37 protein-coding genes, 1 tRNA gene and 1 pseudogene (1 of these 39 running past the window's edge) are annotated in these 47,978 nt (G+C 71.4%); 16 read left to right on the forward strand and 23 right to left on the reverse strand.

Going from position 1 to position 47,978, the window contains the following annotated elements; translation table 11 throughout:
• The 4 genes in view from ACZ5ON_RS03095 to ACZ5ON_RS03110 are tightly spaced (at most 7 nt apart) and all read right to left on the reverse strand, a layout consistent with a single transcriptional unit that may run on beyond the window.
• Positions 1-393 carry the 5' end (the start) of a glycosyltransferase family 2 protein gene (locus ACZ5ON_RS03095; RefSeq protein WP_465584501.1) on the reverse strand. Its footprint begins 405 nt before the window's first position, so the window shows 393 of its 798 coding nt (coding positions 1-393); the start codon lies at positions 391-393; its stop codon lies beyond the left edge, outside the window.
• Positions 393-1,859: an oligosaccharide flippase family protein gene (locus tag ACZ5ON_RS03100; RefSeq protein ID WP_465584506.1), complete on the reverse strand. Its 1,467-nt coding sequence runs from the start codon at positions 1,857-1,859 to the stop codon at positions 393-395. The genes ACZ5ON_RS03095 and ACZ5ON_RS03100 overlap by 1 nt, the downstream gene beginning before the upstream one ends.
• Positions 1,856-3,220 (reverse strand): O-antigen ligase family protein, encoded by a 1,365-nt coding sequence (locus tag ACZ5ON_RS03105; RefSeq protein ID WP_465584509.1) that lies wholly within the window; start codon positions 3,218-3,220, stop codon positions 1,856-1,858. Before ACZ5ON_RS03105 ends, ACZ5ON_RS03100 begins: the two co-directional genes overlap by 4 nt.
• Positions 3,221-3,227: 7 nt before the next feature.
• Positions 3,228-3,917: a YveK family protein gene (locus ACZ5ON_RS03110; RefSeq protein WP_465584513.1), complete on the reverse strand. Its 690-nt coding sequence runs from the start codon at positions 3,915-3,917 to the stop codon at positions 3,228-3,230.
• A gap of 190 nt (positions 3,918-4,107) precedes the next feature.
• Here ACZ5ON_RS03110 and ACZ5ON_RS03115 point away from each other — a divergent pair, with 190 nt between their 5' ends.
• The gene (locus ACZ5ON_RS03115; RefSeq protein WP_465584516.1) at positions 4,108-4,746 is read left to right on the forward strand and encodes a hypothetical protein; all 639 of its coding nucleotides are present in this window, start codon (positions 4,108-4,110) and stop codon (positions 4,744-4,746) included.
• A 73-nt stretch (positions 4,747-4,819) separates the two neighbouring features.
• Here the strand turns inward: ACZ5ON_RS03115 and ACZ5ON_RS03120 are convergent, their stop codons facing one another.
• From ACZ5ON_RS03120 to ACZ5ON_RS03130, 3 genes are read right to left on the reverse strand one after another with little or no spacing between them, the layout of a single operon-like run.
• Entirely contained in the window at positions 4,820-5,578 is a 759-nt protein-coding gene (locus ACZ5ON_RS03120; RefSeq protein ID WP_465584519.1) for a WecB/TagA/CpsF family glycosyltransferase, read from the reverse strand.
• Positions 5,579-5,581: 3 nt separating this feature from the next.
• Positions 5,582-7,414, reverse strand: coding sequence for a DUF4082 domain-containing protein (locus ACZ5ON_RS03125; RefSeq protein ID WP_465584522.1), 1,833 nt, complete (start codon positions 7,412-7,414; stop codon positions 5,582-5,584).
• 40 nt (positions 7,415-7,454) lie between these two features.
• A complete protein-coding gene (locus tag ACZ5ON_RS03130) occupies positions 7,455-8,642 on the reverse strand; it encodes a glycosyltransferase (protein WP_465584528.1) in 1,188 nt (395 codons plus the stop codon).
• Between the two features lie 517 nt (positions 8,643-9,159).
• Between ACZ5ON_RS03130 and ACZ5ON_RS03135 the strand changes: the two genes are divergently transcribed.
• The gene (locus ACZ5ON_RS03135; RefSeq protein WP_465584535.1) at positions 9,160-12,654 is read left to right on the forward strand and encodes a S8 family serine peptidase; all 3,495 of its coding nucleotides are present in this window, start codon (positions 9,160-9,162) and stop codon (positions 12,652-12,654) included.
• Between the two features lie 87 nt (positions 12,655-12,741).
• Here the strand turns inward: ACZ5ON_RS03135 and ACZ5ON_RS03140 are convergent, their stop codons facing one another.
• From ACZ5ON_RS03140 to ACZ5ON_RS03155, 4 genes are all read right to left on the reverse strand, one after another.
• On the reverse strand, positions 12,742-13,602 hold the full coding sequence (locus tag ACZ5ON_RS03140) for a bifunctional 5,10-methylenetetrahydrofolate dehydrogenase/5,10-methenyltetrahydrofolate cyclohydrolase (RefSeq protein ID WP_465584540.1): 861 nt from the start codon (positions 13,600-13,602) through the stop codon (positions 12,742-12,744).
• A 507-nt stretch (positions 13,603-14,109) separates the two neighbouring features.
• Positions 14,110-15,501: an ABC transporter substrate-binding protein gene (locus ACZ5ON_RS03145; protein WP_465584543.1), complete on the reverse strand. Its 1,392-nt coding sequence runs from the start codon at positions 15,499-15,501 to the stop codon at positions 14,110-14,112.
• A gap of 28 nt (positions 15,502-15,529) precedes the next feature.
• A complete protein-coding gene (locus ACZ5ON_RS03150) occupies positions 15,530-16,408 on the reverse strand; it encodes a carbohydrate ABC transporter permease (RefSeq protein WP_465584547.1) in 879 nt (292 codons plus the stop codon).
• A complete protein-coding gene (locus ACZ5ON_RS03155; RefSeq protein ID WP_465584550.1) occupies positions 16,405-17,388 on the reverse strand; it encodes a carbohydrate ABC transporter permease in 984 nt (327 codons plus the stop codon). Before ACZ5ON_RS03155 ends, ACZ5ON_RS03150 begins: the two co-directional genes overlap by 4 nt.
• Positions 17,389-17,686: 298 nt before the next feature.
• Here ACZ5ON_RS03155 and ACZ5ON_RS03160 point away from each other — a divergent pair, with 298 nt between their 5' ends.
• On the forward strand, positions 17,687-17,941 hold the full coding sequence (locus tag ACZ5ON_RS03160; RefSeq protein WP_465584555.1) for an NUDIX hydrolase: 255 nt from the start codon (positions 17,687-17,689) through the stop codon (positions 17,939-17,941).
• 113 nt (positions 17,942-18,054) lie between these two features.
• Positions 18,055-18,918, forward strand: coding sequence for a YwqG family protein (locus ACZ5ON_RS03165; protein WP_465584560.1), 864 nt, complete (start codon positions 18,055-18,057; stop codon positions 18,916-18,918).
• Positions 18,919-19,342: 424 nt separating this feature from the next.
• Here the strand turns inward: ACZ5ON_RS03165 and ACZ5ON_RS03170 are convergent, their stop codons facing one another.
• The 5 genes from ACZ5ON_RS03170 to ACZ5ON_RS03190 all read right to left on the reverse strand — a co-directional run bounded on the left by ACZ5ON_RS03170 (position 19,343) and on the right by ACZ5ON_RS03190 (position 24,297).
• Entirely contained in the window at positions 19,343-21,244 is a 1,902-nt protein-coding gene (locus ACZ5ON_RS03170) for a DNA/RNA helicase domain-containing protein (protein ID WP_465584564.1), read from the reverse strand.
• Positions 21,245-21,650: 406 nt separating this feature from the next.
• Positions 21,651-21,860 (reverse strand): DUF397 domain-containing protein, encoded by a 210-nt coding sequence (locus tag ACZ5ON_RS03175; RefSeq protein WP_465584569.1) that lies wholly within the window; start codon positions 21,858-21,860, stop codon positions 21,651-21,653.
• Positions 21,857-22,126: a Scr1 family TA system antitoxin-like transcriptional regulator gene (locus tag ACZ5ON_RS03180; RefSeq protein WP_465585311.1), complete on the reverse strand. Its 270-nt coding sequence runs from the start codon at positions 22,124-22,126 to the stop codon at positions 21,857-21,859. The genes ACZ5ON_RS03175 and ACZ5ON_RS03180 overlap by 4 nt, the downstream gene beginning before the upstream one ends.
• A gap of 478 nt (positions 22,127-22,604) precedes the next feature.
• A complete protein-coding gene (locus ACZ5ON_RS03185) occupies positions 22,605-23,669 on the reverse strand; it encodes a PP2C family protein-serine/threonine phosphatase (protein WP_465584574.1) in 1,065 nt (354 codons plus the stop codon).
• A gap of 540 nt (positions 23,670-24,209) precedes the next feature.
• A tRNA-Leu gene (locus ACZ5ON_RS03190) sits at positions 24,210-24,297 on the reverse strand.
• A 246-nt stretch (positions 24,298-24,543) separates the two neighbouring features.
• Here ACZ5ON_RS03190 and ACZ5ON_RS03195 point away from each other — a divergent pair.
• The 3 genes from ACZ5ON_RS03195 (at position 24,544) to ACZ5ON_RS03205 (ending at position 27,832) form a co-directional block, all read left to right on the forward strand.
• The gene (locus tag ACZ5ON_RS03195) at positions 24,544-25,881 is read left to right on the forward strand and encodes a M20/M25/M40 family metallo-hydrolase (RefSeq protein ID WP_344635716.1); all 1,338 of its coding nucleotides are present in this window, start codon (positions 24,544-24,546) and stop codon (positions 25,879-25,881) included.
• 437 nt (positions 25,882-26,318) lie between these two features.
• Positions 26,319-26,561 (forward strand): chaplin, encoded by a 243-nt coding sequence (locus ACZ5ON_RS03200; RefSeq protein WP_465584577.1) that lies wholly within the window; start codon positions 26,319-26,321, stop codon positions 26,559-26,561.
• A 284-nt stretch (positions 26,562-26,845) separates the two neighbouring features.
• Positions 26,846-27,832 carry a chaplin gene (locus tag ACZ5ON_RS03205; RefSeq protein ID WP_465584580.1) on the forward strand — a complete coding sequence of 329 codons (987 nt, stop codon included), beginning with the start codon at positions 26,846-26,848 and terminating at the stop codon, positions 27,830-27,832.
• 345 nt (positions 27,833-28,177) lie between these two features.
• Here the strand turns inward: ACZ5ON_RS03205 and ACZ5ON_RS03210 are convergent, their stop codons facing one another.
• The gene (locus tag ACZ5ON_RS03210; protein ID WP_436558902.1) at positions 28,178-28,387 is read right to left on the reverse strand and encodes a DUF5703 family protein; all 210 of its coding nucleotides are present in this window, start codon (positions 28,385-28,387) and stop codon (positions 28,178-28,180) included.
• Between the two features lie 401 nt (positions 28,388-28,788).
• Here ACZ5ON_RS03210 and ACZ5ON_RS03215 point away from each other — a divergent pair, with 401 nt between their 5' ends.
• Complete coding sequence (locus ACZ5ON_RS03215; RefSeq protein ID WP_465584584.1) at positions 28,789-29,406, forward strand: hypothetical protein; 618 nt, start codon at positions 28,789-28,791, stop codon at positions 29,404-29,406.
• A 105-nt stretch (positions 29,407-29,511) separates the two neighbouring features.
• Here ACZ5ON_RS03215 and ACZ5ON_RS03220 read toward each other — a convergent pair whose 3' ends face one another.
• Positions 29,512-31,746: an ATP-binding domain-containing protein gene (locus tag ACZ5ON_RS03220; RefSeq protein ID WP_465584587.1), complete on the reverse strand. Its 2,235-nt coding sequence runs from the start codon at positions 31,744-31,746 to the stop codon at positions 29,512-29,514.
• Positions 31,747-31,756: 10 nt separating this feature from the next.
• A complete protein-coding gene (locus ACZ5ON_RS03225; RefSeq protein ID WP_465584593.1) occupies positions 31,757-32,737 on the reverse strand; it encodes an aldo/keto reductase in 981 nt (326 codons plus the stop codon).
• 355 nt (positions 32,738-33,092) lie between these two features.
• Between ACZ5ON_RS03225 and ACZ5ON_RS03230 the strand changes: the two genes are divergently transcribed.
• Positions 33,093-34,139, forward strand: coding sequence for an LLM class F420-dependent oxidoreductase (locus ACZ5ON_RS03230; RefSeq protein ID WP_465584597.1), 1,047 nt, complete (start codon positions 33,093-33,095; stop codon positions 34,137-34,139).
• 90 nt (positions 34,140-34,229) lie between these two features.
• Here the strand turns inward: ACZ5ON_RS03230 and ACZ5ON_RS03235 are convergent.
• Positions 34,230-34,467: pseudogene (locus tag ACZ5ON_RS03235) on the reverse strand (magnesium transporter CorA); the annotation flags it as partial.
• Between the two features lie 169 nt (positions 34,468-34,636).
• Between ACZ5ON_RS03235 and ACZ5ON_RS03240 the strand changes: the two are divergent.
• From ACZ5ON_RS03240 to mshC, 4 genes are all read left to right on the forward strand, one after another.
• A complete protein-coding gene (locus tag ACZ5ON_RS03240; RefSeq protein WP_465584601.1) occupies positions 34,637-35,332 on the forward strand; it encodes a histidine phosphatase family protein in 696 nt (231 codons plus the stop codon).
• A 217-nt stretch (positions 35,333-35,549) separates the two neighbouring features.
• A complete protein-coding gene (locus ACZ5ON_RS03245; protein WP_465584608.1) occupies positions 35,550-36,128 on the forward strand; it encodes a DUF3090 domain-containing protein in 579 nt (192 codons plus the stop codon).
• Between the two features lie 95 nt (positions 36,129-36,223).
• Entirely contained in the window at positions 36,224-37,036 is an 813-nt protein-coding gene (locus ACZ5ON_RS03250) for an SCO1664 family protein (RefSeq protein WP_465585316.1), read from the forward strand.
• 149 nt (positions 37,037-37,185) lie between these two features.
• Positions 37,186-38,415: a cysteine--1-D-myo-inosityl 2-amino-2-deoxy-alpha-D-glucopyranoside ligase gene (gene mshC / locus ACZ5ON_RS03255; protein ID WP_465584611.1), complete on the forward strand. Its 1,230-nt coding sequence runs from the start codon at positions 37,186-37,188 to the stop codon at positions 38,413-38,415.
• A gap of 188 nt (positions 38,416-38,603) precedes the next feature.
• Here mshC and ACZ5ON_RS03260 read toward each other — a convergent pair whose 3' ends face one another.
• From ACZ5ON_RS03260 to ACZ5ON_RS03270, 3 genes are all read right to left on the reverse strand, one after another.
• Entirely contained in the window at positions 38,604-39,578 is a 975-nt protein-coding gene (locus ACZ5ON_RS03260; RefSeq protein WP_465584617.1) for a PAC2 family protein, read from the reverse strand.
• Between the two features lie 205 nt (positions 39,579-39,783).
• Positions 39,784-40,098: a hypothetical protein gene (locus ACZ5ON_RS03265; RefSeq protein WP_465584622.1), complete on the reverse strand. Its 315-nt coding sequence runs from the start codon at positions 40,096-40,098 to the stop codon at positions 39,784-39,786.
• Positions 40,099-40,265: 167 nt separating this feature from the next.
• Positions 40,266-41,243 (reverse strand): glycoside hydrolase family 18 protein, encoded by a 978-nt coding sequence (locus ACZ5ON_RS03270; RefSeq protein ID WP_465584625.1) that lies wholly within the window; start codon positions 41,241-41,243, stop codon positions 40,266-40,268.
• Between the two features lie 222 nt (positions 41,244-41,465).
• Here ACZ5ON_RS03270 and metH point away from each other — a divergent pair, with 222 nt between their 5' ends.
• The 3 genes from metH to ACZ5ON_RS03285 all read left to right on the forward strand — a co-directional run bounded on the left by metH (position 41,466) and on the right by ACZ5ON_RS03285 (position 47,829).
• Positions 41,466-44,966 carry a methionine synthase gene (gene metH / locus ACZ5ON_RS03275; RefSeq protein WP_465584630.1) on the forward strand — a complete coding sequence of 1,167 codons (3,501 nt, stop codon included), beginning with the start codon at positions 41,466-41,468 and terminating at the stop codon, positions 44,964-44,966.
• A gap of 133 nt (positions 44,967-45,099) precedes the next feature.
• Complete coding sequence (locus tag ACZ5ON_RS03280; protein ID WP_465584636.1) at positions 45,100-45,804, forward strand: HAD family hydrolase; 705 nt, start codon at positions 45,100-45,102, stop codon at positions 45,802-45,804.
• Between the two features lie 408 nt (positions 45,805-46,212).
• Entirely contained in the window at positions 46,213-47,829 is a 1,617-nt protein-coding gene (locus ACZ5ON_RS03285; RefSeq protein WP_465584642.1) for an ABC transporter substrate-binding protein, read from the forward strand.
• The last annotated feature ends 149 nt before the right edge of the window (positions 47,830-47,978 follow it).

Consider the following 47,978-nt stretch of genomic DNA (forward strand, 5'->3'; position numbering starts at 1 on the left):
GCTCAGCCGGATCCCGACGTTGCGCACCACACCGGCCACCGCCGTGTTCCGGGCCAGGCTGACCGCGAACAGCCGTGGATCATCCGGGAGTTCGGGCAGCCCGGCGCCGTCGTCCACCACGATCACCACCTGCTCCCGCAGGGTCTGCGCCAGCGCGCTGGCCACCGCGCGCCGCAGCCCCTCGGGGCGCCGGTAGGTCGGGATCACCGTCGCCACCAGCGCCGACGGGCGCCGGCCGAGCTCGGCCGCGAGCCGGCGGACCTCGGCGTCCTCCCACCGGCGCAGCCCGACGGCCGTCCAGGCCAGCACCGCCTTGTTGCGGGTCTCCATCAGGCGCAGAAAGCCGAAGGTGCCGCGCAGCACCTGCTTCGCCTGCCGTACGAGCACTGCCACTACCGTTCACCCTCCGCCGCCAGAACCCGTTCCTCGTGCGGCACCGGAGCCTCCAACCCGCCGCCGCGCAGCTGCCGGCGCATCGGCAGCACCACCGGTACGTACGCCACCAGCGCCGCCGTGCCCGCCGCGAACATCCCCAGGCGGGTCTCGCCGCACCAGTGGTAGACGGGCAGCGAGACGGCCGCCATCAGCAGTCCGCCGCCGAACGGCCGGGCACACGCCCGCAGCACCACCGCGCCACCCGCCCCGGCCCGGCGCATCGCCCACCAGAAGGCCGGGGCCACCAGCAGTGCCGCCACCACCAGATGGCCGGCGCCGACGCCGGTGATGCCCCAGCGGTGGGCGCCGAGCAGCAGCGCCGGGATCAGCGCCGCCAGCCACCAGCCCTGGACCGCGATCAGCGAGCTGCGCCGGCCGGCCGCGGCCAGGCAGTCGTACGCCAACTCGTAGGCGATCCGCAGCAGTCCGAGCAGCGCCAGCCAGCGCAGCGCACCGGCGGCGGGGGCCCAGCGTTCGCCGTAGATGGTCGCCACGACCGGTTCGGCGAGGACCGCGAGCAGGACGCACGGCGGTACGGCGGCTGCCATCAGGACGGCGAGCCCCCGGCCGAAGGCGTCCGCCAGAGCCTCCCGGGAGTCGGCGACCCGGGAGAAGCCCGCGAAGGAGATCCGGCGGGCGGCCTCGGAGATGCTGCGGACCGACCAACTGGAGACGTTGAAGGCCAGTTGGTAGAAGCCCAGGGCGACCGGGCCGAGCAGGGCGCCGGTCACCACCGAGTCCACGTTGAGCATGGCGAGCACCAGCAGGCTGGCCCCGGCCAGCGGCAGGCCGAAGGAGATCAGCGCGCGGGCCTCGGCGGCCTTCCAGCCCGGGCGCAGCACCCCGGGCACCACGACGGCGCAGCCGGCCAGGGCGCACAGATTGCCGGCGAGCGCACCCCAGGCGAAGCTCATCGCCCCGGCGCCGGCGTAGGCCAGGGCGAGCGTGGTGCCGGTGGTGACCAGGAAGTTGAGCAGGTCGAGGACCATCCGGGCGCCCTGCCGGAACTCACGGGCGATCATCTGGTTGGGCACGCAGGCGAGGCCGTCGATCACCACGGAGAAGCAGAGCACCCGCAGCATGGCCGTCGCGTCCGGAGAGCCGAGCGCCCGCGCGGTGGCCGGGGCCGCGACGAACAGCAGCCCGTACAGTGCGGAACTGGAGAGCACCGAGAGGGTGAGGACGGTCGGGGCGTACTCGGCTACGTCCCGGTCCCAGCGGACGATCGCCAGACTGACGCCCATCTCGTTGGCCGAGAGCAGCACCCCGAGCGCCACCATGCCGGTGGCGTACAGCCCCCACTCGCGCGGACCGAGCAGGGCGCGGGCCAGCACCACACCGGCCGCGAAGTTGCCGATCCGGATGACCACGGTGTTCAGCAGACTGAGCCGGGCACCGGCCCGGACCTTGGCGCCGAGGCTCACCTGGCCGCTCCGGCCGCCGAGCGGAGGGCGCCGAGCAGGTTGCCGCCCATGCCCAGCAGCAGGAAGAACATGCCCGCGAACATGGGGAACCCCAGCGAGTCGAAGGTGGCGCTGATGACCAGCGCCACGGCGGAGGCCGCGACGAAGCACTGGGCGAGCTCGCGGGTGGCGTCGTCCTCGGCCAGGCGCCGGGCGGCGCCGCCGCAGTGCAGTCCGGTGAGGAAGAGCAGCAGCAGGGCGAGGAGGCCGAAGACGCCCATCTCGGCGGCGGTCAGCAGGTACATGTTGTCGGTGAAGAAGTACAGCTCCGGGATGAAGGTGCCCATGCCGTGGCCGATCCACGGCGAGGTCTGCATGTAGTCCCAGATCTTGGCGTAGTCGCCGGTGCGGGCCTGGGTGCTGTCGTCGGTGTTGCCGAAGAAGGAGCTGAACAGGCCGGTCAGGGTGGACAGCAGGCCGGGTATCGCCACCCCGAGACCGAGCACGCCCACACCGAGCGTGCCCAGGACGGCCGTGCGCCGCCGTGGTCGCCAGGCCGGGAGCATGGCCAGCAGGGCGACGCCGACGCCGATGATGCCGGTGCGGGAGACCGACAGCGGCAGCGCGCCGGCGATCAGGAACACCGGCAGCCAGCGGCGCAGCACCCCGCGGTGGCGGCGGGCCGGGTCGAAGGCCTGCTGCACGGCGAACGGCAGCATGATCGAAAGCATTCCGCTGAACTCCAGCGGCTGGGCGGTCGTCCCGCGCGGCCGGGTGAAGCCGCCCCGGCTCATCGTCTCCAGCCCGGGGGCGCTCGACTGCAGGCCGGGGATGTGCAGCGAGGCGGCGATGTTGGTGTCGGTGAGGAAGTCGTACCAGCCGAGCAGCGCCACGATGCTCGCGCACACCACCATCCGCCGCAGCAGCACCTCCAGCCTGGCCCGGTCGGTGATCCCGGCGGAGGACACCACCACCAGGCCCGTCCAGGCCAGTACGGCGATCAGCCCCCGGTCTGCGCCCTGCAGCTCCTTGGTCACGGCGGGCCGGCCGGCACAGGCGATGTACGCCAGCAGCACCGCCGCGCCGAACACCACCAGGGCGATGCGCGGGGCATGGGTACCCCTGGCCGGGACGATCCGGTCGGTCAGCCAGGCGGCGAGGTACCAGAGCAGCGCGAGCAGGGCGACGACGTTCGCCGGGGTGCCGACCCCGCCCATGCCCGGCAGCACCAGGTTGGACGGGATGAACATCGCCAGCAGGACGTAGCCGGTGAGCACCGTGACCGCGTCCATCCCGTAGGCGCCCCTGGCCGCCGGGGCGGCCGCGCCCGCGGTCGGGCTGGGCCTCGGCGGGGCCTCGACCGCGGCCTGACGATCGGTCATCCGGGCGCTACCTCCCTGCGGCCAGCGACGGCTCGGCCGCCCGGTCCGCCGTCGTGGCACCGGCGGCAGCCGCACCGGAGCCCGCCCGGCGCCGCTGCAGCACGCCCGCCAGGTTCTCGGCGACGAACGCGGACAGGAAGGCGACCGCCAGGCCGGCCAGCCCGATCAGCGCGACGGACTGCAGCTTCTGCTTCAGCTGCGCCTGCGGCTGCTGCGGCGGGATGATCACGGTCGAGGTGATCTGCGCACCGGCCGGCGCCTTCTGCTCGGTCTGGATCGCCTTCAACTGGTCGGCGGCATAGGTGTTGAGCACCGCGATCGACTTCCTCACCTGCGCCTGGTCCGAGCCGGTCACCGTCAGGGTGAGGAAGGGCCCCATCGCGTTGTCCGCCAGCTTCACCCCGTACTCGCCGGTCAGTCCACGGGCCTTGAGGTCCTTGGCGGACTCGTCCGAGCTGAGTCTGCGGCCGAGGAAGTCGGCGGTCACGGTGAGCGCCTGGCTGAAGCTCAGGAACGGATTGCCGTTGTTCGGCGCCTCGGCGGCGACGTCCGGAGAGTTCAACAGCGAGATGGAGCACTGCGACTGGTAGGACGTCGGAAGCACGGCATTGGCCACCGCGGACAGCGCGACCGTGATCAGCACGATCGGCAGCGTGACGTACCAGCGTTTGCGGATCACTCGAAGGACCTCGCGCATGTCCAACACATTCTCCCCCTGGGGCCGTAGCTGACCCCAGTGTCGCAGTCGCCCCGGCCGATGCCGAGCTGGCTGTCAAGACACCCCCGTACGAGCCTAGTTGGAACCGGCGTGCGGGCGGAGAACAATCCGCGAACTGCCGTAATCGTGTTCCGGGAGATGGCAGGATGGCCAACGGGGTGGGGTGACGATGTCCTTTCGCAAAGTGGTGCGCGCGCTGCTGCGGCGCTGGTACGTGCTCGCCCTGGCGGCGGTGCTGACGCTGGCCGGTGCGGTGGTGGTGGCGAAGCCTCCGGTGGTCTACCGGTCCGCCGCCGTGGTGCGGATCAAACCCCCCGAGACGCCGCAGGACCCGAGCGGGATGACGGACTTCCGGCCGTCGTTGGCGATCATCGGGGCGGCGGTGGTCACCGTCCTGAAGAGCCCGTCGGGGACGGTCGAGCTCAGGCAGGCCGGGGTGAGCGGCGACTTCGACCTGGCACCGCGGAACACCGGCACCACCAAGACCGAGGCGTACGTCGTCCCCACCGTGGAGGTCAGCGTCAAGGGCGCCGATCCGAAGCGGGCCGACCGCGAAGTCGACGTCATCGTCGAGCACTTCGGCACCGAGCTGCGCAGGCTGCAGGAGGGCAAGAACATCCCCGAGCAGCGGTACATCACCAGTGACCAGCTGGTTCCGGCGACCGCGCTGCCGGTGCTCGGGGTCAAGAGCCGGGGGCTGGTGGGGGTGGCCGCGCTCGGGGTGCTGGGCGGGGTGGCGTGCACCCTCTGGACGGACGAGTACCTGCGCTCCCGTGCCGGGCGCCGAACGGTGTCGCGGGCAGCGTGAGGCCTCGGCGGCGGTGCCGGGGCACCGGCGGTGCCGCGGCCGGGGGTGAGGCGGCCGGGGGTGAGGCGGGGCCTCAGCGGGAGGGGCGGAGCCGGAGGGCGGCCATCCGGGAACAGAAGACGGGTATGCCGATCACATAGCGGCCGAACAACCGGCGGGGTTCGACGGCCAGGCGGAACAGCCACTCCAGGCCGGCCCTGCGCATGGCGAGCGGAGCCCGCGGCACCTTCCCGCCGAGGTGGTCCAGCACGGCGCCCCCGTTCACGATCAGGACGGGGTGCGAGAGGGCAGCGCGCAGCTCCATGCTGACCGCCTCCTGCTTCGGCATGCCCATCGCCAGCAGCACGAGGTCGGGCTCGGCCGCGAGGGCCTGCCGCACGTACTCCTCCGGCGGGTCGAAGCCCTCCCGGGTCGCGACCACGGTCAGCCCCCAACCCTCAAGCGTGCGGCGGGCGTTGTCCAGCCACGGCGAGCGGGTGCCGAACAGCGCCACCCGCCTGCCCCGGTAGGCGCGGCAGGCGGCGGGGATGAAGTCCGTACCGTTCATGTTCCGCCCGTACGGCCGTCCGAAGACCCGCATGCCCAGCTTCATCCCGATGCCGTCGCGCAGCAGCAGGTCCGAGCCGAACAGCCCGTCCAGCATCTCTGGTCGGCGCCACCCCAGGTTCACCGCATGGGCGTTGACGAAGGAGAGGACGAACGGGCCCTTGAGGAGGGTGAGTTCGTCGAGCAGCGCCTGCTCGGCGGGCTCGTCGCCGACGATGCGGATCCGGTCCATCAGGGTCCTGAAGTCGCGGGCCTGAACGGTCTTCGCGGCCTCCCGGTGCTCCATGCTTCAACTCCCGTCGAGGGTGTAGGCGTGCGGCTGGTAGGCGTCGAAGCGGTCGGTGAAGGTGCCGTCGGTGGCGGTGAGGGTGCGGCCGTCGTCCGTGCGGATCTTCCCGCTCCAGCGGTCGGGCAGGGTGAAGGTGGCCGTGGCCGGGCCGCCTCGGGGCAGTTCGGGCGAGTCGGTGGCGACCGCGAGGACGGCGGTGCGGCCGCCGGCCTTCCGGAGGGTGGCCGTCACGGGCGCGCCCTGGGTCGCGACGCCGACCAGGAGCGGCGGCGCGTTCCAGTACCCGGCGTACGCCTGCGCGTCCGCGTTCACCTTCCTGATGGTGGCCGCCGAGCCGGCGTCCCGCAGGCAGGCGTCCACCTGCTGGGACTGGGCGGCGAAGGAGTGGCAGAACCAGCTCAGCCCGGTCGCGCCGTTGACCAGTGCCGCCCAGGCGGCCGCCCGGACCTGGGCGGGCGAGGCGGCCTTGGCGCCCGACGGGGTGGCGGAGCCGCCCAGCATCTGCACCGGTGTCTCCAGGAAGACCCACACCGGTTTGCCGGGCGCCAGCGCCCGGGCGCGGGCCGCCGTGGCCGCGTACGTCCGGACGCCCTTGGTGCGGGCGGGGGAGGACGGGTCGGTGACGCCGTAGAAGTCGACCGAGACGATGTCCGCGGCGGCGGGGTAGCCGCTGAAGTCGGTCGGGCAGCCGGGACTGCGGGCACCGCCCGCGACCCCGCTGCCGAAGTTGACCAGCACCGGCCGGGTCCGGTCCTGCTGCCGCAGGCTCCTGGCGAAGCCGGCCAGCTTCTCCGGCGGCATGCAGCCGGCCCCCGTCGGGGTGCCGTTGGGGACGTTCATGTCGGGCTCGTCCGCGAGCTGGTAGCCGGCCAGGGCGGCCCCGCCGATCTTTGCCGCCTGCGCGGCCAGCGGCAGATCCGCGGTGTCGCAGGCCCAGGCGGCGGCCCCGGTGGCGCCCGGTGCCGGGGCGCAGGCCCCGCCCCCGGCGATCACGGCCAGCCCGGCGGCGGTCGCGGCCCGGATCTGGCCGTGCTCCTCCTCGGGCCAGTCCCACAGCCCCACCAGGGTGTTGACCCCGAGCGCGGCGAAGGCGTGGGCCTCGTCAGAGCCGTCGAAGGGCGTCGTCGGGTCCTGCATCCAGACGCCGATCGGGAGCTTCGAAGAGTCCTTCCAGCGCTCGGTCGCCGGCCACCTGGACCAGTACGCGGTGGTGAAGGCGTCCGGGACGTGCGAGACGGACCCGGTCGGGGCGAAGGTCACGTCGACGTAGTAGTCGGTGTTCTCGTGCGACTGGGCGGGGAAGGCCAGCGTGCCGCCCTGGGCGAAGCCGCCGCCGACCGCCGTCAGCGGGCCGGAGCCGAGGGTGACCGGGCCGCCGTCGAAGGCGTTCGGTGCGGCTGCGTAGTGCCCGGACGGCGCCAGGTACCCGGCGGTGTACGTGGCACCCGGCGCGATCCGCACCGGCTCGGCGAACTTCGCCTGTTGCCAGCCGGTCTGGGACTCGTCGGCGAAGGCGGCCTGGGCCAGCTGCCTGCCGTGGGCGTCCCAGAGCGCTCCCAGGTGGGTGCCGGTGTTGCCGGGCCCCTTGTAGAAGCGGACGCCGGTCACCAGACCGGGCAGCGTCGAGGTGAAGCGGACGCCCAGCGTGGTGGCGGCGGGATCGGCGAACGCCGGGGTGGTGGGCTCGGCGGAGCCGAACATCGTGGTGGTCGGCCCGAGCGCTCCGCCGGGCGACGGCGGAGCCGGTCCGGGGCTGCTTCCGGTGCAGGCGGGGAGCGTCGCCAGGGCCAGGCCCAGCAGCGCGGCGAGTGCGGAACGAGAGCGGCTGTGCACGCTGGTCTCCTTGTTGCGTGTCCGGTGCGCGCGGTGCCCCTCAGCCCGCCGCCGGCCCTTCGATCAGCTCGCGCAGCTCGGCCGCGCGCCGCTCCCAGGAGTCCTGCTCCACCGAGCCCCGGCGGCGGTGCACCGCCCCTTCGTCCTCGCTCCCGGCGGCGGCCAGGAGCGCGCCGACCGCATCGCTGAACTCCCCGGCCGTGCGGGCGATGGCCAACTGGTCCGCGTAGCGCCGCACTTCGGGGAAGTCGGTGGTCACCACCCGAAGGCCCAGGGCCAGGTACTCCTTGAGCTTGATCGGATTGCAGTGCCGGACCCAGTCGTTGTCCAGCCACGGCATCAGCGCCACGTCGAACCCCCGGCCGTAGGCGGGTACCTCGGCGTGCGGGCGGAAGCCGAGGTGGTGGACGTTCGGCAGGGCGGTGAGCGCGCCCAGGTCATGGGTGGTGTCGCCGATCAGCACCAGCTGGGCGTCCGGGTGGTCCTTGGCCACCCGGGCCAGCAGGTCGAAGTCGACGATGAAGTCGTCCAGCGCGCCGAAGAAGCCGATCCTCGGGTGCGGGATCGCGGCCAGATCGGCCGGCTCCGCCGCGCCCTCGGGGGTGAAGTGGTCCAGGTCCACGCCGTGGTCCAGGAACACCGCGCGGTCACGGGTGAGTTCGTGCTCGGCCGCCATCAACTCGCTGCTGACGTACAGCACATGGTCGGCGGTGGCCATCAGCCGCCGCTCCAGCACCTCGATGAAGGCGGTGTCGGCCTCGGGGAAGGCGGAGTGCCGGTCCGAGCGGTTGTAGACCAGGGTGCGGTGCGGCAGGTGCTCCACCACATCGGCCGCGGTCGGCATCGTCACCACGCAGACGTCCGTGGACATCCGCAGACTGCGGGCCGCCAGCCTGACCTGCAGCGCGATCAGCCGGGCGTTGAGCGCACGGGCGAGCCGGCTGCCGTAGAACGGCAGCAGCACCGGAGTCATCACCGCGAAGCCGGGCAGCTCCGGTACGGGACGCCGCACCTTGCGCGCCATGCTCCGCGCCTTGCGCAGGATCCGCCGCAGCGGCTGCGAACTCCGACCGGGCATCGGCATCCGCATCGCGATGCTGTTCACGAACAGGACCGGCCGTTGCTCCGCCAGCTTCAGCATCAGCTGCACGTCGGAGTGCGCCCGGTTGTGGTACCACCAGTCCTGCCCCGCGAAGCACACGTAACCGGCACGTCCAGCAGACGCCACGTCCCCAACCCCCACGATCGGAACCACGACTTCGAACCCCCGCGCCAGGCTAGCGGAACCGGTCGGCCGTGGAGGGCCGGACCGGATTTCCGGTCAGCTGATTACTATGTGTCGCCTCATCAGATCAACCGTCGACGCGGGGGGCCGACCTGGGCCAACCCCGCGCCGGGCGGCCGGAACCGGTCGCCGTCAGGAGGTTGGAGCGGTTTTCCGCTGTCTGGTCCGTATTTGCCGTTCCGTCAGTCGGTCCAACCGGGTAAAAGTCGTCAGAAAATTTTTACGGCGGCTCAAACGGTCTCGACACGCCGGTGCCGAACTGCGGACTTGACCGGCCCTTGGGCATTTCCACAGCGCGTTCACCTGGTCGTCCGCCGTCGATCCCTCTTGTCCCGGGGTCCGTTCATGCGCTGGAATGCGGGCCTGTCGGGACGGGTGTTCCAGGATTATGCATGCGTCCGACCCTCGTTCGTGTGCTCGGACACAGGCTCCTGACATCGCATCAGATGAAGGGACGTTAATGATCCGTCGGCATAAACCGCAGCTGGCAGTGGTCACCCTTGCCGCCGCCGCTTCCATGGTGCTGGCCAGTGGGGCCACCGCCTGGAGCGCGCCACTGCCCGCCGTGCCGGGGTCCGCCACAGCCGCCGACAGCGGTGCACCGGCCCCGGTCATCGTGATCCTCAAGGACCAGCTGCCGAGTGCCCCGGCCGACTCCGGGCACCTGACCGAGCGCAAGCAGCAGGCCGCCTCCGCTCAGGAGCCGCTGCTCGCCAAGGTCAGGGCCGAGGGCGGTACCGACATCAAGAGCTTCGTGGTCGGCAACGCCTTCTCGGCGACCGTGAGCCCGGCGCTGCGGGCCGCGCTCGCCGCGAACCCGGCGGTCGCCTCGGTGGTCCCCGACCAGACGGTCACGGTGACCCCGACGAGCCCGGCCACCCCGGCCGAGACCAGGGGCGGCAAGGGCGCCAAGGCCCCGAAGGCCTCGGTCGCCCCGAACGCCACCGCCTCCGCCAAGGCCGCGGACGGCGGTCCGTACGGCGGCGCGATCTGCCCGAGCGACCCGGACAAGCCGCTGCTGGAGCCGGAGGCGCTGTACACCACGCACGTGCAGGGCGCCAAGGGCTCGCCCGGTGCGAACGAGATCGCGGACGGCAAGGGCGTCAAGGTCGCCTACATCGCGGACGGCCTGGACCCCAACCACCCCGACTTCATCCGGCCGGACGGCTCGCACGCCGTCATCGACTACAAGGACTTCTCCGGCGACGGCTGGGACGCGCCCAGCGGCGCCGCCGAGGCCTTCGGTGACGCCTCCGCGATGATCGCCCAGGGGCGGCAGAGCTACGACCTGTCGAAGTTCGTCAACCCGAGCCACCCGCTGCCGGCCGGCTGCAACATCCGGATCCAGGGCATGTCGCCGGGCGCCTCGCTGGTCGCGCTGAAGGCCGGCGGCGAGACCTTCCCGAACTCCGCGATCCTGCAGTCGATCGACTACGCGGTCTCGGTGGCGCACGTCGACGTGCTGAACGAGTCCTTCGGCAGCAACGTGACCCCGGACAGCAGTGCGCACGACACCATCTCGCTCTTCAACGACCAGGCCGTCGCGGCCGGTGTGACCGTCACGGTGTCCAGCGGTGACGCGGGCATCAACGGCACCATCGGCACCCCGTCGACCGACCCCAAGGTGATCTCGGTCGGTGCCTCCACCGACAACCAGTCCTACCTGCAGACCGGTTACGCCGCCGCCCAGTTCTCCAACGGCACCTGGTCGAACAGCCGGATCTCGGCGCTCTCCTCGGGCGGCATCACCCAGGGCGGGAAGACCGTCGACCTGGTGGCCCCGGGCGAGGCCGACTGGTCGCTGTGCGGTCCGGACACCAGCAAGTACACCGAGTGCACCGACTACAAGGGCGAGGGCAGCTCGATCCAGCCGTTCGGCGGGACCAGCCAGTCCGCGCCGCTGACCGCCGGTGCCGCCGCCGACGTGATCCAGGCGTACCGGGACAGCCACAAGGGTGCCTCCCCGTCGCCGGCCCTGGTCAAGGCCTTCCTGACCGGCACCGCCGCCGACCTCGGCCTGCCGGCCCAGGAGCAGGGCGCGGGTCTGCTGAACGTCCGTGCCGCCGTCGAGGCCGCCCGTGGCTACCGCAGCCCGGACGGCGCCAAGGACAGCTCCACGGTCGCCGTCACCACCGGCCAGATCGACCTCACCGGCCACCCGGGGCAGACCCACACCGCCGACGTCAACGTGGTCAACACCAGCAGCAGCCCGCAGACCGTCAGCGCGGCCACCCGCACCTTCGCCGCGCTGAGCTCGTCCCACCAGGACGTGCAGCTGGACTCGGCCACCGACCCGACCTTCAGCTACGCCACCAACGGCGCCACCTGGGTGCACCACGACGTGACCTTCACCGTCCCGTCCGGCGCCGACCGGCTGGCGGCGTCGATAGCGTGGCCGGGTGTCGCCCAGAAGTCCGGCAGCAACACCGTCACCCCGGTGGTCCGGATGACCCTGCTGGACCCGTCCGGACGGCTGGAGACCAACACCCGCCCGCAGGGTGGCCCGGTCTCGGCCAACTTCGGCATCGTGGACGTCCCGCACCCGGTCGCCGGGGAGTGGAAGGCGGTCCTCTACACCCCCGCCGGCAGCAACGGCTTCACCGGCAAGGTCCAGCTGGACACCTCGTTCCAGCGGGCGGTTCCGGCCGGTGCGGTGAGCCCGCAGGTCACCACGCTGGCGCCGGGTCAGAGCAAGACCCTGCACGTCCAGCTGACCACGCCCACCACCAGCGGTGACAGCGACCAGTCGATCACCGTCGCCGGCTCCAATGGCCGTACCACCAGCGTGCCGGTCATACTGCGCAGCCTGGTCGACCTGAACGGCACCGGCGGCAGGTTCACCGGCACCATCACCGGTGGCAACGCCCGCAGCTACTCGCCCGCGCAGAGCTTCACCTACGCGTTCGACGTGCCGAAGGGCCACCGCGACCTGCGGGTCGGCCTGGCCCTCGGCGGGGACCCGAACGTGCTCGTGCAGGGCGTCCTGATCAGTCCGAACGGCACCCCGGTCGATGTCGAGAGCAACGCGCTGTTCGACGCCGGCGGGAACCTGTCCGGCAAGGCCGCGAGCCTGTCCGTGACCACGATCAACCCGGTTCCCGGCCGCTGGCGGTTCGCCCTGGTGGTCGTCAACCCGGTCAGCGGCACCGAGCTCAGCCAGCCGTTCACCGGCACCATCGGGCTCGACCAGAACAAGGCCGCCGCCAACCTGCCGGGCAGCGCCAAGGCGAAGCTGGCCGCGGGCAAGGCCACCACGGTCACGGTCACCTACACCAACAACACCGGCGCCACCCAGGTCGTCCAGGCCGACGGCCGGCTGAACCGGAAGGTCGACCTGCCGCTGGTGCCGCAGGGCACCTCCGGGACGGTCGCGCTGCCGCTCGGCCCGAGCTCCCAGACCCCCGGCTTCCTGATCCCACCGGGCACCGACCGGCTCACCGCGGTGGCGGCCTCGACCACCCCCGCACAGCTGGAGCTCGGCGGCACCACCGGTTCGCCGGACCTGTTCGGCGACCTGAAGAAGGCCCAGAACGGTTCGACCATCTCGGTCGCGCAGTCCGTCGGCTCGGCCGCCCAGCCGATCGTCCCGGGCTTCTGGAGCACCTCGGTCCAGCAGATCGGCCCGTTCCCGAACTCGGGTGCGCCGGCCGGCAGCTCCACCATCACCGCGACCGCGCACACCCTGGCGTTCGACCCGGCGATCACCTCCAGCACCGGTGACCCGTACACCCTCGCGGTGAACGCCGGCGCCAAGGCGACCACCCCGGTCACCGTCAAGCCGGGTGCCACCGGCACCATCCAGGTCACGGTCACCCCGACCGCCCCCAAGGGCACCACCGTCTCGGGCGTCCTGTACCTGGTCACCGCCCCGAACGGCGTGGTCACCGCCAACAACCAGATCGGCATGACCGGTTCGGTGCTGGCGGCGCTCCCGTACAGCTACACCGTCAACTGACGTACGTCAGGCGGCGAACAGGCCGAGGCTGTCCCCGATCCCGGGGGCAGCCTCGGCTGCTTCCGGTCCTCCCCGGCGGAGTGCCCCTCAGACCGAGGCCGCCACGAGGGCCGTCTGCCTGGCCGCCGCGTCGACGGTCTGGTCGATCAGTACGGCGATGGTCATCGGTCCGACCCCGCCCGGTACCGGCGTGACCAGCCGGGCGCGGCCCATCGCCCCGTCGAACTCGACGTCGCCCACGTTGCCGGGATTGTACCCCGCGTCGATCACGACCGCACCGGGCTTGAGCTGCTCACCCTTGATGAACTCCGGCCTGCCGACCGCCGCCACCACGATGTCCGCGGTGGCGAGGACGGCGGGCAGGTCGACGGTCCTGGAGTGGCAGTAGGTGACGGTCGCGTCCCGGGCAAGCAGCAGCATGCCCATCGGCTTGCCGAGGATCGGGCTGCGCCCGACCACCACCGCGTGCTGCCCGACCGGGTCGACCCCGTACGCGTCCAGCAGTCGCATGATCCCGCCCGGGGTGCAGGAGACGAAGCCCTCGTGGCCGAAGGCCATGTTCGCGAAGGACGCCATGGTCACACCGTCGACGTCCTTGGCCGGGTCGATCGCCTCGAACGCGGCCCGCTCGTCGACATGGGCCGGCACCGGGTGCTGCAGCAGGATGCCGTGCACGGTGGGGTCCTCGGACAACTCCCGGATGACGGCGACCAGTTCCTCCGTGGTGGTGGCGGCCGGCAGCGGTACGTGCCGCGACTCGACACCCGCCCCGGCGCAGCGGTTGCGCTTCATCGCGACGTAGGTGACCGAGGCCGGGTCCTCGCCGACCAGCACCGTTGCCAGACACGGGCGCACCCCGGTCTCCGCCTCCAGGCGCCGCGCGCGCTCGGCGGCGCGCTCGAGGGTCTCACGGGCCAGGTCGGTACCGGTCATCAGCTGTGCGGTCATGGGCAGTCCAAGGGGTCTAGCGGACGGGATGCCCAGGCGCGCGGCTCGGACCGAGCGGCAACGGGGCTCGCGGCGTCCGCGCTCCGTGTTGCCGGTCGGTCCTGGAACTGGAGGCGGATCGCTCCCCGGTGGTGCCCCACCCAAGCGCCAGTCACGGCCCGCGCGGTCATCCTAGCCGCTGCCCGGCCGTGCCGTGCCGGGGCGGCGGGAGGCGGCGGGCCGGTGGACCCGGGCGGGTGCCGGGTGTGCGGATCCGGCGGCGCCGGGGAGGTCAGCGGCGCCAGCGGAAGAGGGCGTCCCACTCCTCGGTGATCCAGGTGCCGTCACCGACCGGGCCTGGGCGCCGTCCCGGTCCGGGATCGGGTACTTGGCCACCAGTCGGGGAGTGATCGTCATGCCGCCATCCTCTCGTGGCGGACCGACAAGGGCGTTCCCCGCCCGGAGCCCGGGTGTGAGAGGGGCGGCCCGTCCCGCCGCGGGAGCGGGACCGGCCGGCCCGGTGGTGGGTCAGCCGACCGACGCGTTGTAGCTGTCGATGGCGGGCTGGAGGTCCTTGGCGGCGTCGCCGAGGGACTGCTGCGCGGTCTTGGCGCCGCTGATGGTCTGCTCGATGGCGGTCTCGACGCCCTTGCGGGCCTGGGGCATCACACCGAGCAGGCAGCCCGCGGTGGCGGGGGTGGGCTCGGTGGCGTGGAGTTCGTCGATGGCGGTCTGGAACTGGGGGTACTTGGCCAGCCACTCCTTGTCCTTGGGGTCGTCCAGGGCCTTGCGGTTGACCGGGAAGTAGCCGGTGCCGGTGTGCCAGGCGACCTGCTGGGCGGGCTCGGCGAGGAACTTGGCGAACTCCCAGGAGGCGCGCTGCTCGGCCGCCGAGTGCCCGGGGCCGTCTATCCACAGCGAGGCGCCGCCGATCACCGGTCCGCCCTGGCCGTCGGGGGTGAGCCCGGGGTAGGGGGCGGTGGCGACGGTGAACTTGGCGGCCTCGGTGTAGCCGCGCAGCACGCCGGTGGACTCCAGGTGCATCGCGACCTTCCCGGCCTTGAAGGCGGCCTGGGCGTCGGCGGTGACCCGGCCGGTGTTGGCCGCGTACCCGCCCTTGACCAGGTCGGCCCACCACTGGACGGCCTGCGCGCCCTGCGCGGAGTCGAAGAGCACCTTGCCGGCCTTCTCGGTGCGGCCGTTGTCCTGGTCGCAGTACGGGGCGCCGGACTCGGCGATCAGCTCCTCCACGAACCAGCCGTAGACGGCCGCGCCGAAGCCGTACCGCACCGTCTGCCCGTTCGCGTCCTTCTTGGTCAGCTTCTTGGCGGCCTCGCCGAGTTCGGCGAGCGTCCGGGGCGGCTTCGCCGGGTCCAGGCCAGCCTCCTTGAAGGCGTCCGCGTCCAGGTAGAGCAGCGGCATCGAGGAGTTGAACGGCATCGCGGCCAGCTTGCCGCCGACGGTGTAGTAGTTGCGGATGCCCGGCTCGATGTCGCCCAGCTCGTACCCGTCCTTGTCCGCGAACGCCTGGGCCGGGACGGTCTGCCTGGAGTCGATCATGAACCGGGTGCCGATGTCGTAGACCTGCACCAGCGAGGGCGTGCCCTTCTGCTGCACCGAGGCCTTGTACTTGGCGATCACGTCGTCGTACGTGCCCTGGAAGAGCGGCTTCACCTCGATCTTGCCCCGGTGGGCGGCGTTGAACTCGTTCACCAACGAGGTCAACGCGGTGGCGTTCTGACCGGTCATCGCGTGCCAGAAGGTGACGGTGGTGACGCCCTGCGCCTGTTCGAGCGCGTCCGCACCGGGCGCGGAGCCGTCGGAGGAGGAGTCGCCGGACGAGGAGGAGGAACTGCAGGCGGTCAGGGCGAGGGCGGCCGCCGCCAGGCCGGCGGCCAGTCTGAGACTCCACTTGCTCATGGGTAACTGCCTCTCGGGTGAAGGAGGTTCAGCGGACGGCACCGGCGGTCAGCCCGCGGACGATGAAGCGCTGGCCGAACACCACCAGCGCGAGGGTCGGCAGCAGCGAGAGCACCACCCCGGCGAGGATCAGCCCGGGGTCGGCCCGTTCGGCGTCCCGCAGACCGGCGAGCCCGATCTGCAGGGTCTGCATCTGAGCGGTACGGGTGATGATCAGCGGCCAGAAGTACTGGTTCCAGGCGGAGAGGAAGACGTAGATCGCGATCGCCGCGAGCGAGGGCTTGTTCAGCGGCACCAGGATCCGCCACAGGAAGCGCCAGTGCCCCGCCCCGTCGATCCGCGCCGCGTCCCGCAGCTCGGCCGGAAACTGCCGGAACGACTGCCGCAGCATGAAGGTCCCGAAGCCCGAGGCCAGGAACGGCAGCACCAGCCCGAAGTACGTGTTGCCCAGCCCCCACCCCGACAGCGTCAGGTAGTTGGGGATGATCACGGCCTCCCACGGCACCATCAGCGTCGCCAGGAACACCCCGAAGACAGCCGTCCGCCAGCGCAGCGGCAGGAACACGAAGGCGTACGCGGCCAGGACCGAGGTGAGCAGCTGCGCCAGCGTGATCACTCCCGCCGTGACGGCCGAGTTGAGGTACTGCCGTCCGAGCGGGATCACCTCGACAGCGCCGGCGAAGTTCCGTCCGGTGACCGAGTGCGGCAGCAACGCCGGCGGGTAGGAGGAGAGTTCGGACGGTCCCATGACGGCCCCGGCGAACGCGTAGTACACGGGGAAGGCGACGGTCACCACCGCTGCGCCCAGCAGGGTGTAGACGGCCGCCCGGCCTGCCGACTCCCGTATCCGCGCGGTGCCTTCGCGGGCGGCACGGGCCCTTGCCGGAAGGCGTTCGGTCGTGGTCACGCGTAGTGCACCTTCCGCTCCAGGAGCCCGAACTGGACGCCCGCGCAGGCGAGTACGACCACCAGCAGCACCACCGCCTGGGCGCTCGCGGTGCCGAAGTCGCTGGACCCGTAGGCGAAGGCCTTCTCGTAGACCGAGTAGACGAGCGTGCGGGTCGCGCCGTCCGGGCCGCCGAGGGTCAGGATGTGGATCTGGCCGAAGCTCTGCAGGGAGTTGATGGTGGACACCACGATCAGGAAGAACAGGTGCGGCCCCAGCAGCGGCACGGTGATGCTCCGGGCCAGCCGCCAGCCCGCCGCGCCGTCCAGCCGGGCCGCCTCGACGGTCTCCTGCGGGATCGAGCCGATTCCGGCGGAGAGCACCAGCACGTTGTAGCCGAGGTTCATCCACACCGTCGCGGCGCTGACCGAGAGCAGTGCGTACCGCTGGTCGGTGAGCCAGCCGACGGGACCGGTGCCGAACTGCGACAGCAGCCCGTTCAGCACCCCGATCGCCGGGTTGAAGAAGACCGAGAACACCACCGAGGCGCTGGCCACCGAGAAGGCGAACGGCAGCGCGAACGCCGACCGCAGCCAGCGCACCCCGCGCACCCGGCTCTCCAGCAGCAGCACCAGGCCGAGTGCGCCGAACACGCCGGGAAGTACGGTCAGCAGGACGAACAGCAGGGTGGTGACCAGCGTCTTGTGGAATTCGGCGGAGGCCAGCAGGTCGGTGTAGTGCCGCATTCCGACATACCGGGACGGCGCACCGAACAGGTCGTTCCCATGGGTGCTCAGATACAGCGTGCGGCCCAGCGGATAGCCGATGAAGAGCGCGAAGACCACGAGCGAGGGCAGCAGGAAGGCCCAGGCCAGCGTGCGTTCACCCCAGTCGCGCCGGCCGGGCCCGCGTTTCGGGGCCGCTGCGGTCGCGCCGGCCCGCCCGGCACCGGTCGCTCCGGCCCGCCCGGCCGCCGCGGCCGCTCCGCTTGATCGGGGCATAGGGCGTCCACCTCTCCTCGCAGTACGCTCGGCCGAAACCGTGTCGCGTTCGGGCGGCGCGGCGACCACCACCGGGTAGCCGCCGGGTGGCGCCCGGTTTACGTGTTCGCATCAGACCTCGTCGATCCCGATCCCTACCCCGGAGACAGCGCTCCAGCCCTCCGTTTCAACCCGCCTGACTCGCCGTGATGAACGGCATCTATCGGGTACGGCCTGTCGGGTGCGGTCCTCGCGGGTGCGGTCTGCGCGGCTGAGCGGGCGGGTGTGTCTGGATGCGGCCGCTCGGGGCGGCAGGCGGATGTGGAGCTGCCGTGCGGCGCCCGGGCGCCTCAACGACTACTTCCTCATCCGCACCAGCACGTTCGACCCTCGTGGCGCGCTGTCCGAGCACGACCTCGCAGCCGAGAACATCACCGCGCTGCGCTGGTGGACCCGGCAGGACATCGCCGACTACCGAGGCCCCGACCTGTTCTCACCCCGCGACCTCGCGACCCCGCTGACCGCCCTGCTCACCCACGGCGCCCCGGCCTCCCCGCTGCTCCTCGGACGGTGAGCCTGGCAGCGGACGGACTCCGCCCTCGATGTCCAGCGCGGTGCCGTACAGCCGGGCAGCGGTCGACCGGTGGCTCCCAGGGCACTGTCAGGGACATAGCGCATCATCTACCCATGACTACCGCTCACCCCGCACCATGGACCACCGAACTGACCACCGCCGCCAGGCGGCACCTCCCGGCCGAGAGCGCCGAGAGGTGGACGGCCCTGCTGCGGCCGTGCGTCCGCCTCTCGACCGCGCCCGCCGGGGTGGTCGGCCCGGTGGTCGGCCGGCTCGGCGGTGAGCCCGAGCTGCCGCCCGGCACCGAGTGGCCGGTCTGGGAGGGCAACGGGCCGCTGTCCTTCGTCGCGTCGATCGACTGCGCGGCGCTGCCCACGGGCGAGTTGGACATCCCCGTGCCCCCGGACGGGACGCTGCTCTTCTTCTACTTCGACGGCCAGCTGGACGACGGCGACGCCCTGGTCCTGGTCGACGACCGCGACAGCTGGGCCGGCGCCCGGGTCGTGTACGTCCCGGCCGGTGCCGAGACCATCAGCCACCCCACCCCCGAAGGCCTGGAGCCCTACCGCGAGGTACGGCTCACGGCCCGGCTCACCGCCTCCGAGCCCGGCCGCTGGCACCCCACCACCACCGACGCCTTCGGCCAGGAGACCGACGAAGACCTGCGGGACAACTTCACCGACGCCGTACGCCTGTCCTGGGACGGCCGCCAGCACCGCATAGGCGGCCACCCGATGCCCATCCAGAACCCGGTCGAGTACGAGGTCGCCCACGCCGTCCTCAACGGCCGGGCTGGCTGGCACACCCCCGAACTCCAGGCCGAGGCCGAGTGCTGGGTCCTGCTCGCCCAGATCGACAGCGACCCCGCCGCCGACATGATCTGGGGCGACATGGGCTCGCTGTACTGGCTGATCCGCCCCGCCGACCTGGCCGCGAAGCGCTTCGACCGGGCGGTCTTCAACTGGCAGTGCAGCTGACCGGCCAGCGGCGCGCAGCGGCGGGGCGCACGGCCCGGGCGGTGGCCGGGCTGACGACCGGGTGATGCCGGGCAGGTCGGCGTCGTGCTGCTCCCAGCGGTCGAACAGCGCTTCGGCGCCGTCGCGTTCGATGGGAGCGCCACCGGTGTCGGTGAGCACGTCGAAGTCACCGCCCGGATATGAGTGGGGACGGTGGCCGCACGGAACATCCCGGTGCCGGGCACCAGCGGGGTGTCACCCGGGGCGGCCTGGCCGAACAGCAGCCCGTGGCCGCTGCGCAGCACCTGGTTCGCCACCTATGGCTAGGATATGGGCCCCCGTCAGATGGGCCCGTATTTGCCTGACCCCGTCCACGGGACCAATGGCACCGGCTGAGCTGGCAGGATCTATCAGATCGGATCCGGCTTTGCGCCCTGGCCGGATTTCAGACGATGCTTTCGGATAGCCCACGCTGCATGGCTTCCGACCTGCCGGGAACCAACTCACGCAGCTTCTCCCGGGTCTCCGGGTCGGTGGAGTAGAGGATGGTCCCGACCATGCCCCGGGTGAGCAGAACCTTGTAGGTGTGGCGGATCAGCCGGGCGACCTCGGCGTCGTCGGTCGCCTTGGTGAACACGGTGTCCTTCGAGGCGGTGCGATCCACCACCCAGCGGTCGCCGCGCCACACCAGGTCCGGACCGATGATCACCCCGTTCCAGTCGTACTCGAAGCCCTGGGCCGTGTAGACGCAACCGACCTGCCCGAAGCCAGTTGGATCGGTTGCCCACAGCGCCGCCGGCGGGGCACCGGACAACCCGCGGTCGCCGCGCAGGTTCCACGGCCGCTCCCAGTCGCCGATTCTCACGTCCAGGGGGAGCGGCTCGCCTGGCCTGGGCTCGGGGCTCCATCGCCAGCAGTACCCGGCGGTCATTCGGGCGCCGTACCCCTCTGCCTGTCGCTGCCGCAGGAACTCTTCGAGCTCGTCGGGGCAGTCCGCCACGCGCAGATCCACCAGTTCGTCGGGCTCCCAGACGTCGGGACCGCCGTTCTTGAGGCCGAGCAGCCGATCGACCCAGGTCAGATACGCCTCGCTGCCGCCGCAGCGGAACTGGTCATCGAGACGCACCACTCGAACGTCCAGTCCCTTCGCGCGGGCCACAGCCGCGATCTGCGCCTCGGTACCCATTTCCCCAGGGCGTACCACCTGGTTCTCATCCAGCAGGAACACTGGAACGCGTGCGGCGTCGATCAGTTCCTCCACCTGAGCCCGGCCAGTGCGGTTGGCGGCAGGCGTCCAGCGGGTGCTCGAGGTCTCCCGGATCCGGTGCGCCTCGTCGCAGACGAGCACGTCGAGGGAGTTCTTGTCGGCGCTGATGAAATCGTTGAAGTACTTGAAGAGCTTCTGGACCGCGGGCTTTCGCGCTCCCGCGATCTTGCGCATCGTCAACGTGAAGGAGCGCGATCCCGTCGCGTGCAGCGCCGAATGGCCCCGCCGGTAGAGCTCACCGAGGAGAGAGAGCGCGATCACGCTCTTACCTGTCCCCGGGCCGCCGAGAACGACCAGCACCTCCTTGTGGTCCTGGCGGCGTGCCCGTTCGACGGCGCGAAGTACCAGCTCGTATGCCAGCTTCTGCGCGTCCAACAGTACGAACTGCTCGCGCTCGCGCACCTCAGCAGCCGCCACGGACATCAGCTGCTTGGAGGGTGCCTTCCTGGCCCTGAGTAGCTCGTCTGCCGCGGACGCCCCGGGAGTCACATCGAGTAGGGATCGCAGGTGGGCGATCAGGGCACCGCGACCCTCACCGGTGAACAATCGGCCGTGGCGGTCCTGGCCCACCTCCCGCAGCCTCTGGGCCCCGAATTCGTTGGCGTTGTGCAGGTATGCGACCCCCGAGACCCGGTGCGGTTCGTCGGCGAGTGCACCGTTGAAGTCCACCAGGTACTCGCAGTAGCCACGGACCTGCTCGATCGGATTCAGCCGCATACCGGGATAGCCGCCGACCCGACACAGTCGCGGGGACTCGTCGTCAGGTTCCGCACTGCTCCACTGCTTGAGCTCGATGACCACGTACGAAGGCTCCTTCGTCGTGGGATGGAACCCCGCTAGCACGACATCCACCCGGCGGCTGGTCAGTGGCAGCTGGTACTCGACCAGTACCTCCACGTCTCCCAACCCCGCATCGAGCAGGGTGTCGGCGAGAGCGGGGAGGCTTCGCTCCCATGACAGCATCTCGGACGGGCTGGGGCGATAGCCATGTCGATGCGTGAAGTTCTCACTGAGGCGCATGAAGAGAGTGCCGGCCATCCTCTCGGCGGCGACGGTTTTGGCGGAACCGCGGAACAGCAAAACATGCCCCCAGGCAGCACGAAGCGAGTCGTGCGGGTGGGGGCATGTCCTGAGGCGGAAGCCCGTTGGGCCGCAGTGATAAGTAGCTGAAGATTAACCTGTCCGGCTGACAGGAGGTCGAGGGGCCCGGGGCGAACTGAGTCCCGCCGGCCACGGGCTGCTAACGCAGAGCGACCATCAAAGCCGCAGCGGCGGCGGTCCCGAAGTGCCGACGAGTCGGATTGAGCATCGCCTCCGGCTAGGTGCTGCTCCCCGAGAAGAACGTAGAACTCGACTGGGATTTGACGCTGTTGCTCACCCGTACCCATGTCCCGCCCCACCGTGTGGGCTACCTTTTCGGCCCTCCCTGGGCCTTCGCCTCGACCTGCAGGTCGACAAGCGGGCCGGCGGCAGGTAGGCCGGGACCTCAGAGCTCCGCGGCGAAGCCTACAAAGGCCGCCCACTGATCGGGCGTGAACATCAGGTGTGGCCCCTGCTGATCCTTGGAGTCGCGGACGAACACGCTGCCACCATCGGTAGCCGCGACCTCCACGCACTCGCCACCGTTTCCGCCGCTGTAGCTGCTCTTGACCCACACCAGCCCGTCCGTGGCCGACTGTCGCGTGTCGGTGCTCATGTGTCTCCCAGCATCTTCTCGATGAAGGCCAAGGACTCACCGGAGGTGAGCGCCTGCCCTCGGATGCTCCCGTAACGCGCAGCCAGCATACGGACTTCATCCGCCTCCGCGACCAGGCGGCTGACGTCCTGCACTTCCAGGTACGCGACCTGCTGCTTGCCCTTGGGCGTAAGCAGGACGAACGGGCCTTCGTATCCTCCGTGTTCCTCGCAGTCGAGCGGTAGGACCTGGATCGTCGTGCTACGCAGCGATGCGAGGCGGATCAGACCAGGATGCGCTGCTCGCCGGGCTGCCCGAGCGCATCCACGCCCCGGTGGCGTTCCTGCGCAAGCGGCTGGAGCGGAGGATGCCTGCGCCCCCGGCTCCCGTCACGCCGCCGCGCACCCGCCACGAGTGTCACCGCTGCCAAGCGCCCGTGCCGGATCCCGGCATCTGCCGCTCCTGTGCTGGGCTTGCCTCGGGCAGAGGTCCGGCACTCGACCCGGCTGCCGTGGGGCGCAACTCCAGAGGCGCCGCCCGCGCCCGTGACCTGTTGCGCGCGGCCCGTACGTCCCCACTGGCCGTCTGCTGACCGCGGGCCGGCCCGGCCGCTACGGACCGGGTCAGCACCACGCGGGCCTGCGAGACGTCGCCGAGCTCGCAAGCTCACGCGCCCCCGCACCTACCCGCGCGGGGCGCAGACGGAATGCGCGGACGTCGGGTGACGAGACGGGGTCGTTTGTAGTGGTGTGCCGTCTCCGGTCGTCAAGCGGCACCCGAGTCGGATGGACGAGGAGCTTCGCGGTTCGGGTGTTCGCGCAGGCGTACGGCGAGGGCCGCGATGTCGTCGTCGAGCCCGCCATTGCTGTGGTCGACCAGGTCCTGGTGAAGCCGGTCGAGAAGCTGGCGGGGCGCGGCCGGGGTCTGCCGCCGCAGCCAGTCCGGTAGCGGGAAGAACTCGCCGGTGCGGTCACGGGTCTCGACCACGCCGTCCGTGTAGAGCAGCAGCAGGTCACCAGGGGCGAACGGGACGGAGTCGACGCTGTAGTGGTCGCCGATCAGCTCCGCGAGGTTGAGCAGCGGCGAGGGAGCTGTGGGCTGCAGCACGCCGAGCTGCCCGGAGTGCACGAGCAGCGGCGGGGGATGCCCGCAGTTGAGGAGTCTGAGGCAGCCGCCGTCTTGCGGGATCTCGGCGAGGATGGCGGTGGCGAAGCGCTCCGGCGAGTCCTGGGCGGCGTACGCGTCGCTGTGCCGGGAACTGCTGGTCTCCAGACGTCGGGCGACGCCGCGCAGATCCGGTTCGTCGTAGGCGGCCTCCCTGAAGGAGTTGACCACTGCCGCGGCCGACCCCACCGCCGACAGGCCCTTGCCCCGCACATCGCCGATGAGCAGCCGAACCCCGTACGGCGTGTCGAGGGCTTCGTAGAAGTCGCCGCCGATCCGGGCGTGCGCCGCTGCCGCGAGATACAGCGACTCGATCTCGATGCATCCGACGAAGCGTGGCAAGGGGCGCATGACCACCTCCTGCGCTGCGTCGGCGACGAGTCGGACGTGCAGGAGGGTCGTCTCCCGCTGGAGCCGGATGTGGCTCGCGTACGCGGCCGCAACCGTGACCGCGACGATCGCCCCCACCGTGTACCACGTCCCCAGGTCCGGGTAGACGAGGCTGAGGCCGATCATGATCAGAAGGCAGAACATCCCCAGCAGGACGGTGGGAAGCACGGGCCACATGCACGCGGCGAGGGCCGGTGCGGCGGTCAGGATGCGGCTGAAGGCGACCTCCCTGGGCGTCGCGAACGCCAGGCTGGCGACGACGACGGTCAGGATCACCGGCGCAAGCAGAACAGGTTCCGAGCGCCCGCCGGAAGAACGGAGACGCCGCAGCCGATCACTAATGATCACAAAAACTATCTTATCGACACAAACCGCCACCAAAGCCTGCTACACGGCGCGGCGCATCGGGTGGTCATGCGGAGAAACGCGGTAGTCGCGGTCGGACGCGCCGACGGAGCGGTCGCGCGCCGAGATCAGGGCGCCGTCCACGATCCACGACCCGTCCGCTCCCGCTCCGGACGGGGCGTCGGCTCCTGCGCCAGGAACGGGCCCGGCTCCCGCAGGACGTCACACACCGTCGACGCGGAGCCACCGAACGGCGGCGTCAGCTGGTGCACCGTCGGATTTCTCCGGTAGCCGTGACGGCGCATCGTTGCAGGTGGTTCATGTCGGCACGGGCGATGTGGATCCCAAATGCGGCAGGGCTTTGCAGACCAAGGCCGGGGGTGATCGCCTCGCGCCGAGTAGTGATCGCAACGGCCCGGCAGGTACCAGATACGCAAGAATCGCTGGTCACAGTCGTGACCAGCGATTCACTGGTGTCCGAGGGGGGACTTGAACCCCCACGCCCGATAAAGGGCACTAGCACCTCAAGCTAGCGCGTCTGCCATTCCGCCACCCGGACTAGGTGTCTGTCGTTGCGGTTTTCGTTTCCGTGCCGCGCTGACATGGATAACTGTAGCAAGATCGGCTTGAGGATCCAAAATCGTCCGTCGCGAGCCCCGACGGGCTTCGATCCGGGGGATTGCCCTTGGGACGGGGCGGTTGCTGGGGGAGGATGGCGGGAGCGTGCCCGCAGGGCCGCGGCCGTGGGGCCGCGGATGGCGTGGAGGTGCGCCGGGCGGGCTTGAGACGAGGAGTGACCGTGACCTTGAGCGAGTCGAAGGCGGAGCGGGTGGCCGTCCCGGGCGTGACGGCTGAGTCGGAGGTCGCCGAGATCTGCCGTGACCTGATCAGGATCGACACCAGTAACTACGGTGACGGCTCGGGGCCGGGGGAGCGGGCCGCGGCGGAGTACGTCGCGGAGCAGCTGGCCGAGTTCGGCCTGGAGCCGCAGATCTTCGAGTCGGCCAAGGGCCGGGCCTCGACCGTGGTCCGGATCGAGGGCGAGGACCGCTCCCGTCCCGGGCTGCTGATCCACGGCCACACCGACGTGGTGCCGGCCAACGCCGCGGACTGGACGTACGACCCGTTCGCCGGCGAGATCGCGGACGGCTGCGTCTGGGGACGTGGCGCCGTGGACATGAAGGACATGGACGCGATGACCCTGGCCGTCATCCGTGACCGGCTGCGGACCGGCCGCAAGCCTCCGCGCGACATCGTGCTGGCCTTCCTCGCGGACGAGGAGGCGGGCGGCACCTACGGCGCCCGTTTCCTGGTGGACAAGCACCCGGAGCTGTTCGAGGGCGTCACCGAGGCGATCGGCGAGGTCGGCGGCTTCTCGTTCACGGTCAACAACGATGTCCGGCTCTACCTGATCGAGACGGCCGAGAAGGGCATGCACTGGATGCGGCTCACGGTCGAGGGCCGGGCGGGGCACGGCTCGATGGAGAACGACGACAACGCCATCACCGAGCTGTGCGAGGCGGTGGCCCGGCTCGGGCGGCACCAGTTCCCGCTGCGGATCACCAAGTCCGTCCGGGCCTTCCTGAACGAGCTGTCGGACGCCCTCGGGGTCGAGCTCGACCCGGAGAACATGGACGAGACGCTCCGGGTGCTCGGCGGTATCGCCAAGATGATCGGCACCACGCTGCGCAACACGGCGCAGCCGACCATGCTGGGTGCCGGTTACAAGGTGAACGTCATTCCCGGCCAGGCCACCGCGCACGTGGACGGGCGCTTCCTGCCGGGCTACGAGGAGGAGTTCCTGGCCGAGCTGGACCGCGTGCTCGGCCCGCGGGTGAAGCGCGAGAGCCTGCACTCGGACAAGGCGATCGAGACCGACTTCGACGGGCCGCTGGTCGCGGCGATGCAGTCCGCGCTGCGTGCCGAGGACCCGATCGCCCGCGCGGTGCCGTACTGCCTCTCCGGCGGCACGGACGCGAAGTCCTTCCAGGACCTGGGGATCCGCTGCTTCGGGTTCGCGCCCCTGCAGCTGCCGCCGGACCTGGACTTCGCCGGGATGTTCCACGGCGTGGACGAGCGGGTGCCGGTGGACGGGCTGAAGTTCGGCGCCCGGGTGCTGGACCGGTTCATCGACGCCTGCTGACCGGACGGCACGAAGTCCGCGGGCGGCATGAAGCCCGCGGTGGGTACGGAGTCCGACGGATCGGAGTCCGACGGATGGCCCGCCCCGGAAGCACGGGGCGGGCCATCCGCATGTCCGGAGCGTCCGTGCGGGCATCCTCCGCCGAGCGGGCCGAGGGCGCGCCGCAGCATCGCCCGAGCGTTGCCGGCGCTGCTGCGCGCATTGTCGGAGCGAATGACTTGAAGCCTGCTGGAGAGGGCTAAGAAGAAACGATAAATCCCGGAACAGCGGGTCGATTGCCTGTGCGAGATGTAACCGTTGCGGGTGAATGGGTGATCGCCTCCGTACCCCGTTTGCCGCCTCGTCGTTCACCCATATGGCAGCTCGGAGCCGGGCTGTGGAATGACGAATCGACATCAGCCGCCCCGGAGACCTGCCGGGAACGGCCAGGAGGAACCATGAAGGTCAAGAAGATCGTTGCCGTTGTCGCCGCCGCCGGTGGTCTGGCGCTCGCGGGTGCCGGTGTCGCCTCCGCTCACGACGGTGCGCAGGCCCAGGGTGCGGCGGTCAACTCCCCGGGTGTGCTGTCGGGCAACAGTGTCCAGGTCCCGGTGCACGTGCCGATCAACCTGTGCGGCAACACCATCTCCGTGATCGGCCTGCTGAACCCGGCCTTCGGCAACAACTGCCAGAACTTCTGAGCAGCTCGCCGCAGCCCGCTGCGGCAGCTCTCGCAGGGCGGTCCGACAGCTCGCGCGGTAATGGCTGAGCCGGGCGACTGATTCACGCGCCCCCGGGCGGCGGATGGCTCCGCCCGGGGGCGTTCTCCTGCCTACCCAGGGTGCGAGTCAGTATGCAATCTCCTCGCAACACGATTGGGTGAACGTTTTCCGTTCGGCTCAACCTTTGCGGTCGGCTCTCGTTGTCCCGTGGACGGGCAGCAGCTTCGTCAGGAATTTCCGACAATCACAAGTCAGGGGAGTACATGCGACAGGTCGCCAAGAGAGGAATCCTCACTGCCGTCGCCACCGGCAGTGTGCTGGCCTCCACCGCGGGCTACGCGTACGCAAGTGCCGAAGCCCACGGCGGTGCGGCCAACTCGCCCGGAGTGGGCTCCGGAAACAGCGTGCAGGTCCCCGTGGACGTCCCAATCAACGCCTGCGGCAACACGGTCAACGTGGTCGGTGTGCTCAACCCGGCGATGGGGAACGACTGCGGGAACGTGTCACACGGCGGTCAGAGCGGCGGCGGGCAGGTCGCGACGGGCGAGCACGGTCCGGTGCACACGGGTTCCGGGGCCTCCTCCGTGGGAGGCGCGCAGACCTCCCCCGGAGTCGTCTCCGGCAACACCGCCCAGGTTCCGGTCAGCGTCCCGGTGAACGCCTGCGGGAACTCCGTCAACGTGGTCGGCGCCGGAAACCCGGCCTTCGGCAACGGCTGCGACAACCAGGGCGGGACCAACGTCACCCCGACACCCCCGCAGCCCACCGACGACTGCCCACCCGGGGGTACGACTGACACTCCGCCCGGGGGTACGACCGACACTCCGCCTGGGGGTACGACTGACACTCCGCCTGGGGGTACGACCGACACTCCGCCCGGAGGCACGACCAACACTCCGCCCGGAGGCACGACCAACACTCCGCCCGGAGGCACGACCAACACTCCGCCCGGGGGTACGACTAACAACCCGCCTGGGGGCACGACTAACAACCCTCCCGGGGGTACGACTGACACTCCGCCCGGGGGTACGACCGACAACCCGCCGACCGGTACCGGCACGGGCGGCAATCCGCCTGCCACGTCGGTGTCGCTGCCGCCCGAGGGCACGCCCCACCAGACACCCGTCGCCGGCCATGACCACCTGGCCTCCACCGGTGCGGCCGGGCTGGAGCTGATCGCCCCGACCGGAGTGGCGCTGCTGCTCGGCGGCGGCGTGCTCTACCGCCGCTCCCGTGCCGGAGCCCGCTGAACCCCACCCAGAGGACGGCGGAGCTCCGTAAGGCCCCGCACGAGTCCCGTTCCGCCCCCGGGTGACTCCTGTCCCGGGGGCGGGCGACCGGTCGGGGCCCACCCGAGCGCCCGCAGTCGTGCTGTTCACGGCTGCGGGCGCTCGCCCGTCCGGTGAGGGTGGAGGAGGCCCGGCCGCCGGGGCGCGGGACGGCGGCAGCCGACCGGCCGGGCACGGGGGTGGCCAAGGGCTCGGGCGTCGTCGGCCCGAGTGGTCATACGCGCGATCGGCGACCCGCCCGGCGGCCGGAGCCCGCGAGTCGAACCGGAGCCGTCACCCCGACGGGCTGTCGCCCCGCACCCGCCGCTACCAGCTCCTGACCTGCCGGATGATCCGGCGACGCAACAGCACCGTGCGGCTGCCGTCCGGGAACAGCCGCAGCCGGTCCAACTCCCAGTTCCCGTACTCGGCGTGGTCGGTGAGCAGCTGCCGGGCCGCGCTTCGGGTGGTGCCGCGCGGCATGCGCAGCGACTGGTACTCGTACTCGGGCTGTCGGACCAGCTTGGGTGGGGTCAAAACTCTCCTCCTGCGGAACGTCTGGAGGCCAGGGTACGACCTGCCTGTGGCAACCGGACCGGTCCTGCGAGCCGGGCCGGGGAGCCGCCGCTGCCTGCGAGGCCGTCGCGGGCGTTGCTGACAGACAATCAGGTGTCTTGCAGCGGAAGGGATACCCAGGTCGGGCCGCCGCGATGCGCGGGTCGGGGGCGAGTGATCGTGCACGGTGCGGCCGTCGGCGGGCGGTGGTGGAGCCTTGGCGGATCCGCCGGTGGTCCGGAAGAGGGTGGTCCGGAAGGGGTCGGACCGTGCGGTCACAGAACCGCCCGGACCGGACATCCGGGGGTAAGTTGCCGGGAATTCACGGGTGTAGGCGATATCCCCTGTGCGTGTCGTCCCCCCGGGGAGATAGCGTCAGCACCATGTCTGATGCCGCGCAGCTCACCATCGCCGAGGTACGCGCCGCCGCCGAGGCGGTCAAGGCAGCCATCGACCGCCATCTGCAAGCGGTCTCCGCCCCCGCAGCAGCGGAGGATCCCGCTGTCGCCGCCGCCTATGAGGAGCTCGCAGCGGCGGCCATCGCCTACGACCAGATCCTCTACGAGGTCTACGACGAGGTCACGCCCTTCGAGGTCCCCGGGGACGAGAGTGCCGGCGGTTACGTCGGCCCGGACCAGCCAGAGGCGATCAGCGTGCTGATCCGCCGCGACTATCTGATCACCGATGCCAAGCGGCTGCGTGCCCAGGCCGAGCGGGTGGACAGCACGCTGACTCCCGGCGGCGGCAAGGACGGCGGGGTCAATGCGGCGATCGGCGTGCTCTTCGGGGAGTACGAACCGGACGAGATCGCCGCCCGCTGCGAGGAGTTCGGCTTGGAGGAGGGGGACTCGACGCTCTGGGTCGCCGCGTCCGAGCCGTCCGAGCCGGGGGAGTGGCTGCCGGAGCCCTTCGACGGCGCTGATCCGCAGCTGCTGATCTGTCGCTTCGACGTCAGCGAGGTCTACGACGACGACCTCGACCTCTTCGAGGGCGAGGCCTGACCGGCAGGCGGACCGCGGTGAGCGGCGCCGGAGGCGGAGTCTCCGGCGCCGCCCGGACGGCCAGGGGCGGGCGGAGCCACCCTCGGGCCGGCCCGCCCGCCGGGGCTACATCTGACCGGTCTGCTCCGCCAGGATCGACCGGAGCCGGGTGGTGCGAGGCTGGGCCGGCAGCTCGGCGACGGCCTTCGGGAGCGCCTGGCCCGCGGCGTGGACGACGGACAGGTGCCGCTCCGCGCGGCCGAACGCGGTGTAGACCCACTGCCTGGTCAGCCCGCCGGCCGCGTCGTCCGGCAGGACCGCGACCACGCCCGGCCAGCGCCGGCCGACGGCCTGATGGACCGTCAGCGCCCAGCCGTGCCGCAGCTTCGCGGCCTGCGCCGGGGTGACCGTCAGCCGGGTGCCGTCGGAGAGTTCGAGGTGCAGCCCCGACGCGTCGCCGTCCAGGACCCGGCCCGGGCGGGTGACGCCGGGGGCGGGCGAGTACACCACCCGGTCGCCCGGGTCGAAGCCGCCGAACCGGCCGGGGCCGGGGTTGAGCCGGGCCTTGGCTGCGGTGTTCAGCACCCGGGTGCCCGCACTGCCGCCGTGGCCCGGGGTCAGCAGGACCACCTGCTCGACCGGGATGCCCAGGGCACGCGGGATCGAGTCGGTGAGCAGCTGGATCGCGCGGTGCACGGCCTCGGCGCCGTCCTTGGCGGTGACGATCACCACCTCCTTCTCCGGAGCCTCGACGCTCTGCAGTTCGCCGATGCCGACCCCCGAGACCAGTTCGCCGATCGGACCGAAGTCCGGGGTCCGGGAGGCCACCGCGGGGCAGACCTTCGCGGCGAGCAGATCGGCGAAGAACCGTCCGGGCCCGGCCGACCAGAGCTGGCCCGGGTCGCCGCTGAGCACCAGCCGGGTGCCGTCGGCCAGGGCCTCCAGCAGGGTGGCCGCCAGCTCGACGTCGAGCAGCGGGGCGTCCAGGACGACCAGGACGTCCAGCGCGAGCGAACCGTCCTCGGCGCGGCCGGGACCGGCCGCGCCGGAGAGCAGGTCGGCGAGTGTGGCCACCCGGGTGCGGGCCGCGTCACCGGGCCCTTCACCGGGCACCTCGCCGGGCCGTTCACCGGGCCCTTCACCGCGTTCGGCGTCGGCCCCTTCGGCGCGCCCGGCGCCGGGCAGGAGTGCGGTGAGGCTGTCGCGCCCCTGATCGGTCCAGGTCACGGCCCAGACGCGCAGGCCGAGGCCGTGCGCCGCGTGCAGCAGTGCGGCGGGTTCGGCGCGGGCCGCCTCGCCGCCCGTGTGCAGGACCAGCGGATTGGCGGCCACCGCCCTGATCAGCGCGGTGGCCGAGGAGCTGGGAGCGGCTGCGGCGGCGGCGTCCCAGGCGGACGGTCCGGCGGCGCGCGGAGCCGTCCGTACCTCCTGCACCTCTTGCGGCCGGCCCTCGCCGCCGTCGTCGTGGCCCTCGTCGCCGTCGTCCGCCGTGGAAACCTTCGCCGTGGAAACGTCGGCCGAGGGCTCCTCGGCGTCGGCCGCGGCTTCGTCCGCCTCCTCGTCGCCGTCCTCTCCCGGGACGAAGGTGGACATGATCCTGACGAGGCCGTCGGCGAGGCTCTCCTCGGCCAGCGCGAGGCGTTCGAGGGCCAGCAGAGTGCGGGTCGGGGGCTCGTCCTCGGCCGAGGCGGCGGACTGGTGGCTGTCCGGGATCTCGTCCTGGAAGGCCATCACCCGGCCGTCCACCACGACCTCCTGGAGTGCGGCGGCCGCGTCGGGCAGGCCGGCCCGCTCCAGCCCCGCGACCACCTCACCGATCTCGAGCGCCGAGTGGCCGCGCAGCACCGCCTGCTCCAGCAGCCAGGGCACCAGTGCCCGCGCTCGGCGCCGGTCACCGGGACCGGCCGCCGGACCGAGCAGCCCGCGCGCGAAGCCGTCCGCGTGCTCGGGCCGGACGCCGGGCAGCGCGAGCACCGCCCAGGGGTCGTCCCGCAGTGTCCGAGCCGCGCCCTCACCGAACTCGGCGAGGGCGGCCTCGCCCAGCGCGGCCGGCGCACCGCCCGCTGCCAGCACCTCGGCGGCGGCCCGCAGTGCGTCGGCGCGCTGCTGGTCCGGCACCCGCCCGGTCTCGCCCGTAACCCCGGCCGCCGGAGCGGCCTCGGCCGGAGCCATGGCCTCGGGGGCGGAAGCCGGGCCGCCGTCGACGGCGTCGTTCGCAGGGGCGTCGCCGTGGCCCGGTGCCACCGGCTCGCCCTGGCGGCCGATGTTGCGGATCGCCTCCGCCAGGGCCGCGACGGCCTCCGTACGGTGCCCGGGAGCGCTGTTCTCCACGCGGCCGTTCTCCACGTCGCCGTCGCCCATCAATCGCTCCTCACAGCTCCGTCCACCCCTGGTCGGGGTAGCGGTGTACCGGCGCCGAGACATCGTCCAGCGCACCTCGAATCTCCTCCGGAAGCGTAAGCGCCTCCACTGACAGCGCCGCGGTCAGCTGTGCGGCGGTACGGGCGCCGACCAGGGCGCTCGCCACTCCGGGCCGGTCCCGGACCCACGCCAGGGAGACCGCGAGCGGGCTGCTGGCGAGGCCGTCGGCGGCAGTGGCCAGGGCGTCCACGATGCGCCGCGACCGTTCGCCGAGGTAGGGCTGGACGAAGCCGGTGAGGTGGGGGGAGGCGCCACGCGACTCGGGCGGTACGCCGTGCCGGTACTTGCCGGTGAGCACGCCGCGGCCGATCGGCGAGGAGGCGAGCACACCGGTCCCGGCGTCCAGCGCGGCGGGCAGCACCTCGCGCTCGATGCCGCGCTGGAGCAGCGAGTACTCCATCTGGGTGCTCGCCAGCGGTACCCGTCCGGGGTGGGCGAGCTGCCAGGTGGCGGCCTTGGCGAGCTGCCAGCCGCTGAAGCCGGCGACCCCGACGTAGCGGGCGCGGCCGGAACCGACGGCCAGGTCGAGGGCGTGCAGGGTCTCCTCGGTGGGGGTGGCCGGGTCGTACGAGTGGACCTGCCAGAGGTCGACGTAGTCGGTGCCCAGGCGGCGCAGTGAGGCGTCCAGGGCGGCGAGCAGCCAGCCGCGGGAGGTGTCGAAGCGGCGGCCGGGGTCCGGGGTGCTGCCCGCCTTGGTGGCGATGACCAGCTCGGAACGGGGGATCAGGCTCTCGGTCAGCCGGGAGAGCAGGTACTCGGCGCCACCGTCGGCGTAGACGTCGGCGGTGTCGATCAGGGTGCCGCCCGCGTCGACGAAGACCTTGAGCTGCTCGGCAGCCGCGATCTCGTCGGTGTCCCGGCCCCAGGTCATGGTGCCGAGGCCGAGCCTGGACACCCGCAACCCGGTCCGGCCGAGGTGACGCATTTCCATCGGGCAGAGCCTCCGTCAGCTGGTAAACGCGCAGGTGGGAAGGGTGCTTCCCCCCGTTGGGTTGAGCGTAGCGGCCACTTCCCCGGCTACTCGGCAGACCCGCAGGAGCGGGGATGGTGCGGCGTGACGCAGCCCACATCTACCGGCCAGTAGCCTGACCCGTGAGCCCCCGGCTACGCTCGGCCGACACGGACGCGCGTCCACCGGAACACCGGCCCGGGCACGTCGCGCGCCACCGCGACCACCGGACGGCGTGCGCGCGGAGCAGCGGACGCGGCCGTGGGAAGCACCGCCGTACCGAACGCGGCCGGGCGGAAGACCGACCGGACCGGAGCGACCTGAAGGGCTTGGCACCATGCGACTCGGCATCAACCTCGGCTACTGGGGACTCGGCATGGACGCCGACAACATCGCGGTGGCCCAGGAGGCGGACCGCCTCGGCTACTCGGTCTGCTGGGCCGCCGAGGCGTACGGCTCGGACGCCGCCACCGTGCTCAGCTACGTCGCCGCGAAGACCGAGCGGATCGACGTCGGCTCGGCGATCTTCCAGATCCCGGCCCGCACGCCCACCATGACCGCGATGACCGCCGCCACCCTGGACACCCTCTCCGGCGGCCGCTTCCGGCTGGGCCTCGGCGTCTCGGGCCCGCAGGTCTCCGAGGGCTGGTACGGGGTCAAGTTCGACAAGCCGCTGGCCCGCACCCGGGAGTACGTGGAGATCATCCGCAAGGCGATGTCCCGGGAGCGGCTGGTGCACGAGGGCGCCAACTGGACGCTGCCGCTGCCCGGTGGGCCGGGCAAGCCGATCAAGCTCACGGTGCACCCGGTGCGCGAACACATCCCGCTGTACATCGCCGCGATCGGCCCGAAGAACCTGGAGCAGACCGGCGAGATAGCCGACGGCTGGCTGGGCATCTTCTTCGCGCCCGAACACGCCGCGCTCTCCCTCGAGCCGCTCAGGGCCGGCCGCGCCAAGGCGGGGCAGACCCTGGACGGCTTCGACCTCTGCCCGACGGTGGCCATCTCGCCCGGCGAGGACGTCAAGGCGGCCGCCGACTCGCAGCGCTCCTACGCGGCGCTCTACATCGGCGGCATGGGCAGCAAGGAGAAGAACTTCTACAACCAGCTCACCCGTCGGATGGGTTACGAGCAGGCCGCCGACGAGATCCAGGAGCGCTACCTGGCCAAGGACTACGCGGGTGCCGCCGCCGCCGTCCCGTACGACCTGATCGACGCAACCTCGCTGCTGGGCCCCACGGACCGGATCGCCGACCGGATGCAGGCGTACGCCGACGCCGGGGTCACCACGCTGACGCTGGCACCGGCCGGGTTCACCCTGGAAGAGCGGATAGGCGCGCTCCGCACCGGCGTCGAGGCCCTCGAACTGGCGGGCCTCGCCTGAGGTCCGGGGGCGCGGGGAACCGCACCCCCGCCCCGGTCCACCGAGACCGGGCATCCGCCGAGAGCGGGCAGGGGATGAGCGCCATGAACGGCGAGCCCTCGTACCGCTCCAACTTCGGCCGCCGGTGCGCCCGCGCGGCGTCCTCGACGGTGAGCGGGTGGAGGCCGAACTCGGTGCTGACCAGGTCCAACTCCTCGGCGGTGGGCTCGAACAGGCCGACCCGGACGAATCCGTCCCCGGTGCTCCGGGCGACCTCCGGGGCGTTCGAGAGGTCCGCGGGCCCCCGACTCCGGTGGTCGTCACGGTAGATGGCGCCATCGACGATCATCCGGCCATTGTGGCGGCCGCCCGTCCGACACCGGATGACCGCGGAGTCCGCCACGGCGGCGCGGACGGCGACCGCCGGACTCCCCGGGCCGCTTGGCGGGCCGGGGAGGTGGCCCGTCACACCGTACGGGCGGGCCCCGCGCCCGGCCCGAGGTCGTAGGCTGGGCCCCATGCCCACGCTGCTGCTCGTCCGCCACGGTCGTTCCACCGCCAACGCCGCCGGGATTCTCGCCGGTTGGACGCCGGGGGTGGAACTGGACGACACCGGACGCACCCAGGCCGAGGTGCTGGCCGACCGGTTGGCGGGCATCCCGCTGGCGCAGGCGGTGAGCAGCCCGCTGGAGCGCTGCCGCCAGACCCTGGAGCCGCTGCTGGCGGCCCGGCCCGAACTCGGTCCGGCCGCACTGGACGAGCGGCTCGGCGAGTGCCACTACGGCGACTGGACCGGCCGGCCGCTGGCCGAGCTGGCCACCGAGCCGCTCTGGCGCACCGTGCAGGACCACGCGGCGGCGGCCGCCTTCCCCGGTGGTGAGTCGCTGCGCGAGCTGAGCCACCGCACCGTGACGGCCGTCCGCGAGTGGGACGAGAAGATCGCCGCCGAGCACGGACCCGGCGCGGTCTGGGTGGCCTGCTCGCACGGCGACGTGATCAAGGCCGTGCTGGCGGACGCACTGGGCCTGCACCTGGACCACTTCCAGCGGATCTCGATCGAACCCTGCTCGGTCAGCGTGATCCGGTACACCTCGCAGCGCCCGTTCGTGCTCCGGGTCGGCGACACAGGCAGCCTCGCCTCGCTCGCCCCGCGCCCCGACACGCGCACGCCCGGCGGCGACGCGGTGGTCGGCGGCGACACCGGTACCGGCTGAACCGGGACGACTGCGGAACCGGCCGACCCGGCACGGCGAACGGGGACCGACCGGTACAAGTCCGGACACCGGGTGTGCGGCGCAGTCGCCGCCCGTCCGGCGCGGCGGAACTGACATCCGGCTGACTGCCCCGCACCTGACCCACCGAGGCGGGCATGCAGGCCGTAGGGTGGCACATAAGCCCTTGACCGACCCATCGTGAACCCGGAGCGAGAGAGTGCCTCGTCAGGTCTACTTCTACGACCAGCCCGAGCGGTTCGTAGCCGGCACCGTCGGCCAGCCCGGCCAGCGGGCGTTCTACCTGCAGGCCAGCACCCGGGGGCGGATCACCAGTGTGCTGCTGGAGAAGGCCCAGGTCATGGCGCTGGCCGAGCGGGTCGACCAGGTGCTGGACGAGGCGCTGCGGCGCAGCGGCGGCTCGGCGTCGATCCCCGCCATCGCCCCGACCGAGCTGATCGACACCGCGCCGCTGGACCTCCCGCTGGAGCAGGAGTTCCGGGTCGGGACCATGGCGCTCGCCTGGGACAGCGTGGACGAGTGCCTGGTGGTCGAGGCCCAGGCGATGGTCGAGGACGAGGGCGAGGGCGAGGACGAGGAGGCCGACGAGCGGCTGTTCGAGGACGAGGAGCACGGCCCCGACATGCTCCGGGTGCGGCTCTCCGGCGCGATGGCCCGGGTCTTCGCCAAGCGCGCGCTGGACCTGGTCGCGGCCGGCCGAAAGCCGTGCCCGTTCTGCAACCTCCCGCTCGATCCGGAGGGGCACCTGTGCCCGCGCGCGAACGGCTACCGGCGCTGAACGGCGATCAGGCCCCCGCCCGGGAGGCCGCGGCCGGGCAACCGGGCGAACCGGAGGGGCCACAGGACACCTCGGGCGTGCCGTTCGCGGATCCGGTGGGCAGCGCCGCCCTGGCGGCCGATGCCGGCACCGCGCTGGACCTGCTGCGTGAGGGCGGGCTCACCGTCCACGGCCGGCTCACCGACGCCTCCAACGCCGTGCTGTACTGCACCGCGACCCTGGACGGGCTGACCGCGCCCTGCGTCTACAAGCCGGTCGCCGGGGAGCGCCCGCTGTGGGACTTCCCCGACGGCACCCTGGCCGGGCGTGAGGTCGCCGCGTACGAGGTCTCGGCGGCCACCGGTTGGGGGCTGATACCGCCGACCGTGTTGCGGGACGGCCCCCACGGCTGCGGCATGGTCCAGCTCTGGGTGGAGCCGGACCCGGCGGCCGCGGAGCTGCTGGCACTGCAGGACCCGGCCGGCCCCGAGCCGGGCTGGCTGCCGATCGTCCGGGCCGAGGTCGGTCCGGGCCGTGTCGCGCTGCTGGTGCACCGGGACGACGAGCGACTGCGCCGGCTCGCGGTGCTGGACGCGGTGCTCAACAACGCGGACCGCAAGGGCGGCCACTGGATCCCGGCGGCCGACGGGCGGCTCTACGGGATCGACCACGGGGTGACCTTCGCGGTCTCCGGCAAGCTGCGCACCCTGCTCTGGGGCTGGGCCGAGCAGCCCGTGACCGAGGAGGCGCTCGACGTCCTCGCCCGGCTCGCGGATGATCTGGACGGTGCGCTGGGCGAACGTCTGCGTCCGCATCTCACCGATGCCGAACTGACCGCTGCCGCGGAGCGGGTGGACGTGCTGCGCCGTACCGGTCGGCACCCACTGCCGTCTCCTGACTGGCCGTCGATTCCCTGGCCGCCGGTCTGAGGACCGCTGTCGCTCCGACGGCCGGTCCGCTGTGCCACATGTCGGGACGACCCTGGGTTGTGATCGAAACTGATCGATTGGAAGCTGATTCTGGCCGATCTTGGTAACTGGTTAGCCTTTCAAATGATCGCAAGGTTAGAGTCGGTCCCATGCATGCCTGGCCCGCCTCCGAGGTTCCCGCCCTGCCCGGTCAGGGGCTCCCGCTCCGTATCCACGACACCGCCACCGGCGGAGTCCGGGAGGTGGTGCCGCAGGACGGCACCGCCCGGATCTACGTCTGCGGCATCACCCCCTACGACGCCACCCACCTGGGACACGCCGCCACCTACACGGCGTTCGACCTGGTGCAGAGGGTGTGGAAGGACGCCGGCCACGACGTCCTCTACGTCCAGAACGTCACCGATGTCGACGACCCGCTGCTGGAGCGGGCCGTGGCCACCGGGATGGACTGGACGGTGCTCGCCGAGCGTGAGACCGCCCTGTTCCGCGAGGACATGACCGCCCTGCGGATGCTCCCCCCGGCCCACTACATCGGCGCGGTCGAGTCCATCCCGTGGATCGTGCCGCTGGTCAAGAAGCTGCTGGCGAGCGGCGCCGCGTACGACCTGGACGGCGACATCTACTTCTCCGTCGAGTCCGACCCGCACTTCGGCGATGTCTCCGGGCTCGACCGCGAGGCCATGCTCCCGGTCTTCGCCGAGCGCGGCGGCGACCCGGACCGTCCCGGCAAGAAGCACCGCCTCGACCCGCTGCTCTGGCTGGCCGCCCGCGAGGGCGAGCCCGCCTGGGACACCGAGCTCGGCCACGGCCGGCCCGGCTGGCACATCGAGTGCGTGGCGATCGCCCTGCAGTACCTCGGGATGTCCTTCGACATCCAGGGCGGCGGCAGCGACCTCTCCTTCCCGCACCACGAGATGGGCGCCTCGCACGCCCACGTCGCCACCGGCACCCACCCCTACGCCCGTGCCTACGTGCACGCCGGGATGGTCGCCCTGGACGGTCACAAGATGTCCAAGTCCCGCGGCAACCTGGTGTTCGTCTCCGCGCTGCGCCGCGACGGCGTCGACCCGGCGGCGATCCGGCTGGCGCTGCTGGCCCACCACTACCGCAGCGACTGGGAGTGGACCAAGGACGACCTGGACGGCGCCGTGGACCGGCTGGCCCGCTGGCGCGCCGCGGTCTCCCGTCCGGACGGCCCGTCGGCCGAGGCACTGCTCGCCGAGGTCCGCGCCGCCCTGGCCGAGGACCTGGACGCGCCCGCCGCGCTGGCGGCCGTCGACCGCTGGGTCGCGCAGCAGGTCGAGACCGGCGGCACCGACACCGGGGCGCCCGGACTGGTCTCGCGGACGGTGGATGCCCTGCTCGGCGTCGCCCTCTAGCTAGGGACCGCCTCCGGAAACGGTCCGCCTCCGGAAACCAACAGGGCGCGGGGAGCCGCGCTGCCGACCACACCTTTGCGGAGGTGCCGGCAGCGCGGTTCCCCGCGCCCTGTCGTACGTGCGGACCCGGGCGTCCCGGTTCGCGCACGGAGGCGGACTGCCGCCCGTGCGGAACCCGGGCGCCGGGCTCAGTCCTTGTCGTCGTCGCTGTCCTCGTCCGAGTCCTGAGGCTCCTCCGGCTGCTTGGTCTCCTTGGAGCCGGACTCGCTCGGGCGTTCCGCCGTGGCGTGGCCGACGGCCGGCTTCTCGCCGGTCGGGCCGAGGTTCTCCCGGCGGCGGAGGTAGCGTTCGAACTCCCGGGCGATGGCGTCACCGGACGCCTCCGGTAGATCGGCGGTGTCCTGCGCCTCCTCCAACTGCTGGACGTACTCGGCCACCTCGCTGTCCTCGGCGGCCAGCTGGTCCACCCCGAGCTGCCAGGCGCGGGCGTCCTCGCTCAGCTCGCCCGGCGGGATCCGCAGGTCGAGCAGGTCCTCCAGCTTGTTGATCAGCGCCAGCGTGGCCTTGGGGTTGGGCGGCTGCGCCACGTAGTGCGGCACCGCCGCCCAGAGCGTCACCGCCGGGACACCGGCGTGCGCGCAGGCCTCCTGGAGCACGCCGACGATCCCCGTCGGGCCCTCGTACCGGCTCTCCTCCAGGTCGAGCCGGCGGGCGAGCGCCGCGTCCGAGGTGACGCCGCTGACCGGCACCGGCCGGCTGTGCGGGGTGTCCCCGAGCAGTGCGCCGAGGATCACCACCAGCTCGACGCCCAACTCGTGGGCGAACCCGAGCAGTTCGTTGCAGTACGAGCGCCAGCGCATGCTCGGCTCGATACCCCGGACCAGTACCAGGTCGCGGGTGGTGGGCTCGGTGACCCGGACCACCGACAGGCGGGTGGTCGGCCAGGTGATCCGGCGCACCCCGCCGTCCAGCCACACGGTGGGCCGGTTGACCTGGAAGTCGTAGTAGTCCTCGGCGTCCAGTGCGGCGAACACCTTGCCGCCCCACGTCTCGTCCAGATGCCCGACCGCTGCCGAGGCGGCATCGCCCGCGTCGTTCCAGCCCTCGAACGCACAGACCATCACCGGGTCGATCAACTCGGGAACATCTTCCAGCTCGATCACCCAGTGTCTCCCTCCGGTCGGTCAGCGGCCCGCCCCGCGTCGCCGGTACGGCCTGTCCGTCCACGGGAACTGACGGCCGGCTGCCGACTGCTGAACCTTCTCCACCTGGAACTGCCCGTTCCATGGTCCCTACCTGCCCAGCCTACGGGCTTTGATGCCTGTCCCGTGACGGCAGGGGCCGGTCCGCCGGACAGTGGGTGCGGGTTCAGCCGGCGATCGCCGCCGAGACGGGCGGGAGGTAGCCCCGGGCCTGGCCGGTCGCGGTCGGGTGGAAGGACTCCCAGTAGGCGGGAACCACGAGCCGCCTGATCCACTCCTGGCCGCCGTCTGCGCACACGCCGTGGCCGGCGAAGGCACCGCGCACGTCGGCGAAGTCGAAGCCCTGCTTGGCGGCCTGAGTGCGGATCAGCTCATCCAGCCGGTCCGTCAGGGCGTTGAACCGGTCGCGCCGGGCCGGGGTGCCGACCGAGCAGGGGGCGGAGCGGTGCTCCAGCAGGTGCGGATAGCCGGCGACCACCACCCGGCGGCGGGTGTCGCGCCCAGGGCGAGCGGCAGGGCGGTGGCGGTGGCGAGCAGGCGGCGCATGGTGGTTCTCCGAGCATTCGACGGGCACAGGGTGTTGCGAGTCGAATGCGGATGGTAGTGGCCCGGCGCGTCCTGCCGCGCAGGGCGCGAGGGGCGCCGCCCTCAGGCCGCGCACCAGCCGCTTCGGTACGCGGCCCAGTCCGCTGCGGTGGCGGAGAAGTCGGCGTACAGCGCCAGGCCGAAGGTCTGCCGGTCGTCGCGGCCCAGCGCCAGCCGGGCGCCCCGGACCGCCGCGGTCACCGTCTCGGCCGAGCCCCGGTGCCCGAAACTGTCGTCCCAGTACGCGGGCAGGCCCATCAACAGATCGACCCCGGGCGGGGTGGCCTCGAGTGCCAGCGCGGTCTGCTGGGCGACATAGCCGCCGTAGAGCGACTCCAGCGGCATGGCGGTGTCGTACGACATCACCGCGATCTGCTCCACCCGCCGGGCGACCTGCGCGAAGTACGCCCGGGACCACCACTTGCCGTGGCCGGCGAGCGCGATGCCCACCGAGTGCAGTCCGGGCAGCGGGTCGATCTGCGGCGCGGCCACCGAGAGCTGCGCGTGGTGCTCGGCGGTCACCGCGTGCGCCTGGTCCAGCAATGCGAGGAAGCCGGCGGAATCGGAGCGGACCGGCTCCAGGTCGAAGTGGACGCCGTCGAAGCCGAGGTCGAGCACCTGCCGGGCGGCGTCGGTGATCCGGTTCCGGGTCTCGGTCCGGTCCAGGTGCAGCCCGTTCTCCTCGGGTGCCACCACGTTGCCCAGCCAGGCCTGCACCCGCAGCCCGGGCGCCGCCCGGTGGACGGCCGCCACGAGCCAGGCAGCCTTCGGGTGCTTGGCGGGGTCCAGCGAGCCGTCGTCGCCCAGCGGACCGGTGTGCACGTAGAGGTCGCGGATGCCGGTGCCGGCCAGCTGCCGCGTCAAGGAGCCGAGGTCGGCGTCCCCCTTTCGGCCGTCCACCCACGCGTGGCCGAGCCAGACCGCGTCATGTCCTCGGGTACGCGCCTCGGCAGGCGGTTCCCCCGCGTACTGCAGGCGCAGTGCGGCGGCCGCCGAGGCCGGCGGCATCAGCAGCACGACCAGCCCGAGCAGGCTCGCCACCAACGTCCTTCGTCCTCGCGACCACCCCCGCCACCTGCGTCGCCAGCCGCCTGCGCGGTTCTTCCCGGTGTCCATTGATCCACTCCCCTCGGACTGAAGGGACGCTCACGATTCGAAACGGGTTCTGTGCCCGGGCGGGTGTCCGGATACGCTGGCGGCGTGCGTCCCCGAACACCGGAGGGGACGTATAGCCGACAGCCGTCGCACCCAGGGAGCAGCCCCATGGCCACAGTCGTCCCCTCGTCCGCTCAGCAAGATCGCGCGAATGCCTTGCGCGAAGCCCTCGCGACCCGTGTGGTGGTCGCGGACGGGGCGATGGGCACGATGCTTCAAGCGCAGGATCCGACGCTGGACGACTTCCAGCAGTTGGAGGGGTGCAACGAGATCCTGAACCTGACCCGTCCGGACATCGTGCGTTCGGTGCACGACGCGTACTTCGCGGTGGGCGTGGACTGCGTGGAGACCAACACCTTCGGGGCGAACCACGCGGCGCTGGGCGAGTACGGGATCTCGGAGCGGGTCTTCGAGCTGTCGCAGGCCGGTGCGCGGATCGCCCGCGAGGCGGCCGATGCCCACGACGACGGCCGTACCCGCTGGGTCCTGGGTTCGATCGGGCCCGGAACGAAGCTGCCGACGCTGGGGCACGCGCCGTACGAGGTGCTGCGGGACGGGTTCGAGCGGAACGCGGCGGGTCTGATCGCCGGTGGCGCGGATGCGCTGCTGGTGGAGACCAGCCAGGACCTGCTGCAGACCAAGGCGGCGATCCTCGGCTGCAAGCGGGCGCTCGCCGAGGCGGGCCTGGACCTGCCGGTCCTCGTCCAGGTCACGGTCGAAACCACGGGCACGATGCTGCTGGGCTCGGAGATCGGGGCGGCACTGACGGCCCTGGAGCCGCTGGGCGTGGACTACATCGGGTTGAACTGCGCCACCGGCCCGGCCGAGATGAGTGAGCACCTGCGCTACCTGGCCAAGAACGCGCGGATCGGCCTGTCCTGCATGCCGAACGCGGGTCTGCCGGTGCTGGGCAAGGACGGTGCGCACTATCCGCTCACCCCGGCGGAGTTGGCGGACGCGCATGACACGTTCACGCGGGAGTACGGACTGTCGCTGGTGGGCGGGTGCTGCGGGACGACTCCGGAGCACCTGCGGGCGGTGGTGGAGCGGGTGCAGGGCCGGCCGGTCCTCTCGCGTGATCCGCGGCCGGAGCCGGCGGCGTCGTCGTTGTACCAGTCGGTGCCGTTCAGGCAGGACACCTCGTACCTGGCGATCGGTGAGCGGACGAACGCGAACGGGTCGAAGAAGTTCCGTGAGTCGATGCTGGCGGGGGACTGGCAGGCGTGTGTGGAGATCGCCCGGGAGCAGATCCGGGACGGTTCGCACATGCTCGATCTGTGTGTGGACTACGTCGGCCGTGACGGTGTGGCGGACATGCGGGAGGTCGCGGGTCGGCTGGCGACCGCTTCGACGCTGCCGATCGTGCTGGACTCGACCGAGCCGGAGGTGCTGCGGGCGGGTCTTGAGGCGCTGGGCGGCCGTGCGGTGCTGAACTCCGTCAACTACGAGGACGGGGACGGGCCGGGGACGCGGTTCGGCCGGATCGCGTCGTTGGCGCGGGAGCACGGTGCGGGTCTGATCGCGCTGACGATCGATGAGGAGGGTCAGGCCCGGACGGCGGAGAAGAAGGTCGCGGTCGCGGAGCGGCTGATCGGGCAGCTGACGGGTGAGTACGGGATCGACGAGGGCGCGATCCTGGTGGACTGCCTGACGTTCACGCTGGGCACCGGCCAGGAGGAGTCGCGGCGGGACGGGATCGAGACGATCGAGGCGATCCGGGAGCTGAAGCGCCGCCACCCCGGGGTGCAGACGACCCTGGGACTGTCGAACATCTCCTTCGGGCTGTCACCGGCGGCGCGGCAGGTGCTGAACTCGGTGTTCCTGCACGAGTGCGTCGAGGCCGGGCTGGACTCGGCGATCGTGCACGCCTCGAAGATCCTGCCGATCGCGCGGATCCCGCAGGAGCAGCGGGAGGTGGCGCTGGATCTGGTCCACGACCGGCGGCGGGAGGGGTACGACCCGCTGCAGCGGCTGCTGCAGCTGTTCGAGGGTGTGTCGTCGGCGTCGTTGAAGGCGTCCAAGGCGGAGGAACTGGCGGCACTGCCGCTGGAGGAGCGCCTGCAGCGCCGGATCATCGACGGTGAACGCAACGGCCTGGAAGGCGACTTGGACGAGGCGATGACCTCCCGTCCGGCATTGGAGATCATCAACGACACGTTGCTGTCGGGGATGAAGGTGGTCGGTGAGCTGTTCGGTTCCGGGCAGATGCAGTTGCCGTTCGTGCTGCAGTCCGCCGAGGTGATGAAGGCCGCGGTCGCCCATCTGGAACCCCACATGGAGAAGTCCGACTCAGAGGGCAAGGGCACGATCGTGCTGGCCACGGTGAAGGGCGACGTCCATGACATCGGCAAGAACCTGGTCGACATCATCCTGTCCAACAACGGCTACAACGTGGTGAACCTGGGCATCAAGCAGCCCGTCGCGGCGATCGTGGACGCGGCCCAGGAACACAACGCGGACGTGATCGGCATGTCCGGCCTGCTGGTGAAGTCCACCGTGATCATGAAGGAGAACCTGGAAGAGCTCAACCAGCGCGGACTGGCCGCCGACTTCCCGGTCATCCTCGGCGGTGCCGCCCTCACCCGCGCCTACGTCGAACAGGACCTCCACGCCATCTACCGAGGCGAAGTCCGCTACGCCCGCGATGCCTTCGAGGGCCTCAAACTGATGGACGCACTGGTCGCGGTCAAGCGCGGGGTCCCGGGGGCCGAGCTGCCGGAGCTCAGGCAGCGGCGGCACGCCCGGGTCGAGGCGGTGGAGGAGCCGGAGGAGAACTTCGGGCAGATCCGGTCCGACGTGGCGGTCGACAACCGGGTGCCGACCCCGCCGTTCTGGGGGGACCGGATCGTCAAGGGCATCCCGTTCGCGGACTACGCGTCGTGGCTGGACGAGGACGCGCTGTTCAAGGGGCAGTGGGGCCTGAAGGCCTCCCGCAGCGGCGACGGCCCCAGCTACGAGGAGCTGGTGGAGACCGAGGGCCGTCCGCGGCTGCGGATGTGGCTGGACCGGCTGCAGACTTCAGGTTGGCTGGAGCCGGCGGTGGTCTACGGCTACTTCCCGGCCGCGTCCAAGGGCGACGACCTGATCGTCTACGGCGAGGACGGCTCCGAGCGCACCCGGTTCACCTTCCCGCGGCAGCGGCGCGGGCGCCGGCTGTGCCTGGCGGACTTCTTCCGTCCGGAGGAGTCCGGTGAGAAGGACGTGGTGGGCCTGCAGGTGGTCACCATGGGCAACCGGATCTCCGAGGCCGCGAACGAGCTGTTCGCCGCCAACGCCTACCGCGACTACCTGGAGCTGCACGGCCTCTCGGTCCAACTGGCCGAGGCGCTGGCCGAGTTCTGGCACGCCCGGGTCCGCTACGAGCTCGGCTTCGGCGACGAGGACCCCCAGGACGTGAAGGACATGTTCGCCCTGAAGTACCGGGGCGCCCGCTTCTCCCTCGGCTACGGCGCCTGCCCCGAGCTGGAGGACCGCGCCAAGATCGCCGATCTGCTGCGGCCCGAACGGATCGGCGTGGTGCTCTCGGAGGAGTTCCAGCTGCATCCGGAGCAGTCCACCGACGCCATCGTGATCCACCACCCCGAGGCCAAGTACTTCAACGCCCGGTAACCCGGGAGCTGCATTCCGTTCGCCGCATTCCGGCGGACGGGGCGTATCCTGGATCATCCTGACGGGCCGGTCCGCTCACCAGCGGACCGGCCTGTGCCATCTCCAGGCTCCGTGACCGGAAGGACCTCCCGCCATGACCACCATCTCGACCGCCACCACGGGACTCGACCACACCAGCGGTCAGGGCCTCCAGGCGGTGCTGCTGGACATGGACGGGACCTTGGTGGACACCGAGGACTTCTGGTGGCAGGCGGAGTTCTCGCTCTTCGCCGAGCTGGGCCATGAGCTCACCGACGCGGACCGGGCCCATGTGGTCGGCGGCCCGATGAGCCGGGTGATCGACTACCTGCTGGCCAGAACCGGCGTGGACCTGGCCCCGGCGGACCTCACGGTGCTGATCAACCAGCGCTTCGTGGACCTGCTGACGGGCGGCGTCCCGCTGATGCCCGGTGCCGAACGGCTGCTCAACACCCTGAACGCGCACGGCATCCCGGCCGCGCTGGTCTCCGCCTCGCACCGTCACATCATCGACATCGTGCTGCAGAGCCTGGGCACCCAGCACTTCGCCTTCTCGATCGCCGGCGACGAGGTCGCCAGGACCAAGCCGCACCCCGACCCCTACCTGGCCGCCGTCACCCGCTTCGGCGCCGAGCCGGGCCGCTGCGTGGTGGTCGAGGACGCACCGCTCGGCGTCCAGGCCGGGCAGGCCGCGGGTTGCCCGGTCATCGCGGTGCCCTCGGTCGCGCCGATCGAGCCGGGCCCGGGACGTACCGTGCTGAGCTCGCTGGAGCAGGTCGATCTGGAGCTGCTGCGCTCGGTGGTCGCCGCCCGGGTCTGAGGGGGCTCCGGCTCCCGGGCCGACACACCGTCAGTCGTCCGGTGAAGTTACTTATCAGGAACTTGCACCCGGTTGGAATGTGAGCTTGCTCTCTCGTCAAAGAGGGATAAATAGGACATTGTCTGACAACTTTTCGATCGGGTGACGCTGACCGACCGTCCGATGTCCAAAGTGTTCACCCGCAGGTGTAATTCGGACATGTTCGATATGGCACGCTACATCTCGACCAGTGTCCCCACGAACAGCTGCTCGAAAACTCCTCGTCGTGCCCTCGCCATCCACGGGTGATCCCGTCCGATGTGCCGACGGTGCGGTCGTACGGACCCCGTAGGCGCCGCCTCATCCCGGCGCGCCAGGCGGCAGCCACCGGCATCCCAGGCCGGCCGCAGCAGAAGGAAACGTATCCGCATGACCTCTGGCAATCGACTGGCCGCGCTCGGGTGCGCCGTGCTGGTCGCAACCGCCGCAGCCGGCTGCGCCTCGGCCACCAAGGCCGTCACGGGCGGCTCCGGGAGCGGCCCGATCACCATGGGTACGGTCAACACCACCACGGTGCTCGACCCGGCCGGTGCGTACGACTCGGGCTCCTGGCTGCTGTTCAACAACGTCTTCCAGTCGCTGCTGAAGTTCCCCGAGGGCGCCACCACGCCGCAGCCGGACGCGGCGAAGTCCTGCGCCTTCACCGGGGCGGACGCGCTCACCTACGAGTGCACCATGCGCGACGGGCTCAAGTTCTCCAACGGGCATCCGCTGACCAACGAGGACGCCGTGTTCTCGCTGCAGCGCATGCTGAAGATCAAGGACGCCAGCGGCCCGGCCACGCTGCTCTCCACCATCAAGTCGGTGGAGACCAAGGGTGACACGGGTGTGGTCATCCACCTGAAGACCCCGGACGCGGTGCTCCCGGCCAAGCTGGCCTCGGCCGCCGGGTCGATCGTGGACCACCAGGTCTTCCCCGCCGACCACCTGCTGTCGAACGACAAGATCGTCGGCTCGGGGCCGTACAAGATCGACTCGATCGAGGACCTGGCGGGCAACGACTCCCACGCGCTGGGCAAGGTCACCCTCTCCGCCGACAGCCAGTACGGCGGTGACGCCAAGCTGCAGAACAACAAGTTCGTGGTCCGCTTCTACAACAGTGCGGACGACATCAAGACGGCCCTGGACAACGGCGACATCGACCTGGTCGACAACAACAGCCTCGACCCGGCCGTCTCCGCCAAGATGGAGACCGATCAGCAGGCCGGCAAGGGCGACTACAAGGTGGCCGAGGGGGACAGCGGCGAGAGCCGCTACCTGGCCTTCAACACCAAGGACAGCACGGTCGGCAACCAGGCCGTCAGGCAGGCGGTGGCGCAGCTGATCGACCGCAAGGCGCTCGCCGGCAACGCGTACGCCGAGACCGTTCAGCCGCTCTACTCGCTCATTCCGGCCGGAATCACCGGGCACAACACCTCGTTCTTCGACAAGTACCAGGATCCGGACGTCAACAAGGCGAAGCGGTACCTCACCGGCGCCAAGCTCCAGACCCCGGTTCCGATCAAGCTGAACATCACCTCGTCCAGCAGCCGCTCGGGCGACCGTGAGATCAACGAGATCAAGAGGGAGCTGGAGGACGGCGGCCTGTTCCAGGTGACCGTCCAGCAGGAGAAGGACTTCAAGAAGTACCAGGACGGCTGGAGCTCCGGCGCCTACCAGGCCTACCTGGTGAGCTGGACCCCCGACTACCCGGACCCGGACGACTTCGTCTCCCCGCTGCTGGTCGACGGCGGCGTCTTCCACACCGGCTGGGACGACCCGAAGATCTCGCAGCAGCTGGTGCCGGACAGCATCAAGCAGACCGACCGCACGGCCGGCGGCAACTACACCCAAATCCAGAACATGATCGCGGACCAGGCGCCGCTGATCCCGCTGTTCCAGAGCAAGGCGTTCTACGTCTCGCGCAACAACATCACCGGTGTCGAGAACACCGTCGACACCACGGGCGTGTTCCGCCTCTGGGACATCGGCCGCACCAAGAAGTGAGCTGACGGCGTGGTGCGATGACCGCGGACGGCGAAGGGGGGGCCCCCCCCCCGGAGGAGGGGGCGACCCTCTCCCTCCTACACCCGCGGGTCAGAACAGGCCCGGCGAGAACCGGCCGCTCTCTTCCCCCTCCACCCCCCCCTCGACCC

The sequence above is a fragment of the Kitasatospora sp. NPDC032150 genome (genome assembly GCF_055579945.1).

Coding starts and splice junctions, on each gene's coding strand:
- ACZ5ON_RS03240 (WP_465584601.1), top strand. CDS start 34,637: ATGCCCACGCTGCTGCTCGTCCGCCACGGTCGTTCCACCGCCAACGCC.
- ACZ5ON_RS03110 (WP_465584513.1), bottom strand. CDS start 3,917: ATGCGCGAGGTCCTTCGAGTGATCCGCAAACGCTGGTACGTCACGCTG.
- ACZ5ON_RS03285 (WP_465584642.1), top strand. CDS start 46,213: ATGACCTCTGGCAATCGACTGGCCGCGCTCGGGTGCGCCGTGCTGGTC.
- ACZ5ON_RS03160 (WP_465584555.1), top strand. CDS start 17,687: ATGTGGAGCTGCCGTGCGGCGCCCGGGCGCCTCAACGACTACTTCCTC.
- ACZ5ON_RS03215 (WP_465584584.1), top strand. CDS start 28,789: ATGTCTGATGCCGCGCAGCTCACCATCGCCGAGGTACGCGCCGCCGCC.
- ACZ5ON_RS03145 (WP_465584543.1), bottom strand. CDS start 15,501: ATGAGCAAGTGGAGTCTCAGACTGGCCGCCGGCCTGGCGGCGGCCGCC.
- ACZ5ON_RS03140 (WP_465584540.1), bottom strand. CDS start 13,602: ATGACCGCACAGCTGATGACCGGTACCGACCTGGCCCGTGAGACCCTC.
- ACZ5ON_RS03220 (WP_465584587.1), bottom strand. CDS start 31,746: ATGGGCGACGGCGACGTGGAGAACGGCCGCGTGGAGAACAGCGCTCCC.
- ACZ5ON_RS03135 (WP_465584535.1), top strand. CDS start 9,160: ATGATCCGTCGGCATAAACCGCAGCTGGCAGTGGTCACCCTTGCCGCC.
- metH (WP_465584630.1), top strand. CDS start 41,466: ATGGCCACAGTCGTCCCCTCGTCCGCTCAGCAAGATCGCGCGAATGCC.
- ACZ5ON_RS03115 (WP_465584516.1), top strand. CDS start 4,108: ATGTCCTTTCGCAAAGTGGTGCGCGCGCTGCTGCGGCGCTGGTACGTG.
- ACZ5ON_RS03165 (WP_465584560.1), top strand. CDS start 18,055: ATGACTACCGCTCACCCCGCACCATGGACCACCGAACTGACCACCGCC.
- ACZ5ON_RS03225 (WP_465584593.1), bottom strand. CDS start 32,737: ATGGAAATGCGTCACCTCGGCCGGACCGGGTTGCGGGTGTCCAGGCTC.
- ACZ5ON_RS03105 (WP_465584509.1), bottom strand. CDS start 3,220: ATGACCGATCGTCAGGCCGCGGTCGAGGCCCCGCCGAGGCCCAGCCCG.
- ACZ5ON_RS03175 (WP_465584569.1), bottom strand. CDS start 21,860: ATGAGCACCGACACGCGACAGTCGGCCACGGACGGGCTGGTGTGGGTC.
- ACZ5ON_RS03200 (WP_465584577.1), top strand. CDS start 26,319: ATGAAGGTCAAGAAGATCGTTGCCGTTGTCGCCGCCGCCGGTGGTCTG.
- ACZ5ON_RS03280 (WP_465584636.1), top strand. CDS start 45,100: ATGACCACCATCTCGACCGCCACCACGGGACTCGACCACACCAGCGGT.
- ACZ5ON_RS03120 (WP_465584519.1), bottom strand. CDS start 5,578: ATGGAGCACCGGGAGGCCGCGAAGACCGTTCAGGCCCGCGACTTCAGG.
- ACZ5ON_RS03230 (WP_465584597.1), top strand. CDS start 33,093: ATGCGACTCGGCATCAACCTCGGCTACTGGGGACTCGGCATGGACGCC.
- ACZ5ON_RS03155 (WP_465584550.1), bottom strand. CDS start 17,388: ATGCCCCGATCAAGCGGAGCGGCCGCGGCGGCCGGGCGGGCCGGAGCG.
- ACZ5ON_RS03205 (WP_465584580.1), top strand. CDS start 26,846: ATGCGACAGGTCGCCAAGAGAGGAATCCTCACTGCCGTCGCCACCGGC.
- mshC (WP_465584611.1), top strand. CDS start 37,186: ATGCATGCCTGGCCCGCCTCCGAGGTTCCCGCCCTGCCCGGTCAGGGG.